The organism is Paenibacillus sp. Root444D2 (assembly GCF_001426375.1).
In the GTDB taxonomy this organism is placed as follows: Bacteria; Bacillota; Bacilli; order Paenibacillales; family NBRC-103111; genus Paenibacillus_E.
Map to the genome: position 1 here is coordinate 1 of NZ_LMEO01000022.1, position 57671 is coordinate 57671.

Sequence of the window (57671 nt, forward strand, 5' to 3'; positions counted from 1 at the left end):
CGTCAAACTTGCTATGCTTTACCCTCATACGAACAACCTCCGGCTAATTTCATTGTATTTTCTTAGCCTAAAAGTGTCCAACTTAATTAGGGGGCTTTATAGAATTGTTGTACGAAATGCAACATATTGGGTTGCAGTGGTGCAAAAGTAGATATATTGTTGTACATTGTGCAACTTGGACCAATCATGATGATGCGCACGTTTCGACCTATCGTGAAACTGTGGCCGGCCAACAAAATGACGTGGAACTGCACCTTAACAACCTCAATAACCTCAACAACTCCGCCCAATGGCCACCAGTGGCAAAAAGCGCACATATGCGCTGGCTCCTCAATTAAAAAAAGCGTTTCAAACCCCGAAGTTCAGGGTTCGAAACGCTTCTCGCATTACTGTCTCATCTTATTTTAAGAATGAACCTCGGTAGATGCCACGGATGCCAACTGTGAGTGATCTGCAGTCGCCTGCTCATGCAGCTGCAGCTGCTGCGTAGCAAACTCGCGGTACATCTCATGGGACTCCAGCAACTGCTGATGTGTACCACTGCCCGTCACGATGCCTTTGTCCAGGAAGATAATTTGGTCGGCATCTACAACCGTCGATAAGCGATGCGCAATCACTAGCGTTGTGCGTCCTTGCATCAAATTTTGCAGGGCTTGCTGCACAACGACCTCCGATTTACTGTCCAGACTCGATGTCGCTTCGTCCAGCATCAGAATCTTCGGATCCCGCAGCAAGGCTCGCGCAATGGCGATCCGCTGCCGTTGTCCACCCGACAGCTTGATGCCGCGTTCGCCGACCTCGGTCTCATACTTCTGCGGGAGGTCCTCGATAAAGTCGTCGGCATACGCCATCTGTGAAGCCCGCTTCAGTTCCTCCATCGTCACTTCATGCTGTAGTCCATAACAGATATTGTCCCGAATCGTGCCTGCAATCAGCGGGCTCTCCTGAGAAACATAGCCAATCTGACTCCTCCAAGAAATAAGCGAGAATTGATCAATTCGGTCGGCACCCAACGTGACTGAACCCTTTTGCGGCATATAAAATCTTTCCAAAAGAGAGAACATCGTTGTCTTCCCGCTGCCGCTCGGCCCTACAATCGCCGTTACCTTGCCCGCTTCCATGGTGAAGCTGACATTTTTCAGAACAGAGTCCCCTTCTTTGTAACTGAAAGATACCTGATCGAAATGAATCGACTGCGAGGCATTCGTGACGGGTACTCCGGCATGCGGATTCTCTTCTTCATAATCGAGTACCTTGAGGATTGTATCGGTCGCCCCCATCGCCTTCTGTACCTGATTGAAAAATTGCGTAATTTGTGTGATCGGCGCAACAATTTGGAACAAATACAGCATGAATGCAACGAGCTGACCAGCCGAAATAGCTCCAGAGGCAACCTGCATGCCGCCATACCCGAAAAGCACGACAAACAGCATTAGCATGACAAAGGTAACAAGCGGCGCCATTAATGCTTGAATCCGGCCCTCTTTAAGCCCGAATTTGAAAAGCCTTTCTATCCCTGCAGCGCCTTCTTTATACTCAACAGGCTCGGCATTGGCTGCCTTCACTAAGCGCATTTCCGATAGCACTCGATTCAGCACGGAGGTGAAACCAGCTGTCTCGGCTTGCATGCCCTTGGATATTTTAAACATTTGCCGACCCAGCGGAAAAAGAATGACGAAGGCTATCGGGAATACGCTGAACATGATAAGCGTCATTTTCCAATCCATAAACAGAAGCACCACAATAGACCCAATAATCGAGATGATCCCCGTGACGAAACCCGACATATGCTCGGCAATGAGTCCCTTAATGACCGCTGTATCGTTCGTCATCCGAGAGATGGTATCTCCCGTCTGGTGGTTATCATAGTATCTAACCGGCAGCACGAGCAGCTTCCTCCACAAACGATCCCGAATGCCGGCCACAACGCGCTGTCCCGCAAAGTTCAGTAAGTACACCGAAATCCCGGAAGCTACAGCTGATGCAACAAAAGCGATCGCCATCCCGCTAATCTGCGCCCAATTCAGGGAACTAACAGAGAAGCTGTCGACGACATTCTTCGTAAACAGCGGGATCACCAACCCCACCAACGTTGAAATAATACTTAACCCTAGTGCTATGCTTAATACGAGCTTAGGCGGGTTAGCCTGTGCGAGCAAACGAGCGAACCCGCGCCAGTTGCTCTTAACCTTAGGCTCTTCTTTCCTTGTAGCTGCCATCTATCTCTACTCCTTTACCGATTGGATGTTCATCCGTCTCTCTCTTGTATGATCACTTTCTTAGGTATCATACACTTCTATTTTAAACGGAATATAAACAAGATCCCATCGGCCCTCAGGCGGAGAAGCAGCCTCCTATTTCTTTGCCCTCTCGCGATAGTACGCGACTGTCTCGGTAAGCGCTGTACGCAGCGGCGTAGGTCCCGCTTCTCCGCCAAAGCGCTGTACAAACTTACTGCTATCCACGACAAAAGGCTGCTCAAATTGATAGAGCATCTCGATAACCTCCTTGGCTGCCGGTAGGAATAGACCGCCCAGACGAAGCATCCCACGGCCCATCGTGCCAATACGCGGAGCGTGTCCTGCAACCTCGTAGGCTAGTTCTGCGAATCGCCGAGCGCTTACGGTCTCTGCATTTGGCACGTGCCACACCTGACCGAAGGCATCTTCATGCTCACTCAGGGTCACGAGGGCTCGACCAAAGTCGTCTATATACGTAAATGTATGCGGCACATCTGGATTCCCAAGCAGCGAAATCGGCTTCCCAGCCGCCACTGGTGTGAAAAAACGCGAACCAACGGAGGAATTTCCTACCTGAGGTCCAAAGAAATCAGCCCCTCTGCCGATCGTCACTTTCAAGATCCCTTTTTGGTGTAAATTCAACAGATCACGAGCAACTTCAGCCCTTACTTTGCCTTTACGCGTGGAAGCCATATAAGCCAGATCTTCATGGATCAACCCCGTAACTTCACCGTACATATAGAGGTTATCCCCCATAATTAGATTCACCTTATGATGGGCAGCGGCTTTTGTAATATGGCTCATCATTTGCTGAAACAAACCATCCCACTTATGATAGGGTGGCGACGCGCATTGAAATACGTTCTTCGCCCCTTTTAACGCAGTTAGAGCACCGCTTTCACTCATCAGATCTGCTTGCATCACTTCAACACCATCAGGTACACTTGCCCTGCCCGAGGAGTTAACCATTCTTACTTTCTTCCCTCTCCTCAAAAGTTCTTTCATGACGGCCCTGCCCAGCGGACCCACTCCCAATATGACTTCCATGCTGCATCCTCCCAAGTGGTTTTCGCCAGAATGACCGGCTAGCTTCTTCTTATGAAATAACAATAAACCCTATAGCAACTATAGGGTCAATACGTTTCTCACAGGAATTTGAAGATCAACAATAAAGTCATCTGTGTTCATCATATGGGTAAAATCAATCAAATACCGCTCCAGCACAGGACCGTTTTCTTCATAGCCGTTCAGGCTCATCCAGTCCTTTAAGCGTTGGAACAGCGATTTGCACGAATCTTCATTAGGAAAACCCGCGTATACCGCGGATATGTAATCCCCGCCCGGCAGCCATCGGGTAAAATCAGGTTCGGGCTTTGTTGTCAGCAGCGGCACACAGATCTCAATATCGGAATCGCTCCTGTCAAACGTCAATAGATCTTCATGATAGATGGTCATAATGTGCCCATCCATCGTCAAACCGTTCTCTTTGATCCGGTCCATCAGCGCCATGAAGCGCATAACTGAAGCCTCCATCCCGCATGCGTCACGTTTACGTTCGAAAGCGACGAAGCGATCCGGATATGTCTTCAGCTCTACCACGACTTGCGAATGCTCGAATTCGTTGCGCAGCTGCCGCCCGGCGTCCAAATGCCGCAGCCTTTGATCAATCGTACCGACGACCGTTTCCAGCGTGCGGATCGTTTCTTCCGCTTCCGCCTTCTTCCCACGCATCAGCTCCGGCATGCTGTCCATGCTTTTGCTTTTGAGAATTTGACCGATCTGCTCTAGCGTGAACTGCATGCTCTGCAGGTCCTGAACGATTTTAATCGCAAGAATATCTTGACTGGCGTAGTACCGATAGCCATTCTGCCCATCCACACGGTGCGGCTTTACAAGCCCAATTTTGTCATAGAAATGGAGGGTCTGGATCGAGGTCTGGCATATTTTCGCCGTTTGCCCAACGGTGTATCCCTGCATTCTTGGCATATTTTTCATAAGATGATTATGATTCCGTTGCTATCTGCCAGATCACACCGAAAGGATCTTCCAGACGACCAAACATCGTCCCCCAGAACATGCGTTCGAAAGGCATTTTCACAATGCCGCCCTCGGAAAGTCCATCGAATATACGGCGTGCTTCTTCTTCGCTCTTAAATTCCAGCGTCAAATCCAGACCTTGGCCTCTATCGACCGTATTTGTACCTGAATCAGCCATGAAGAAGCGAAGGCCAAGGGCCTGCAGCTCTAGATGCATGACGCGATTTTTGATAGATTCATCCGCATCCGGCATATCCGCGAAAGTACGCAGACTAACCAATTCCCCGCCTAGTGCCTTCACGTAAAAGTCAGCTTGTTTTCTTGCATCACTGCTGTAAATATATGGAGTTAACGTTGCCATGTTGCTTCCCTCCTAATTAGTAATCGTTGGATACAGACCGATCATACCACCACTTGCCTAGGGAAGTGAATACGATCCCCACACTAAGCGGTCTCTTCCTTGCTCCTTCGCTTCATACAAAAGCGCATCTGCCGTAGCGACTAACTCTGTCGCACTTTGCTCCTTGTCACGAACGGCCGCTCCGAAGCTCATGGTAATATGGAACTTATCCTCGTCAGTACCAAACTCAATCGCGCGCAGCTTTTCTCTGAATTGATTCAGCAGATCACTAGCGAAATGCCGATCCTGTGTGTACAAAATGATAACAAACTCCTCGCCTCCATAACGGAAGGCACTGCCATGCTCAGTAGGAATACTCGAGTCAAACAATGTTCCGATCGACCGCAGAACCGCATCCCCTGCCTGGTGACCGTACTGATCATTAATGCGTTTGAAATAATCAATATCTCCCATCACAAGGGTAAATTGCTGCCTCCGCGCAATCGTTTCCTTCATTTCCTCTTGAAAGCTGCGGTGATTACAGAGCCCCGTTAGGTAGTCTTTTTTAGCTAAATTCTCGAAAATGCCCTTCTCCACAAAATGCTTTCGCTCCCGCGCCACGATGATGCCGCCAATTACACCGACCATAATCAAAAAAGCAAAGTTGAAAAAATGCCGCGGCAGATCTTCTATCATAAAACCGCCATCGACCGTGATTACAACACCGATATAACCAAGAATCACCATAAGGGTTGCCACCATGGCCCCAGCGAGACTCCAGTATAATGACGCATGCAAAATAACCAGATAAGCAATTGGATAAACGGGACTCTGGGTACCTCCGGTTAGCGAAATAATCGCTACAAAGGCTACGTAATCTAACAGCACTCCCGTCCTCGTTGTGTAGCGATAGAAGGCAGAGTCAATGGGACTGCGATGTATGGCAAATTCCGTTATTCCCATATAAATAACAGCAAAAACAAATAGACTCATAAAAATAATCAGATCTAATGTCGTTTGATGATAATACTTCATAAATAGAATAGTTGACGTCGGTACAAAAAACCACCGTACACAACAATAGGCAATTTCCAAAATGTGGTCAGATCTTCTAGTCACAGGCACGGTGCAATCACTTCCTCGATATAGCATTGTACACTTTTGAAATTCTATGGAAATAACAGGAAGTCCTGCCTCATTCAATTTATATACAACTTTTCTTGCTGAACGTCGTCTATTACTTTACATGAATAACCATTTATTGGAAAGGTTGTGTTTCATGTTTAAACGACTTCAATCCTTTATTCAGCGACACACGGAAAAAATCGTCGCCATAGTCATCCTTCTCTTCCTGGTAACTTTATTTATCTGGCATTATCCCATTAGGAAAATACCCAACGAACCCGTAGTTACAGCCCCTGCTTCCCAGGAACCATTGGTTACACCCACTATCCCGCCTGTGAAAACAGCTGATTTTGAGATTCTTGCGTGCCCTGCAGACTTTGACATCTACCCTTCTACGACCCAGAATTCAGGATTTACAGCTGTAAAAATGCCAATTACCAAGTCACTCACGAGCGTCCGCCATGTATCAACAGGTCATCTGCTTGACCAAGCAGGTTATGGCATGGAATTTGGCACCTCATACGCGCTTGCGGAGGATGGCAGTGTGTACCGCTGGGGGAACCTGAGCTTCGAGGCAGGCATACACCCTTCTGGGTTTCCGCAAAAGGTGGCAGGAGCTCCGACATCGATTAAACAACTGGATGGACGCTTCGCACTAACGCATCAAGGTGAGGTGTGGGATCTCGGAATGGGCGAAACGCCAAAGCCTGTTCAAGAGTTGAAAGGTGCAATCGGCATCGCGCAAGCGTTTGATTCATCCGTGCTCGGCTGGTATCCAAACGGCGTGGTTCGTCTGTACGAAACTTGGGGAAGCGACGGAAAACCTTCCACAAAGAAGTGGGAGCTGCAAGGCGAACTAACTGAGATATACGCCAGCCCCTATATAGCCTTAGGTCTACGTAAAGATGGAACCCTTGTCCATTTACAAGATAACTCGTTCCAAAACCCAACTAGTTCGCTCCAAAATATAGTGCTTCCCAATGGTGAAAAGCCTACAAAGATCGAGACGACAATGTCTTACTCGACGAAAGCGTATATCCAATCTGATCGACAAAAATGGTACATGATCAATCAGGATAATCAACTCGTTGACGCGACGGTACCTGACAGTACGATTCAGCCTACAGCGACGCAGCATTACACCGTTGCACTTCAGAAAGATGGAAGTGTGCTCGCATGGGGTGATCTGCAAAGCTTGCTGGGTCCCGATTATCAATCCGTCACGCCGGAGAAAGCGATTCGCCTAGACGGTCTGTCTAATGTGGCTAAACTTGCAGTCGGTTCCGATCATGTCCTGGCTCTAACCACCGACCGTCAGCTGTTATCCTTGGGTTCCAACATGTATGGCCAATTAGGACGTTCATCTGTTTATACCGCAGTCCCAATTGCGATAGGACAGTGGCCTGGACTTGATGAGCTTTATCCTTCCTACGAATCCTACATCGCTATTAAAGATGGGGATGCCTGGTTATGGAAGACGGATGATACGCCAAAGCCTCTACTGCTAGGGCAAAAAATTAGCAAAGCTCTGAACAGCCATACGCTGCTAACATCAAACGGTCACCTGCTTTTTCTTGATCCAGACGGCAGTAATACATGCAGGATGCTGCAAACTCCTGAACCCATTGTTGATGTTAGCCACACTTGGAATGGTTTCCTCATGGTTTTGCGGGGTGGGCGAACCCTTTATGCCCAAGGCATAGAAGGGAACTCAGGACCGCTGAAGGTTTCTGATTTCATCTTGAATCCACGACCGAAGGGCGTCGTAACCCGCGTCTTCGGATCGCCTTCCGCATTTGCTTTGACGGATCAAGGCGAACTCTATTTCGCGCCTAAGATGGTCAAAGGAGCCTTCAGCCCTGATATGGTCCCAGCTCAGGCGGGAACGTCTTTCAGGCAGTTTTCTCCTATAGACTATGTGTTTAACGATGGCTCCCGGTTCGTCGCCTTAGCCTTAGATGAACAAAACAAGGTGCATGAGCTTACCCTCAAACAGACAGAAGGAAGTTCAGAGACTAATATATTTACGGTTGAGATAAAGAAAACGGATCAAAAGGCGCAGCAATTAACAGGTGGGGCCTACATTGATTCGCAAGGCATTATTCATGATACGAACCTAATTGCCGATAACCATGTTTCTTTACCTGGTTCATCGAAACTTGCTACTTCTTCATCATATTATCATTTCCCGATTGAAGGAAGAGCTTACTTTTTTCATCATTTTGTTACGCAGGATGGAACTATCTACTGGCTGGGAGATCGGCCTTTCACGCGCCAGGAATCCAGAGCAGGCGCTGTCGTTATACCCTAACAGAGGCCAGATTTTGTTTTTTACTGTTTCTTCTATACAATGAAAGGGTAAGTACATACTACCTACAGAGTCACTGAGGAGGTAATTCGATGAATAATTTTACATTTTACAATCCAACCACACTGCATTTCGGTCAGGGACAACTGGAGAAATTAACAGCTGAGGTACCTAAATATGGCAAGAATGTGCTGCTCGTCTATGGCGGCGGGAGCATTAAGCAGAATGGCATTTATACGAACGTTGTTCATATTCTGAAAGGCTTGGATGTAAATATTTTCGAACTGAGCGGTGTTGAGCCTAACCCGAGACTAACAACTGTTCATCGGGGTGTAGACATGTGCCGCAAGCAGAGCATTGACCTCATTCTCGCTGTCGGCGGAGGCAGCGTCATCGACTGCGCCAAAGCAATTGCTGTAGGAGCGAAGTACGCGGGTGACTTCTGGGATATCGTTACAAGGAAGGCTTCTCCAACGGGTGCGCTGCCCTTAGGAACTGTCCTCACGATCGCAGCAACAGGCTCAGAAATGAACTCCGGTTCTGTTATTACGAATTGGGAGACGAAAGAGAAACTCGGTTGGGGCAGTCCGTTCTCATTCCCAAAATTCTCGATTCTAGACCCAGCTCACACGACTTCCTTGCCAGAAAATCAGACCGTATATGGCATGGTTGATATCATGTCTCACGTGTTTGAACAGTACTTCCATCATACGTCTAATACACCATTGCAGGATGGCTTCTGTGAAACAATCCTTCGCACAGTGATCGATACGGCTCCGCGCTTGCTGCGAGATCTTGATGATCTGGAAGGACGCGCAACGATCCTATATAGCGGTACAATGGCGCTTAACGGTGTCCTGAGCATGGGTGTCCGCGGCGATTGGGCTACACATAATCTGGAGCACGCAGTGTCAGCCGTTCACGATATTCCGCACGGAGGCGGTCTAGCAATCCTCTTCCCGAACTGGATGACCTACACACTCGATGCCAACGTGGCGCGGTTCAAACAGTTCGCACAGAACGTCTTTGACATTGATGCGATAGACAAATCGGACCGCCAAGTTGCGGAGGAAGGCATCGCCGCTCTTCGTGAATTCTTAGCCTCCATTGGTGCGCCAAGCCGACTGTCCGATTACGACATCGACGACTCGACAATTGAGCTAATGGCCGATAAAGCCATGGTTTACGGGGATTTTGGCAACTTTAAGAAGCTGACACGCGAAGATGTTGTGAATATTTATCGGATGTCATTATGAGAATTAGGAGTGAGCTGACATTATTGTCAGTTCGCTCTTTTTTTCTGGGGAAAATGCTACAAATCATTTACAGACAGGATTTCATATGAAATACTTATAGGGAAATTATCCCTTTTATGGAGGTTGAGTTGATATGAGTGAGGTTCGTATGTCAAGTCCGATTAAGAATCGAATTAGCAATGTCTTTATTCCCGTTCGGAATATTGAGCATGCACGGGATTGGTACTGCAGGTTACTTGGTATAGCTCCTGACGGGGATATCTTGTTCGGGCACCTCTACGCACTTCCCATGGATGGAACATCCCTTGTGCTTGATCAAATGCCCATGTGGGGCGGTAATGAACCAGGAGGCCCTCCAACTTATCAAACACCTGCTTTTATGTTTCAAACCGAGAATATTCAAGCTTCTTATGAATTTATGAAAAATAACGAGGTTGAGCTTGTTACAGAGATCCAAAATGAACAATGGTTCGCTTTTCGAGATCCGGACGGTAACCTGCTTATGGTTTGTAAATAACATGGAATAACTACTGAATACTTAAAGCGACGAGGATCATACTATATCCATGAAAAAACTTACTTTTACAGCCGATCAATTGGTCAGTTCCACCACAGCTTCCAAAAAATTTGGCGAGCTGCGTAGGAAGGCGAAGGATCTACCCCAATTCATAACTGAGAATGGTGTCGTCGATACAGTATTAGTTGGGTACCCTTACTTCGAGCAAATGTTTGAACGCCTGACTCAGCTAGAACAACAAGAGGAAGAGCGAATTCTGAATGAACGAATAGATCGAATCACACAAGACCCTGCCTCTATTTTGATTTGGAAAGAAATCCGCAAAGAACCACACGAAGGAGCGATTGGCTATTCGTTTTGATGCAGGAGCAGCTCAGGAGTATAGGCAGTTGGATATTTCCGTATTAGATGAAGTCAATCAAGCAATCGATGAATTGAGTTACCGGGCGAATGAGGTTGGCGAAGAACTAAGCCATTATTCAAATCCTAAATTCGCAGGTTGCAAAGAGATTACCTTACAAGAGGCTGGCATCCGAATTGTTTTTAGGATAGCAAACGATATTGTAGAAATTCTGCGTGTGGTCCCTGTATCTCATATAATGGCAGCTGAAGCCCCTAATTATAAGGCATTAGACCATTTTCCAGGCAACCATCGGAATGAATTCATTTTAGCTATACAAAAATGGAAACAAGAATATGAGCTGCAATAAAGGCACGAATCTGGTTAAAACCATTCAAGAAACTCAAGGCGATTGCCGAATGGATCATTCAAATAGAATCGCTTTACTCCCTCGTCGACTCTTGCATCATCTGGAATGGTTTGTATGTTATGACTCGACAAATATGTCTGCAACTCGTCTAATCGACTTACCTGAAATGCTGGATGAGCTTTTATAGCAGGAACAAAATCCTTTTGAACCCCGATGTGAACCTGATGAATACCGCATTGAAACCAAACACCGCCGCGTTTCCTTAAGTTTTCAGGTTTCGGGATTTCTGTCCAGCCTAGTAATGTTGCAAAAAAATTTCTCGCCTCATCTTCACAGCCTTCAGGAGCCGCTAATTGGATATGGTCAATCCCATGAAATGAAAATTTCATACATAATCCCTCCAATGGAAGTTTCATTTAGTGAAACATGGTTTCATTTTAATCTTATCAATAACTTCCTATAAATTCCACTGTTTATTTGTAATTAATGAGTTGGGGAGCTATTGGTACACGGCAGTAACATCCGATTAAGCATTGATATCCTGGATGCGATAGACCATGGATGTCTTGGAAAAAGGCTGGACGCCTGATTGGTTACAAGCAGACAAACGAAGAAGCCTGGGTTAAATATATAAGATAGGCCTCATACCTGTAATGCATTCACCAAGTATACAATCAAGCGACTTATCGCTTGATTGTATTCACGTTTTTATTTCTATTTTGCCGATCGTTCACTTAAATGTATAATGATTATTCGAGGTGATGACGATGGCAAGATCAAAAGAATTTGAAGTTAATGAAGTATTAGATAAAGCAATACAACTATTCTGGGCACAAGGGTACGAGAAAACTTCAATGCATGAATTGGTTAACTTTATGGGCATCCACCGTAGAAGTATTTATGATACGTTTGGGGATAAGCATGCCTTGTTTATGAAAGCTCTCGAACGATATGAAGCTAAGCAAACCAATAAAATGAAATTTTTGGTTGAAAAGCGAAAGTCGATCAAAGAATTAATTCGGGAGTTGTTTGAGTCGACATTAAGAAATGAAGGAGAACCTCTAGGGTGTTTTCTCGTGAATTCAGGCGTGGAACTGGGCGTTTTAGATCCTGAAGTTGCATCCCTGGTTGATGGGAGTTATTCACGAACTGAGGAATTGTTGACTAACCTTGTTCTGGAGGGTCAGCAAACGGGTGAGATCAAGGCTGACTTTGAACCTAAAGTTATTTCTCATTATTTAATGAATGCGTGGTTGGGGCTACGTACGCTGGTTAAGACAACAACGGATCAACAAAAATTAAAGAATATTATTGATATGACACTGTCCGCTTTAGATTAAAAAAATTCTTTACTGTTCGTTCTAGAATTGATATACTAATAGCAAGTTAGATCTAACTTGTTTTTTTTGCCCAAATAAGAATGATCGTTCTAAAATTATCATTCACACTAATCTGTATTTTATGAAGGAGAGAATATTATGAAGTATACAGTTATTACAGGAGCAAGTTCAGGGATTGGATACGAGACGGCATTGGCGTTTGCTGCACGAGGCAAAAACTTAATATTGGTAGCTAGAAGATTGGATAAATTAGAAGAACTTAAATCAACAATTCAGGAAATTGATCCTAGTGTAAATGTTATTATTCGTACAAGTGATCTGTCTGTTACAGATCAGGCCTACACACTGTATAGCAATCTAAAGGAATACCAAATTGAGACTTGGATTAACAATGCGGGTCTCGGTGAAGCTTCTTTTGTAGCAGAACAGAATTTAGATAAAGTTGAAACTATGTTACGTGTTAATATCGAATCCTTAACGATCCTTTCTACACTATATGTACGAGATTATGCTGATGTAGAAGGAACTCAGTTAATTAACGTCTCATCCGCACTCGGATATGCCATTGCTGTTGGGAGCGTTGCTTATTCTGCATCTAAATATTACGTTAGTGCCTTCACAGAAGGGCTTTCAAAAGAACTAGAAATGAAAGGTGCAAAACTAAAGGCAAAGATCTTAGCACCAGCTATAACGGAAACGGAATTCGTGAAGAAATCATTAGATACTGAAGAGTTTGATTACAAAGCAAACATGCCTAAGTTCCATACTGCCAAACAAATGGCGGGCTTCATGGTGGATCTTTATGATAACAACGAAGTGGTAGGGATCGTAGACCAGAACTATGATTTCAATCTGAGAGGCCAAATCTATCCAATAATTTCACTTTAAATTCAATTCATATATCCGTGGAATACATTGAAAAAGGAGAGTATCCGATTGAAAAAGTTGTGGAGTAAAACGAACATTGGAACAATGGAATTACCTCATCGTTTAGCAATGGCACCAATGACACGTAGTAGATCGCAAGAAGATGGTACACCAGGAGAGTTAACATCTCTTTATTATGCTCAACGAGCGTCAATGGGACTCATTATTACTGAGGGTGCACAGCCTTCTGATGATGGGCAAGGTTACTTATGGTCACCTGGAATCTATACGGATAAACATATTGAAGGATGGAAAAAGGTTACGGATGCAGTGCATGAAGCAGGTGGATATATGTATATCCAATTAATGCATGCCGGTCGCATGTCGCACCCTGATAATACACCACATCATCGCCAACCTGTTGCGCCATCTGCAATCGCGCCCGGTGTAGAAATGTTTACTGTTAAAGGTATGCAGGACATCCCCGTTCCTCGTGAGTTAAGTGAAGAGGATATTCAAACGACCATTAGGGATTTCCGGAAAGCAGCAGCAGCGGCTATTAAAGCAGGTGCGGATGGCGTTGAAATTCATGGAGCCAATGGTTACCTAATTAATCAATTTATCGGAGAAAATTCGAATGCACGGACAGATGGATACGGGGGATCTATAGAAAATCGTGCTCGCTTCGCGATCGAAGTAACGAAAGCCATCGTCGAAGAAATTGGAGCAGAAAGAACAGGCTTCCGTATTTCCCCAGGGACACCTCTTGGTGGGATCCAAGATGGTGAACAAGGTCCTGAGCTTTATCGCTACCTTGTAAAGGAATTAGCTCAATTGGATTTAGCTTACCTTCATGTCATGCATCTTGGAAATGAAAAGCTGCTCCAAGACATTCGCTCAATCTGGACGAATCCATTGTTAGTCAATCGGGCTGGAAGAGCTCTGGAGGATCTCAGTGTGGATATAGATAGTGGCCTTGCTGATCTGGTACCTGTTGGTGTATGGTCATTAGCCAATCCGGATTTAGTGGAACGACTTCAAAAATGTGCGCAACTAAATGAAGCAGATCCGACAACATTCTTTGGTTTGGGAAGTAAAGGTTACACGGATTATCCTACGATGGAAGAATTAGAATCGCAAGAGGGGCTACAATAGCATAAAGGGTGAAAAATGGCGTACAACTGAAAATTGTGCGCCATGTTTTTAGTCTAAAGATGTTCGATGTTTTCGAAAAAAACGTATTTGATAAATGGTATAGCGAGCGGGTCAACCTAAAAATTCTGCTTGATGCCATAAATCGCACCGTATTATGGAAGAGGATGAAACATGAGAGCAGCACAAATACAGAAATATTCAAAAAAAATCCAAGTAGAATTGAATGATGTTAACATACCACAGATCAATAGTCATGAGGTACTTGTCAAAGTAAAAGCTGCAGGCGTAAATCCACTGGACATTCTTAATCTGAATGGCAGTGTTCGGATAATTGCCGACTATAAGTTACCATTAACTTTAGGTAATGAACTATCTGGCGTTATTGAAGCCGTTGGTGATGATGTTTTTAATTTTAAGATTGGTGACCCTGTTTATACGAGGTTGCCGCTTAATAAAATCGGTGCTTTTGCTGAATATGCGGCCGTGAATGAAGACGCTTTATCCATCATGCCTGAGAATCTATCTTTTATTGAAGCTGCTGCGGTACCCCTTACTGCCTTGACTGCTTATCAAGCATTGCACGATGTACTCCGTGCCCAGCCGAATAAAAAGCTATTCATTCCTGGAGGAACCGGAGGATTTGGCGCTATGGCAATCCCCATTGCCAAATCAATGGGATTATATGTTATTACAAGTGGCAGTGAAAGAGGCAGATCACGCACACTGTCGATCGGGGCTGATCAATTCATAAATTATAAGGCAGAGAATTATGCTAACATACTGTCCGATATCGATTATGTGATCGACACCTTGGGTACCAAAGAGATCAAAGCTGAACTGGGCATTTTAAAACCACAAGGGAAATTGGTATCATTGAAAGCCGGACCTAATTATCGCTTTGCGGTTGACAATCATTTTCCGATGTGGAAAAAAGTATTGTTTGGTCTAGTGGGTGCCCGCTTAGATTCTTTAGCGCGTAAGAATCAAAATGAATATCGTTTTTTATTTGTGCAAGCCAATGGAAGTCAATTACAAGAAATCACTAAACTTGTTGAAAAAGAAAATATCAAGCCCTCTATAGATTCAACTTATACGTTTGGTGACATTAACAACGCGTTGATTAAAGTATCGACGGGTCACTCCCAGGGCAAAGTGATTGTGACCTTCTAAATAATAAGCAACTTAGTGATGTTGCTCGCGTGTTCTGAGAATAAACAAATTATACTGTAGAACGAAGTAAGGGGGTACGAGATCATTTAGGGGTTGGCTTAAGGGTGATAGCCAAAACTTCGATTACAAAAGAAAAACTTCTCCGTATAGCTAATCTATCCATGCAGCTTATAGTAAAATAACAGTTTTTTTCATAATTTTAGAATGTTCATTCTACTATTTGTTGCCGTGCATTCTAGCGAGCTAAAAAACGGTATTACTATGGCTTAAATTCTAAAATAGAAATGAGGTGGGCTCAAAATGAGAAAGACAGTTCTGATCACAGGAGTATCAGGTGGGATCGGTAAAGAGTTAGCAGATCGTTTTGCCAAGGGTGGACATAATATTGTGCTGGTAGCTCGCAGCGAGGGTAAAATATTGGAGCTTGCGCAGGAGTATCAGAATAAATACGGCATTCAGGCGACGGTCATTGCCAAGGATGTTGCGGCACCTGGGGTACCGGAGGAGATTTTCAACGAGCTTAAGGAGCAGGAGATCATCGTTGACTATCTTGTCAACAATGCTGGCTTCGGTTTGTTTGGGACTTTTATGGAGACGGATATGGAGCAAGAAATAAATATGATTGACGTTAATATCAAGGCTCTGACGGTTATGACAAAGCTTTTCCTGCCGGATATGATCAAACGTGGGCAAGGCGGCGTGTTGAATGTGGCTTCGTTGGTGGGCTTCTTCCCTGGACCTATGATGTCGGTTTATTACGCGACGAAGGCGTACGTGCTATCGTTCACTGAGGCTTTAGAGAACGAAGTAAGCGGCACAGGAGTTACTGTGACTGCACTGTGCCCAGGGCTGACATCAACCGGTTTTGTTGATCGTTCGGGTATGGGTGCCTCGAAGATGCTGAATGGTGCGATCATGGAAGCCGGTCAGGTGGCTGAAGAAGGATATCGAGGCTTCTTGCGTGGCAAGACGTTAATTATGCCTGGTGCTCGAAACCGACTCATCGCGTTTATGCCGCGGTTGTTGCCTCGTAAGATGATGACCCGCATGATTAGATCCTCACAGGACAGAACGGGGCATTAAACCGAATGAGAAACGATAAACACTGAACGATACGGGGGGCTTTGATCAGATTGCCGTTCCTTACGCTAAGTCACAAAGACTGTTCGTTACCGTCCTGGATAGATTCATCCTATTTAAAGGATGAAATTTCAGCAGTTGCACTAAATTAAAAAACAGTGAAGGTCGGGTTTGTCTGCATGTCAATTATCAAAGCTGTTGGAGATAATTGTGGTACTGAGAAATTAATATATAACCATATTAACTGAATGGATGAAATCAGAAGTTCGATAAAAAAACCTCTTTAGAACAAATTTCCCAATCTTCTATAAAGTGGTTTTTTTCAATGGCATTCATTATTTCTCCACAATTGCAGAGATTTACTTCCTGTTGCAACGCTAAGCATGACAAATACTACTAACGCTGTGCCTGCAGCACTGTGTAGTCGCGCCACTCTTCTGGCAGTAGACGTTGATATAGCGGCTGCAGGTAGCGGTCGTCGATCAACAGCAGAACGCCGCGATCCGTTTCGGAGCGGATCAAGCGCCCGCCAGCCTGCTGCACTTTATTCATGCCTGGGAACACATAAGCATACTCGTAACCGTTTTTGCCGGTACTATCCATGTACGCTTTGATAAGATTGCGTTCCGGCCCGAGCTGCGGCAAACCGACGCCAACGACCGCCACGCCTGTTAGCCGGTCTCCTACCAGATCTATGCCCTCCGAGAAGATACCGCCCATCACAGCAAAGCCTACAAGCGTCTTCTCCGTTCCCGCTTGAAACTTCGCAAGAAACTGCTCCCGCTCCTCCTCCGACATCTGCGTCTGCTGTACGAGAACTTGGAGCTGACTTCTCGGCTCCTCTTCTGGTAGCATGTCCTCATCCTGCTCACCTACGAGGTCAGTGAAAGCCTCATATACGCTGCTCATATAAGCATACGAAGGAAAAAACACCAAATAATTACCCGAACGCTTCGCCATCAGCTCATACAGCGAGCGGGCAATCGGCTCACGACTGCGCTCGCGATCCTGGTAGCGCGTTGACAGAGGCTGAACGAATACATCCAGCTGCTCTTTGGAAAAAGGGGACGGCACTGTCACAGAATAGTCGTCCTCCCCTGCCCCTAGCGTGTCCATGAAGTAGGACAGCGGCGAGAGGGTCGCCGAGAAAAACACATGTGACCGATACCCCTTGCCCATCTGCCGAAGCAAGTGGGAAGGATCAAGGCAGAACAGCTTTACGCTGACCTCGTTCCGTTCACATACCATGAACGTCACATACCGTTCATCGTACAGCTTCGCTATGCGCACAAAATTTTGTGCGCCGAAATAAGCCTCTAGCAGCAGCGGGGTTGTGGGCGGTGTGGCGCCTGCCCCGGCCAGCTCTTTTTCCGCTGCTGCAATAAACACGTTCAGCAGCCCGATCAACGGCTCCGGCAGCTCCGGTTCCACCTGCATCTGGCGATCCCCGATCTGTTTGCGCATCGCAATAAAGTACTGATTAATCGCCTTGGCCGCATCATGCAGCTCGGCTCGAACGCCCTTGAACTCCCGTTGCAGCGCAAGGAAATCCGATTTATTTAAAACGCTGGAATACATCTCACGCGCACGATCCACTAAATTATGAGCCTCATCTACAAGCAGCGAGGTTTGCCGCTTCTGTTCCTCGAACAGCCTTTTCAAATTCACACGAGGGTCGAAAATATAATTATAATCGCAAATGACAGCATCCGCTGCATAGGCGACATCGAGTGAAAACTCAAAAGGACACACCCGATGCTTTCGCGCATATGTCTCAATGACAGAGCGCGTCATAATGGTCTCATTTTTCAGAAGATCAAGTACTGCTTCATTAATCCGGTCATAGTAGCCGTCTGCGAACTCACAATGCTCCTTCGAGCACCGCACTTCCTCCTTAAAGCACACTTTCTCCTTCGCCGTGATCGTGACGACTTGCAGCCTAAGTCCCCCAGCCTGCAGAAGCGAATAAGCTTCTTCCGCAGCGGTACGGGTAGTTGTTCTCGCCGTCAAATAAAAGATCCGCTGCAGCAGTCCCTCACCGATCGCTTTGACCGATGGAAATAGGGTCGACATCGTCTTACCGATGCCTGTTGGTGCCTTGGCGAACAGCTTGCGCCCTTCGTTTATCGTTTTGTACACCGCACCGGCCAGCTTACGCTGCCCTTCACGATAATTCGGGAACGGGAAAGACAGCTCCTTGATGCTCTGATTCCTGCGCTGTTCATGTTCGTTTCTCGCCTGTGCATAAGGATAATACCGCTCCACCACATCAAACATGAACTGCTCAAGCTCGTCCGATGACACATCCACAACAAATCGCCGAGTCTCTTCCGTATCAACCTGCATATACGTGAGTTGAATTCGTATACGGCTTAGCCCTCGATCTTTGGACACCATATAGGCATAGCATTTCGCTTGTGCCCAATGAACCGGATAGGAATCTTCCTCGATCTGCCCAATGTCGGATGAGGTTGATTTGATTTCGTCCACGGTAACCGTCACACCATCGGCATCCATCAGAAGCCCGTCACAGCGCCCATCAATGACAAATAATAGATCCTCATAAGGGATCTCTGCCGAAACATAAACCTCATGCTTGTCTGACTCGCCATATTGCTTCTGTAGTTTTTGATGCGCTTTGGTCCCTTCCGTCAGTGCACGGCTCGTCCGAAACCCTGACTCAATGCTGCCGCTTCGATACACATATTCCACCAGGGAGCGCACGGAAATGTTGACGTTAGGGGTCATCTCTTTTTTCTCCGTCCTAGAACATTTGTTCTTCATTGTAGCATGCACCAGTACTAAATAGCTACTTTTCTCACTATAAATGGAAGTAAGTTACATACATGTCGACTTCATTTTAAGCCATTTAGACTTATGAAAGGGCCACCCACATGTACTATTTCAGTAAGTTCTTTCTCAGACTTCTGCGGATGAATAACAAGTTTATTTTCGTCGTAGCCGTTGCGTTTATCGTCCTATCTTCCGTGAGCGCTTACCTATTGGAAAAAGAAACCTTTGGCAGTCTCTTCAATGGCTTATGGTGGGTCATGACGACCGTTACGACAACCGGCTATGGGGATTATTTTCCGAAAACCGTGGCAGGCAAATTCCTCGGTATGTTTCTCTACATCTTCGGAATAGGTCTTATCTCCGTCACCATCGGTAAAGTTATCGACTCATTATTCGTATACAGACAGCGAAAGGAAGAGGGCAAATTGAGATATCAAGGCGAACAGCATTTTGTGATCGTAGACTGGAGCAAAAACGCCGAGTTGGCGATACAAGAAATTCTAAACACGGACTCAGAAACGGAGATCGTCCTCATTGATACGCTGGAGAAAACACCTATCGTTCATGACCGCGTTCATTATATCCAAGGAAGTCCGACCCTCATTGAAACGTTGGAAAAAGCTAATATGAAAAAAGCGCGTTCCGTGTTCATCTTTGCCAATGAAACAACGGAAGATCAAGCGATGCTTCGCGATCCCTCCTTTGTCGACGGCAAAACACTGCTCGTTGCCACGACCATTGAGCGGAATTACCGCAACGTGCACTCCATTGTGGAAATCAAAAACAGCGAAAACATGCAAAACTTTCTGCACGTCAACGTGAACGAGTTCATTCTTGGATCCGAGACGATCTCACAACTTGCCGTTCGCTCTGCCTTTTCACCGGGCTCTTCCCGTATTGTTTCACAGCTTCTAACCAGACAATCGGGCGATAATCTTCATGTTCTTAGCAAAAGAAAATCGTGGAGCACCTACCGTGACGCATTCGAGCAGCTGCTCCAAGAGGGTGCGACATTAATCTCCGACGGCGATCAATTGAATATCAACCGCAAGCTGGATCAGCTCATCCCTGAAGATGCGCGGCTGTTCGTCATCTGCGATATTGATACATATGAACGTATCTCTAAATGCAAATAGCACAAAAAAGGACACCACTCTCTATAAATGATGAGAGTCGGTGTCCTTTCAAATTTATCCCTTCGGCTGAACCCAGCGAAACGGTATCGTATTAAAAAACAAGTTCGGATTGACCTGCACATTGTGCGCCCAAAAGGTAAAGTGCAAATGCGGCCCGGTAGAGAAACCGGTCGTGCCGACGAGCCCAATGATATCGCCCTGCTTGACCCGATCACCCGCTTTCACACGCAGCTCCGAGAGGTGGGCGTACTGCGAGAAAAGCCCCATCCCATGGTCGATATAGATGGCATTGCCGGTCAAATATAGGGTTTCCGCCAGCGCGACTACCCCGTCGTTCGTAGCTTTGATCGGGGTGCCTTCCTTCGCGGCCAGATCAATGGCCAGATGAGAGCTGTCGTATTTCCCGTTCACATAACGGGTATGTCCATACGGTGTCGTCAAAATCCCCTCGACGGGCTGCACGAACGGCCCGCTGAACAGAAACTCCGGCTCGGACTTACTTCGCGCCAGATCGATCTTCTTCTGGTCGGCTGCTATGCGCCCCGTGTCCTGCTTCATGCTTTCCATCTCAGCGGTTACCTTCAGATATTGCGTTTCGAACTTCTTCGGTTGAATGGTTAGAGTCTGATCACCAATCAGATATTTCCCCGGCTTTGCACTCATTGTAATCGGCAAATACGTAAAGTATCCCGTTCCATAAGGCAGGAGGGTATACGTTTTATTCAACCAAGTGATACTCCCTGGTTCGTTATGACGCACCAGCACCACATCCCCTGGAGCTGCGCTATCCGGAACGAGCTTCCATTTCGAACCGATGACCGCTTTAGCATCCTCCTTGGTTCCGTAGAGCGCCGATTCCATCTTCAGCTGCTGCAGATGATTTTTCTCTTTCAAAATGGCCTCTTTAACCTCTGCCGTCATACCGTCCACCCAGGTCTGTCCACCATCTGTTGTGATGAGCAGCGGGTTTTTACTATCCTTTGTACTGGCCAGAAGCACCCATCCGATGCGAGGCGTCAGGAATTGCGATTGCTTCACTTGTAAAGAAGCATTGCCCACTGTAACAGTAAGCGGTTTTGGGCTGTCCTGACCGGCGGATCCTGAACTTGCCTCTAGGCTAAGAAGCTCCATGATCGGCCCGCCTGTTGGCATGGTGCCTCCTACTTCCTCGGCGGTGATGTCTGTTCCGAGTGCTTCTTGCCACTGCGCCCCACCATCCTCTGTTCTCGCGATTCCATCTGCATATTTCACCCAGCCGCGATCAAAGTCGAGCATGCGGAATTCCACAGCCTCTCGCGGTGGTGGCGTTGGTAGCGGTGTTGCTACTGCAACAGCAGGCGTATTGTCTTTCCAAGAGAATGGTGCGCCGAATGGCGTTTTACCAATCAAAATCACCACACATGCGGCAAGCAAGCAGGCTCCAGCCAATAGCGGCCATTGACGACGTTTTCTTGATTTCACTGACATTTTTCCTCCCCCGCTTACAAGTGAGTAATTTCATTTATGCTAGCTATACGTCTACGTTAAAATAAACGCTTTACGCTATCCTTGTTTGAGAGCATCGGAATCGATCATTGTATGCTCGCTTTAGGTAGCCGGATGAATGGTGTTGTAAAAAGTGCAATAATTGCTGCTTAGATCCCGTCTCTATCCCTTCGTTGTTGTATACTGTACAACAATTGAGCCCAATATAGGCGATTTCTCAATAAATGGGCTCAAAATGTTGTACAAACTGCAACTTCAAGTTGCAAAATAGTCTTTAGGCATGCGAATTGTTGTAGAAATTACAACATTGGTAACCACGCTATAGCCCCTCTACCCTCACAAAGCTGAATGACTCGAAAATCGAATTTTGGAGTTTTTGAATACCCGTTGTAAGGAGGCATACTGAATCAATCGATAAAAACTTAGTTATTTACCGAATGATTATGCATATCCACTATCTCACTTAGCCTTGCAGCCAAAATCTTATTACTGCTTACATGGGAACACAAAAAACCCGAAGACATCCATGCCTCCGGGTTTCGTTATATTAAATTTGTACGCCCTTTTTGAGCGCCTTCTGATCCGTATTCGTGTTATTAACTAAAGGAAGTAACTTGACACTTCGAACCATAGTGGACTGACATAAATGACAAGTCGGCACGTGATCGAATGCAAAATTATCTCGCATCCAGCCTTTACAGCCTTCTTTTTCACAAGACCATACCGTCACATTTTCTAGAGGCATCTCTTCAAGCGACTTTTTTCTGGAATACATGGATAAACCTCCTTAGAGTTTTACGTTAGTAAAACTAGCTTGGTAAGCATTGACGTAGCGTTTTGCTATTGGCAAAACATTCTTCGCCCTCATAAGCTAAATTGAAAAAGACTGCCATTACACAAGTAAAGGCAGTCTTTTTAATTATATTACAGTTTTACAACGTTTTCTGCTTGTGGTCCGCGGTTGCCTTGAACAACGCTGAACTCAACGTGTTGGCCTTCGTCCAAAGTTTTGAAACCGTCGCCTTGGATTGCGGAGAAGTGAACGAATACATCGTTGCCGCCTTCAACTTCGATGAAACCGAAACCTTTTTCTGCGTTAAACCATTTTACTGTACCAGTAGCCATGAGAAATACCTCCAAAAATTATTAACATGTTTTTTATTCTTCAAAGAGAAAAAATTCACACATTGTATAAGGTTCACTAACAAAAATGAAAACCCTTTACAATATGTGAATTCAGGTTCTTTTTGTCGATTGGATTTATCATACCATACACCGCTTGAAAACGCAAACTATTTCCAGTTGATTACAAACAAAGTAACCGCTTACCTCAAAAAATGGGCGAATGTCAGCGGATGTATTTTTAACCCCCTACTTAAGTCTAGGTATTCACTTAGCCTCTGGACCGTGTGCCATCTTAAATAGAGGAACTATACTGAAATTATCGATTCTTAGGAGGGTTTTCATTGTGTACAGCATAAGTATTCAAACCATACTGTTCGTCTCTTTGTTATTCGTCATCTTCACCTGGATAGGGAGTGTCAAAGCATCCCGATTACTATATAGCCAGAGTTTGGAACGGATGCACCGTAAAGCAAGCAAGCTGCTGTTCTGGTCATGGTTTCCAGTTATTCCAGCTGCCGCTATCATTGGAGCTATTGTTTGGATGCAGCAATCCATGGATCCCGTCTTCTGGCAAGACCGCGTGTTTATTCAAGCGCCGCTTGTGGTTCTGCCTATTTTGACCATCTGGGTTGTATCGGTTCCCAAACTGATCAAACTGCGGTCCTTAACGAAGCAAGGCTCAGCCGAGCCTGGTGCCGCAATAGAGCCAACTATTTACCATAGAGCTGCTAGCCCCGGTCTCATTATTCCTTTTCAAATGACGGCACTAGGCGCGTTAACCGCTTTTTATTTCTCACTCGTCCCTCCGGTTCCATTTCGGTGGTTGGACATTACCATACCTTTGGCTGCCTTTGTACTATTAACAGCTGGACTTTGGTGGAGACATCAGATTCGTTTCAATCAGGTAAGTAAAATGGAAGCTTACGTCATTCCTACCTTTTGGAAACGCGCCTTAACGATGGTAGGTGTTATGGCTGTTGTGGCTGGAACTGTCTATTATTTGGTTATGTTGGCGATGAACAACAGTCAATTACCAGCAGAAATCGATATGGCGAGCGGGACACACGATTATGGCGGTCAGGTAGTAACGGCGAATATGAGTCCGCATAATCACGGGATAGAGGGAATGAACAGCCCCTCTGCCAATATGGTTTCCGTCGCTGACCTAAAAGGTCCTACCGAAGGGACGCCCGATCGTCATTTTACACTTACCGCTCAGAAAAAGACGGTCACACTTAGCTCTGGCAAAACCGTGGATGCTTGGACGTACAATGGGCAAATTCCAGGACCGGAACTGCGTATGAAAGAGGGGGAGCTGGTTGAGGTCACTTTGAACAACGAAGATATCGAGCATGGTGTTACCGCGCATTGGCATGGTTTGGATGTGCCAAATGCCGAGGATGGCGTTGCTGGAGCCACTCAAAATGCCGTTATGCCTGGTGAAACTTACACATACCGCTTCCGCGCAGAGCAAGTGGGCACTTTCTGGTATCACTCTCACCAAGATTCACAAGAAGCAGTTAGCATGGGGCTTTTTGGAGCGTTGATCATTGAGCCGAAGGTGGAAACCATGCAGCAAGTGAAGGACATCACAGTCATGACTCATCGCTGGAAAGGCAATACTTTCGCCATTGGCGCATCAGATCAATTAGAACGCATGATAATCGCGCCAGGGACGCCTGTCCGCATGAGACTTATTAATACGGACGATTGGGTGCAGCAAAAATTCACACTTATCGGCACTCATTTTGAGGTGGCGGCGATTGATGGAACGGAACTGAATAAGCCCGGTGTGTTGACCAATACGAATGTGGTTGTACCTACAGGTGGTCGTTATGACATCACGTTCATCATGCCAGAGCGTCCTGTGTACCTGAATGTTGGCGGTGACCGCAGCGGCGGCATCTTGATGTCACCGGATGGGAAGGGAGAAATTCCAGAGCTTCCTCAAACGGTCGCTTTCGATCCTCTTCAATATGGGGACCTGACCTCGACACCCTTTGATGCTAATAGCCGTTTTGACAGAGATTTCACCTTGATCTTGGATAATAAACTCGGGTTCTATAATCGCAAACTGGATTTCCTTTATACGTTGAATGGCGAAGTATTCCCGAATACACCAATGCTAATGGTGAAAAAAGGCGATCTCGTCAAAACGACCATCGTGAACCGCGGTAATGTCGAACATCCCATGCACTTACACGGTCATCATGTGCTGGTATTATCACGCAATGGTAAGCCTTCTACGGGCAGTCCTTGGTGGTCCGATACGCTGGCTGTACTGCCGGGGGAAACTTATGAAGTGGCCTTCGTCGCAAATAATCCTGGATTATGGATGGATCATTGCCATAACCTCGTACATGCCGCAGCAGGAATGACGATGCATCTTATGTATGAAGGCGTTACGACGCCATTCTCAGTAGGAAGCGGTACGATTAATCATCCAGAATGATTGACTCCGTTTTCATAAAAGAGGGAGGGGATGTCAGAATAGGTAACACAGACTGTTGACAAAATGACCTGTATCGGTTTAGGCTAGAGGAAAGCAAGCAGGAACTGAATACTACCCATTTCGTATAACCTTAATAATTGGATTAAGGGTCTCTACTTAGAAACCGTAAATTTCTAGCTACGAAAAATGTGCGCATGACAGGCATATTTTTCGTGGCTAGTTTTTTTGTGTCCATTGCTTCATACACTACTAGGAGTAGGAGGCTTATACGATGACAACCATTCTAATTAAAGATGCGCAAATTGTGACTATGAACCGCAATGGAGATGTGATTACTGGGGACATTTTCATCGAAAATGACCGGATTACAGCAATTGGCCCGGATTTGAATCCCCCACAGGTGGATAAGGTGATTGACGCCAAACACCGTACGATCATTCCAGGCTTCATTCAAACCCATATTCATTTATGCCAAACCATTTTCCGCGGCAAGGGGGACGATTTGGAATTAATGGATTGGTTGAAAAAGCGGATATGGCCGCTTGAAGCCTCGCATGACGAGGAATCGATCTATTATTCCGCCATGCTTGGCATCGGTGAGCTGATTCAAAGCGGCACGACGACGATCGTCGATATGGAGACGGTACACCACACCGACTTTGCTTTTCAAGCTATTGCGGAGAGCGGCATGCGCGCTTTATCCGGCAAGGTGATGATGGACAAAGGGGACGAGGTTCCTTTTGCTTTGCAGGAAAAGACCTCTGAATCGCTTCAGCAAAGTGTCGATTTGTTAGAGAAATGGAACGGCCACGACGATGGCCGCATCCAGTACGCGTTCTCTCCACGATTCGTCATATCGTGTACAGAAGAGCTGCTGCGTGAGGTCCGCAGCCTATCGGAGCAGTACCAAGTGAAAGTGCACACGCACGCATCTGAGAATCTCGGCGAGATCGAGATTGTGCAGGCAGAGACTGGCATGCGCAACGTCGTCTACCTCGATCATCTCGGTTTGGCGAATGAGCGCCTTATTCTGGCGCACTGCATTTGGCTCGATGAGGAAGAGAAGCGTATCATCCATGATCGAGGCGTCCATGTGAGCCATTGTCCCGGCTCTAACCTGAAGCTTGCTTCAGGCATTGCCGAGACGCCCGACATGCTGAAGCTCGATATCTCCGTCAGCCTAGGAGCCGATGGCGCGCCGTGCAACAATAATCTCGATATGTTTAACGAGATGCGTTTGGCTGCGCTTATCCAGAAGCCGATACACGGGCCGACGGCCATGAATGCGCAGACGGTATTCCGCATGGCGACCATCGGGGGCGCACGCGCGGTCGGCATGGAGAAGGAGATCGGCAGCCTCGAGGTCGGCAAGAAGGCCGACCTCGCTATTCTCGATCTCAACAACTTCCACACGTATCCGTCCTTCGACGTGGATCCGATCTCTCGCATCGTTTACTCCGCGACGCGAGCCGACGTAGAAACGACGATCATTAACGGTCGTATCGTCATGGAAAACCGCATCATGCGGACGATCGACAAGGACATCGTCCTGCCCGAAGCGAACCGCTCCATCCAGCGGTTGCTCAAGCGCGCCAACCTACGCTAAGCGGCGGCTAACGCATATAGGCCTGCAATCCAACTAGCGCAGCATTAGTTGGATTGCAGGCTGTTTTGCATCTCCCAATAGCTGCAAATTGGATAATACCAACTTCTGCGGGGAGATTGATTGGAGTACTTAGCTCCGTGTACTTTGTTTAGATCACTTGGAGTAGCTAATTCTGTGTGATTGATCTCGGGATTCTGGTGGCTGGTGGCTAGACGATTATTCATCGATGATGTAAAAAGTGCATTTAAGAGTCAATTTCATAATAAAAGTCCGATTTTTCCAAGTATGGATTCGGGAGAAATGCAGTTGAATAAGAGCCTTTAGAGACTGCTATTTCTTCATTTCCTTGTAAAAATAAGAGTCCCTAGAGGCTCTTATCCGTCAAGTAAAGTGTGAATTCGGAGAAAAGCAACCGGATAAGAGCCTTTAGAGACTGCTATCTCTTCATTTTCACCGTATTATGTAAAAATAGAAGTCCCTAAAGACTCTTAACGTTCAAGTAAAGTATGGATTCGGGAGAAATATCGTCGGAATCCCCAATGTTTTGATGCACTTTTTGCTCTAGCTGTGTGTAGAGCCCACCTCAAATGGCCCTGAATACAAGGACGAACCGAGTCTATGTCAGAAATATGGGCACCATTACAGTTGTTCAAGACGGCATATAAAAGAAAGCCTCCAAACCCACGAACAATCCGTGGACATGGAGGCTTTACTATATAATCACTCGAATGAAGCACGAAGGTCGCTATTTTTCCGTTGAACAGACTTCATCAAATCCGCATTAACTTCTTTCTCATCCGCCATGTTAATCAACGCATGAACATCCTTCGGCAAGCATTTCCCGCCGTACCCGCGACTATCCTCATACACGAAGGTATGGCTGCGTCCAATTCTCGGGTCCTCGAGCCAAACTTCCCGCAGCTCATTGTAATCAATCCCGTGGGCTCCGGCGATATCATAAAACTCATTGCAAAAAGACACTTTAAGCGCAAGGAAGCAATTCTCCATATACTTCGCCATTTCGGCTGTGCGGGCATCCGTCCGACGGATTCTTACTTCTGCGTTATAGACCTGCTGATAGGCACGAATCACAAGGCTAATATCCTCAGATTCACCTCCAAATGTAAGCCACGTACGGTGACGCAAATCCGAAAAGGGGTGATCAACGGTTTCTCCATAGTATTCCGGCTGGAACACGATTCTTTTCCCCGTTCGTTCCTTCATAGCGTCAGTGAACCCTACGGGAACTGTCGAGCGAATCACAATGACTTTGGCTGTCAGCCACATAATCACTTCTTCCACGATGGACGTATCACATTTACCGCTCGGGAGCGAGGGTGTCGGAACACAGACGAAGACCACATCACTCTTGTTTACCTCCGCTTGGCTGCCCACCTGCATAGGTGCATCATAAACCGCAGCGTTTGGAAACAAAGCATGTATCGCCTTCCCAACATGACCGTATCCAACAATTCCTATCTTAATCGTCATCAGTCCTCGCTCCTTATGCTTTGCCATTCGAAATTTCTACTGCAGCTATCACGCAGCCACTTTCTCTTCCTCTACCTGCTCCTGTTCATGACGCTTCTTCTGAACGGCAAGCAAGATGAATACCAAGAAGTAGTATCCCCAGTAACCGACGAATTCCTCCAGTGAAGGGTTCTGCGTATAGCCTAGGAAAGCTTTGAAGAAAATGCCGACTTGGCCGTTAATAAGCGGCTCTTTCCCAAAATCACGGAGATATTGCACACCATCAATTGGATGCTCCGGCATGAATCCCGTTATATTATATATTTCACCGATTTGGTGTCCCGCTGTTCGATACAAACTTCCAATAATGCCCAAATCCTGCATAATTCCGATGGCTTGCACGAACAAACCCGCAGATATCATCATCAGAAACACACTGGTGATGCGAAAGAACGTGCCCAGCCGAATTTTCTTCGTCCCTTTGAAAAAAAGAAGGCCAATGACGACAGCCAGAATGAGTCCACCTAGTGCTCCCCAGCTTTCGAGTGCTTTCTGTATGTTTCCACCTGTAATTGCCGCAAAAAAGAAAACCGTCTCCACGCCTTCTCGCACAACGACTAAGAACGAGTGGACGACCATATTAATGGCGCCGCCAATGGTTAGAATATGTGCAACCTTGCTCTGAACCTTCCCTTGCAATTCGCTATTTTGTTTGCCCATAAACATGATCATATGTGTCAGCAGCCCGGAAGAGACGAGCATGATACCGATTTTCAAGTAATTTTGGCTGCCCATACTGGCAAATCCGGTCAATAAAACCTGGAAAGCCAGGGCCAATCCGTAACTCACGATCAAAGCCAAAAACACACCAACCCATACCCATTTATGCCAGTGCACGGCATCAATACGTGTTAAATACGTAATGATTACACCAACTATGAGAATGGCCTCAAGCGCCTCACGAAACGTAATGAGAAATGCCTGTAAATCCATAATCTGCCCCCTATTCTCTTCCTTGTTTCAGCATGCTGAAAGACACTTGCGCCTACTAGGCACAAGTGTCTTCGCTATGAATAGAACTGATTAACGAAGAATGATAATTTCACCATTTTGGTAGAATACTCGTTTGCTGAACAACTCAGCTACAGCACGCAATGGAATAAATGAGCTTCCGTTTTCAATAATAACCGGTTGATCCAGTTTGACTTTCTCATTCACTTTACCATTCTCTACGACTTGATCGGATCCTAATGTAATTTCTGTTTTCTTACCATCTTTGGTAATGAGAACTGTTTTCGTTGCATCTACCCATTCAACTTGGGCTTGTATTGCCTGGGCAATAACACGAACCGGCACCAACGTACGTCCGCTTTCTGCGTTAATGAAAGGAGCATTTTCAGCTGTGAAAACAGCGCCATCTACTTGATAATCTTTACTGCTAATTTTCAAGCTAGAACCGTCTTTACCAACAAGGAACTTAAGCACTTGGAAACCGTACTCTTTCGCACCAGCAAGATCGGATTTATCTATAGCATTGGAGAATTTCGTTGCCACTTCAACCGCTGCCGCATATTTCTCTTTGCCTAAGAAGACTTCTTGGCTCGCTAGGAACATGTTAGCTTCAGCCGCATATCCGCGTGCACCTTGCAGGTCACCAGCTTCAAGCTTCGTGAATACTTGGTTCACATATTCGGATACTTTACCGATCATCGTGCGGTGTAACGCATTTTGGATTTCGTCTTTTTTGATTTTGCTTGCATCGCCGGATGCGAAGGCATCTCTCACGAAGTTCGCATCTGCGACACTGCCGCCTCTGAGGTAGGTGTATACAGGCATATAGAGGAAGTAACCTTCAGTAATCGCTGCCGCTTGATCAGCAGGGGCTTTAGTAGCAATGCTTTCTGCGTATGTAAAAGTAGCGAGTGTGTAGTTTTTGATCAACGTTTTGTCTAAGAATTGACGGTGAACATTGAATTCATTCAAGTTATTCTCTTTAATATCTTTTTGCATAAGTTCAATCGTTGTTTTCAAAAGTGAAACCATGTTTAAGCTATATTTTGCGTCGCGTTTCACAACGTTTGGTTCTAGAACAGCTTCATAAATTTGTACGACTTTATCAAAAGCCGCTTTCGCTCCGGCAACATCGCCTTTAGTCAAAGCAGGACGCACTTGGTTGTTGACCAAATCACGTACAGCCAAGAAGTAGTACCATTGTAGGCCTTTATCAATCGCTTGTTTCGCTTGGTCGACTTTCAAATCGCCTTTGATAGCACTGTCCAAGACAAGTGTGATGTTCGCATCGATCTTAGGATCGTCTGCTTTAATGGTTGTATCAATGCGTTTAACTTCAGTTTGGAATTTATCTACATATAATTTCTGAACATCAGCAAGTACCGTTTTGTCTGTAAAAAGTGCTTTAATATCCGTGAAAGACTTGATGGAGGCAGCGATCGTTTGATCTTCCGTGATTTGATATTTACTTTCTGCAAAAGCAACAGATGTAACCGTAACAACGCTAGATAAAGCTAGTGAAACACTTAAAGCTACTGCTAGAAATTTACGCATAATAAGTTTCTCCTCTATTCGTCTCAGGTTTTGTTTAAGAAATATAATTAAATCCATTTTCTTTTGCGAGCGAACCATACGCCTCCGCCCAAAAGTACGATAACCCCTCCGATAACAGCTGCGCTGACAAACGGATTCGTTTTATCGGAACGCTCCATAGGTGCATGTGCGGACGCTGCTTTCGCCGAATCGGCTTGTTTAGCATCTGAACCCGTCGCTTCCGACGCTTTAGCCGGCGCTTCTACAGTCGCTGTAGGCTGAGCCGCTTCCGTTGTTGGTGTTGGACTAGCACTAGCCGTTGCAGAAGGCTCAGGTGACTTCGTCTCCACTGCAGCAGCGGCATCCGGTGCCTTTGATTCTGTTGGTTTAGCATATTTAACCGGCGATACCGGTTGTTCTGTCTTGACCCCTGTCTCGTTCTTAACAGGCGCAGTTGTTGTCAGAGGCTTGGGAACGGGAGTGGATTCACTTGGAGCGGCAGGCTTGACGTAAGCCTTATAAGGGAATAAAGGCTTCACCTTACCATAGATAAAATTGACCTTTTCCTTGAAGACATCTGGCTGTACATCCTTCTTCCCTACACCGAACAATCCAGGATTCCCAAGCGCTTCAAGTGCGGCTTCGAAAGCTTTATTAATTTCACTCGAACCCGCCCCCACATAAGGCTCCAGTGTATCAAAGGTCGCCTTAGCTTTGGCTAGCAAGAGTTTAGACTCTGCATAATCATCAAGCCCTTTGGTAGCATAGGTAAACCGTCGATCCAAGTTCATGACGAGGACAGCTTTGAAATTAGCAATGACTGCTTTACTATCTTTGGCCTGGAAATTAGCGTCCAGTGTGGCAGCTATTCCATCGCCGAAGTGCGATACGAGTTCTGCTCTTATCTCCTTGTAAGCACTTTCCGCAGCGCCCCAATTGTTCGCTCCATCGCTTACACTGGTTTGAACCAGCTTAAAGGTTTCAGCGACTGCTTCAGTATTGGCGTCACCATACGAATAGGCCAGCGCGGAGGACGGCAAGATGATCAATGCCGCTAGAACAAAAGTCAAACCGGCTAGTAGCCATCGTTTCATGTCTTCACCCCTGATATGATTGTTTGGAACCTCGTTGTCATTGATAATGATAATCATTATCCATATTTGTGTCAACCATTATTTTACTTTACCTAGAAGATGAACCCACTCTTAACGCACCCACTCATATAAAATAACGCGCCCATACGCCGGGTCAAATAGGTCGTCGGATTTAAACTCAGCAAGCTGCTTTAAATGCTCCTTCACCGATTTGCCTTGCTGCGCAAAGCCTTGAACGACATGATCGGTTAGCAGCACACGCCGCTCGGGATTCGCCCCAGCCAACGCTTGAAAGTACCCGTATGTATAGATACGCTGATGATCGTAGTCGGCCTGCAAGTACTGCAGTACCCTCGTTTCTTCCCATGTAAACAGTAGGAGAGGCTCTTGCAAGCTGCTTACATAGTCATGAAGCTGATAAACTGCCGGTTCTTCCACGGCCTGCCGCTTCTGAAGCTGAGCCCCATACACAACTTGAATGGATATGAGGCTAATGAGGAGGGCGTACAGGATCGTTGGCGCTATTCTCAATAGACGCGTCCTATGCGTGGATGTCCTTAATCCATCTGCTGTTCGAATGATAAAAGCAAACATTAGAAGCAATATCGGGGCAACGACAGGAACGATATGACGCGGTTTCTCAATATTTTGACCAAAAAGAGCCCAAAGGGTGTACAAAACGGCACAGCCAACGAGCCAGAAGATGTAACGCCGATTCTCGTTGCCCTGCACACTTGGAGGAACGAATCTCCGACCGATAAACGTTGCAGCGACAATAACGACGACACATAAGCCAATGAGAATAGAACCGCCTAGCAGGGCTGATCCCAGCAAATTGTGTCCAATGAGCTGGTAGATTCGTTCTCCCAGCGGCATCGGGGTAGAGATAACGCCGCCGCCCCATTCGGAGAAGTGTCCTTCAACGAAAGCCAGTGAGAGCTTCCAGAAACCAGCGAGAGTTCCTTCGGAAAGCACCAAACCAGCTATCCAAAGCAGCTGAAACAGCAGCGCAGCCAAGGCCGAGCACCCCAGTCTCAACCATCTCCGCCAACCGCTCGCACCGTACTGCCAAATTCCGTACCAGAGGGGCACCAACGCAAGACCGTACGGAAAGAAGGATAGGCGTGTCCCCAGAAGGAAGCCGAACATCAGCAGCGCCAGTCCATGACGTAGCATGGTAACGGGACGATCCATCGCAAAGCGGATACTCCAAAGAAACCACCACAATAAGGCCATACCCGCACACTCCGACATGGGACGTGAGGACATGAGCCAGATGTAGGGACTGCTTAATACGAGCGCAGGCAGTAAAAGACTCTTTATGCCGCTGCCCGTCAGACGATTTGCCAGTAAAAACATCGGAAGCGCGGAGCTTAAGGCTGCTAGGGTGTTGAAGACAGATAAAGCTTTAACGGGATTATTCATCCACTGGTTAATAAACCAACCGCCTAGAATAAAATACGGATAACCCGGAAAATGAGGCTGCATAGCGAGTAGATCATACCTATGTAGAGCCAACGTGAAATCGACCTCGTCCCACGTTCGCGCAAAGGGGCTGGCGTAGACAATACTTAGGCACGTCACTCCAGCAATAACAGCAGCTGCGAACAGCGCCAACCATATTGCTTTTAGTTTCATATGCCCGCATCATCTCGATTCGCTTGTGGATTCACATTACGTTTAGAGACAGGGCGTCTCATTTCTTTATAGATTGCCGGAAGTACGGAGGTTACATATTGTCTGAATTTGATGAAGGATTGGCCTTTAGTCCGAACTTGGTATGAGATGGGAATCTCCTCCAAGCGGTAACCCTGACGAACCAAGTTTAACGTGAGCACCTGGGCGTAATTGTAATCGTGGACAATAACGGCATTCTCCATCGCATCGCGAGAAAACCCGCGCATCCCAGATTGGCCGTCATAAATCCATCTGCGCAGCAGGATCGCCTGCAGCAGTGTAAACGTATAGTTGCCTAAACGGCGATGCAGCTTCATGCCTTGAATTTGCCCTTTGAAGCGTGAGCCGAAGGTGTAGTCCGCCCGCCCGGCGATGATGGGCGCAAGGACATCGGGAATTTGCTCCGGCGGATACTCATTATCCGCATCGATCATGATGCCAATGTCGGCGCCGAGCAGGCAGCATTGCTTCAGCCCTTCACGAACGGCAGCGCCGAGTCCTTTATTGTGTGGGAACGACACGATGTGGTCGGCTCCCGCTGCCTTGCTGACGGTGACCGTGCGGTCCTTGGACCCGTCGTCAATGACGAGCACCTCCACCTCATACTGAGGGTGGAAAGCTCTCGGAACGCGGGCAATAACCCCGCTAATATTCTCTTCTTCGTTATGCGCAGGCATAAAAACGATGATTTTTTTCTTAGTCATGATGCTTAATAGCCTCCGTTAGGACGGGTCCGCGACTATGGCTTGGGAATGGCGCACCCAGCAGATAGGCCAAAGTTGGGGCCATAGATACGAGGGAATGCTTTTCATCAATGCGATGGCCGCTTTGGATGGCAGGACCGTGCAGGAAGAAAGGCACATAGCGCTCACCCTCATCCAAATGGCCATGTCCACCAATTCCATCAGCCTGTCCGTGATCGGCACATATAATGAGTGTTGTATTCTCCATCATGCCGCGCTCTTCAAGCCAGCCAACGAATTCTTCGATTAATTTATCGGCTTCTGCGATTTTTTGCGTGTAATCGTCATATAAAACGCCTCGGCTGTGACCCGTTTGGTCAACTCCAATCAATTGGGCAACGAGTAAATCCGGATTTTGTTCGGCCATGATCTTCTTCGCCCGTTCGATAATATTACGATCTGCGACATCGTTATGCATCACAGCGGTCACACTTTCAACATCGTCTCCCATGGAGTCGATTAAGTGCGCTATGCCGAGCAGACGTCCCTTTTTCCCAACCTTACGCAGCGAATCAAAAATACTTTCAACCCGAATCCCCAGCCTCCAAACCATATTGGAGCGAATACCGTGCTCGCGCGGGTAAGTACCCGTGAACATCGAAGAGAAACATACCACGGTTCGCGCAGGATAAACGGTTTCCATTTGGGCATACTCTGTGCCTTCTGCTCGCAGTTTCTTCATAAATGGCGCGTCGGCTTCTTCAAAGCGCTCTTTGCGCATCCCGTCCACGACAATAACAATGACCTTCTTATTCAGTGCTTGTCCGCCCGCTTGTACATCGCTTGAATCGCGTGTGTACGTTGGGATTTCGGCTGGTTTCCAGTCAAACAAATAACGATGGAGAATGAAGCTGTATATCAGCAAACCGCCCGCAAATAGAAGCCCCGTACCCACATCAGCGGAAACACCACCCTCGAACTGACGGTAATAATGATTCCATACGAAAAGCAGCAGCAAAAATTTAGGCATCTGCTCCTGCGCATTGCCGCTCGTCGAGTCGCTATTTTTCAGAACTAGCTTCCAGAACCGTGTGAAATTCCACCAAGTCGTCCCAATTCGTAGATGATAGTAAAAAGTGCCCCAGAAATAAACCGTAAAGAAGTAGAACAACCCTAGCGCTAGCAAATACAGCGAGAACTCAGACCGCTCCCAAATCAGCAGCGCAGCAATGAATGGCATCCATAAATAATTTCGCAAAAAAAGCGGAAAATCAAAGCAATAATACAGCACAAAAAGAGGGAGGGTCACGAGCAGCCCCAAACCAGCGGAACTCCAAAAACTAGGATCGGACCATACGCCGATATGATAGAGCAGAAAGACGCCCACAACGAAAATCGGGGTAAACGGTTTTCCCTCATTTAGCAAGTTCCAGCAGCGAGCTGCGACGATTTCAAACGATGAAGCTTTTTTCATATTAATCATCCTTCCGTGCGTTACCATTCAATGATGGTTTTTTGTGACCCTTAAGCCGTCCAATCCAGGTTTTCATCTCGTGCCAACCTAAAGGCATTCGTACAAGTGAATACGCCCCTAACGTGTAGGCAAAAAGAAATTTAAAAGTATGCGACACAAGTGCCGCCCTATAAGCATCCTTACCATCAACACCGAGCAAGACAAGGGACCCGCTCATTGTACTTTCATAGGTACCTATCCCACCTGGGGTTATGTGGAAAATTTGTCCAGCAATCGTCATGCTATTCGCCCAAACGAGCGAGATTGTCCCAAGCTGCAAGCCGATCATGCGAGCAACAGCAAAGATAACACCAGCTTCTAGGATCCAGCTTAAAGCAATCAAGCCTACAATAACGAGCCCTTTGCCAGAAAGCATTTTAAGATGAAAATAAGCCGAATGCTTCGCTATGAATGGAATTTTGCGAATCATGGGCAGGTAATGCGCTGTTGCGAGAATCACGGTTCCCCCAGCCAACACCGTCACCCAGATCCATGAAGAGGGCAGACCTAACCGAATGATGCCAATTCCCCCAATTCCGGCAAGCACGAGCACATCAAGCAATCGCATGACCGCAACGGAATGGAACGCTTCCTCCCACGATTTCCCGCCATGCTTCATATATAAGCCAGCACGAACGCCATCTCCCGCTTTCACCGGAAGTACATGATTGACGAGCAAGCTATAGCTAATAGCATGAAAATAAATGCTGAATCGCACCTCAGACCCTGTATAAATTCGCCAAGCTGCGGCCTTTAGGAGGAAAGAGAGGAGGTAGATGGCGAACATGAAGACCAACCATTGGGGTTGATGGAAAAGAAGCTCTACGTCCCGGAGCCATTCCTTCGAATCGAACCATTGCCATGTCAGAAAAATAGAACAAACGATCAAAAGGATCGCCAGGAAACGAACAATTTGTTTCTTTGTTGGCATATTTGTTGTGACCTTCTTTTAGTTAAGGGTACCTCAAACTAGTTTTATGTGAGAATGAGAATCATGGTCAGTATAGGCGGTTTGGGGGGTTACGTCAACATAATTCCAGAAGGGGATGCATAGAATTGCCAACAGCAAGACGAACTACCGGACAGAATGGCTATAGCGATTCTTTATCCACATTATCCTTAAATGTTTTGTTATCATGTTCATTATGAGACATGATGGATTTATTCGAAAGAGAGTGAAGATAAATAATAAATGAAACAATCTTTGTCAGCAGGCTTCGAGCCGCTGGTTGTGTTTTCGCCGAAGATGAGGTCCGGTTACTCATCTCAGCAGCTCGAACGTCGGACGATCTCATCACCATGGTGGATCGTCGAGTCGCCGGTTTGCCTCTCGAACATGTCATCGGATGGGCGGAGTTTTGCGGTCTAAAGATAGCCGTGGATCCAGGAGTCTTCGTACCTCGCCACCGCACAGAATTTCTCGTTCGCCAAGCCGCAGCACTCGCACAGTCAGGAGCCGTAGTGGTCGACCTATGCTGCGGCTCGGGCGCAGTGGGCACAGCACTGGCTGCCGTCTTAGAACAGATCGAGTTGCACGCCACCGACATCGACCCAGCCGCAGTACGGTGTGCCCGCCGCAACGTCACTTCCGCCAGTGGGTACGTATATGAAGGCGACCTCTACGAGCCTTTGCCCGCCAAACTACGAGGCCGCGTCGACATCTTGGTCGCCAACGCACCTTACGTCCCCACCGAGGCGATCAGGCTGCTGCCTCCAGAGGCCCGGATTCACGAATCGCTGGTGGCGCTCGACGGGGGCGCAGATGGGCATGACGTCCAGCGCCGGGTGGCGGCTGCGGCGCCAATCTGGCTGGCACCGGGTGGCCATCTTCTGATTGAGACTAGCCAGCGGCAGGCGCCGCAGACAATCAAAATTTTCGCTAGCAATGGGCTGATTCCGCAGGTAGCTAGATTAGACGAACTGGACGCCACAGTCGTAATAGGAACCAGGCCCGGCCTGTCCGCAAACGAGAAGTGAACCCTGCTTGGCAAAGCAGCCATTAGTAAATAAAACCCAGTCTAACACTTAATTTTGGTGTTTTGACTGGGTTTTTGTTTAACAACTTTATTTTCGCAGAACAATTTGTTCGATTGTGAATGAATTGTGTTCATTACTCTCATTTTTCGGGTAGGCAATACCTTTTATACTAAACATAAAGGTGTTATTGAAATGAAAGGCGGTTAATCCCGATGAAGCCTGAAACTAGCGCTGCTCCCCAAAAGCTTTCTTCACGCAAACTGACAACAGCATTCACCCTGAAAGGACGCTGGGAATCCCCCATAGCTGGGTATCTATTTATTTCCCCGTGGTTACTTGGATTTCTGCTGTTAACCTTATGGCCGATGGTTCAATCGATGTACTACTCTTTCACAAAATATACGTTGTTAGATGCGCCAGAGTGGATTGGCTTAAGAAACTATGAGCGCATTTTTGCAGACGATGAGATGTTTCGTCAATCTTTGAAAATAACGATTCTTTTTGTCGTATTATCCGTGCCCATCAAACTCTTCAGCGCCTTAATGGTTGCAATGGTGCTCAATAAGAAAATAAAAGGGATTTCTGTGTATCGAACGTTCATCTATTTGCCTTCATTAATAGGGAGCAGCATTGCTGTAGCTATTCTTTGGCAAAATATTTTCGGCATTAACGGTTTTATCAATCGATTTTTAAGTTATTTCGGTATCGAGGGAATCAGTTGGATTAGCAATCCCAATACAGCTTTAGGCACCTTAATTATACTGGTTGCTTGGCAGTTTGGTTCTTCGATGGTTATTTTCCTAGCCGGATTAAAACAAATACCCGCCGAGTTATACGAAGCCTCTTCCGTGGATGGGGCATCTAAAGTTAGACAGTTTTTCAGTATTACCTTACCTATGCTGTCGCCTGTACTGTTGTTTAATCTCGTACTGCAGACAATCGGTTCCTTTCAAATGTTTACGCAAGCCTTCATCATTACGAAAGGCGGACCCATTAACTCCACGTATATGTATGCTTTATACCTATATGATCGTGCTTTTTCTAGATATGAGATGGGTTATGCTTCCGCTCTGGCATGGATACTCCTTGTAGTGATTGCAATCGTAACGGCTTTAATTTTCGCCTCATCCCGTTACTGGGTATTCTACGAAACAGAAGGAGGAGGGAGAAGAAAATGAGAAACCAGCTGATTGGAACACGCACTTTTCGAACGCATTTCTTATTGGCACTGTTTAGTCTCATCATGATATATCCCATGTTGTGGTGGGTGGGAGCTGCTTTTAAATCGAACGCGGAGATGAGCTCGCCCAGCTTCTTTCCTACGGAGTGGTTATGGAGTAACTTCAGCCAAGGGTGGGTCGCCATTCCAAAGTTCACCTTTACTCATTTTTATCTGAATACTTTTGAACTGATTGCTGGAGTTCTTGTAACGTCTATCATTTCCTGCAGCTTGGTAGCTTTTGGTTTCGCTCGATTAGATTTTCCGCTGAAAAATTTCTGGTTTTCCATTCTAATGGTCACCCTGATGCTGCCAAGTCAAGTGACACTGGTTCCCCAGTACATCATGTTTAATACTTGGGGTTGGGTCAATACGTATCTGCCTTTCTATGTTCCACATGCCCTAGCAGGCGGGATCGGAGGACCCTTCTTTATCTTCCTGTTGGTGCAGTTTATTCGCGGAATTCCGCGGGAGCTGGATGAATCGGCCAAAATGGATGGCTGCAGCTGGTTCGGCATTTACTTACGCATTGTTCTGCCCTTAACGAAGCCCGCACTCGTAACGGTCGCCATTTATTGTTTCCTTTGGAATTGGGACGATTTCTTCGGACACTTGCTGTATATCAATTCTGTGAGCAAATACACCGTCGGTCTTGCTTTGAAGCTGTTCGTCGACAGCCAATCAGCTCTTCCGTGGGGACAATTACTTGCCATGTCGCTCGTTTCTATTATTCCGTCACTGATTCTCTTTTTTATGGCACAGCGCCATTTTGTCGATGGCATTGCTTCGGGTGCAGTGAAAGGATAGAATAATATAATACTTAAAAAGGTTGCGCTTCCGCAGCCTTTTTTCCACTTTTATGGAAGTAAATGAGGAGGGGCTGCTGTGTTTAACTTATTCAAGCGCGTTCGAATCGGCCGCCTGTTCTTTGGAAGCTTCGCCGCGTTTATTGCCGTGCTGCTGCTCATTTCCTCCTGGATCAGCTACAGCCTAACTTCACGCGAGTTAGCTGACAATACCGCTAATTATCAGCAGGATCTGTTAAATGAGTTGAATAAGCGCTTGGTCACTCAGTTGAACTCTATTGAGCAGATGTCTAACGCAGCCTCCAGAAATATCGATATTATTGGGTATGATCCTCTGGAGAGTGACTTATTTGAGCTAAAAAAACGCAAGGCAGATTTGGAGGCCCTACTAGCCAGCATTACCTACAGCACGACAATGGTACAATCCATTTATTTATATATCGAACGCCCGTTCGTGACAGATGCTCAGGGGCCAATTCGCGTTTATGATTTAAAGACGGTGAAGGACGAGGAATGGTTTTCGGACATCCAAAATAATGATTTTGCTTGGATAAAAGAACGTACTATTCCAACCAATAAAGGCTCGCTACCCGTCACTAGCTTTGCAAGAAAGCTTTACAATAACTCAGGAATCTATTATGGCTTGCTCTTGCTTAATGTGAAATCATCCGAAATCCAGAATTTGATTCGAGGTGAAACAGAGGGAAGAAGCAGATTGTTAGTTGACGCTGGCGGCAGAACAATTGCTGCCATAGGCGATCCCAACTTACAAGAGAGTGAGCTGGAGAAGATTAGGTTGATTCAGGAGAAGTCCGGAAGTGTTCATTTAAAAGCCAAAGAGCAAAGTGAAGCCTTACTCGTTTGGAGTAAATCCCCCTCGAACTGGACACTCGTTGAGGTGACACCGTGGAAGAGCATTGTCCATGGCAGTATTCGATTAGCACTAATTCTCTTAACTGTTGGCTTATCCGCCATTTTTATTGCATCTTTTTTCACTTTCTTTATATCCAGACAATTTACCAATCCAATTAGACTTTTGGTTGCTTTTATGAGCAAGCTTCCCGATCGGGGTCTTGTTTCGGACTTGCCTACGGATTACACCAATGAATTCGGAAATTTATTTAACGGCTATCGCAAACAAATGGAACGAATAGAGGAACTTTTAACCTCATTGAAAGATCAGCACAAGCGCCAACGAGAAGCCGAAATTAAGGCGCTGCAGGCTATGATCAATCCCCATTTTCTATACAACACATTGGATCAATTAAACTGGCTAGCCATTGATTCCGGTCAAACGAAAATCAGCAAGATCCTTTCCTTAATGGGTAAAATGTTTCGCATCGGCCTCTCCAATGGTGAAACCTTGATCCCCATTGCGGACGAGATGACGCATGTCGAATGTTATTTGCAAATTCAGCAAATTCGATGGGGCGATCGCTTGACATTCACCATCTCTGTCGACGAATCAGCCAAAGAACTGTATGTACCGAGACTTACCCTGCAGCCTTTTATTGAAAATGCGATCATCCATGGTTTTCACGGGCGAAAGAAAGGCGAAATCCGAGTGAATGTACAGCTGCTAGGCCAAGATATCCAATTTCAAATTTGGGATGATGGTGTTGGGCTGCGACCCGATTGGGATCAACCCAAGGCAAGGAAAACAGGCGGTTACGGATTGCGAAATGTGAAAGAACGAATTCAGGCTTATTTCGGGCCTCCTTATGGGGTCCATATTGCCAGTACGGAAGGCAGGGGCACCGAAGTCACTATTCTATTGCCGCAAATCCAAAATAAAGAAGAAGTCGAGGAGAAGTATCATGTGGAAAATACTCATTATTGATGACGACTTTCAAGTGTTGGAAGGTATGAAGAAGGCGATTCCTTGGGAGTCTATTGACGCCGAATTAGTGGGTGAGGCCAGTGATGGCGCCGAAGGTCTAGAAATGGTCCGACAAACTCAGCCGGATATCGTGATTACGGATATTTACATGCCTGTGATGAACGGCCTGGAAATGATTGAGAAGCTCCGAGAGACTAACTTTCCCGGTGAACTGATCATTCTAAGCGGTTACGCCGATTTCCAGTATGCACGGCAGGCTCTGCGGCTGCAGGTGAGTGACTATTTGTCCAAGCCCGTAACCATTGAAGAACTGGGGGCTGTGCTAGCCAAAGTCATTAAAGAACTAGAAACGAAAGAACTGAAAAAAATAGAGCAAGAAGAAGTCAAAAGAAGGCTAATGATGTATGAGCCGTTTGTGCAGCAAGAATGGCTGAAGTCGGTCATTACCGGCACCTTTAATGAAACAATTGCCGCGGAAAGCATTCTGCTATCTGAACAAGCCTATTGGCTGCAAAGGAACCACCTCGTGATGGGTATAGAGCTGATGAGCACTGTTCGCACAGCTAACCTATCGCTAATCGATTGGAATTTGTTTCGTTTTGCCTTAGCCAATATTATTAGAGAAATCTTGGCCGAAGATTGGCCTGAGTCCGACTTCATTGAGCTTCACAGCCATCATGCCGCGATTATGTTTCATATTGAGCGTTCGAGTGTAAAAGATGACGTTATGCATAGGATTCAATTGATTGGCGAGCGTATCACGGATTGTGTCCTTACTTATCTGCGTCTAACGATCCGTCTAGGGTTAGGCCAGATGAAGGAATCATGGCAGGAAATATCGGATTCCACCGAAGAAGCCTTTCTAGATTTATTACAGATGACCATCATCCCGCCGCTTGCACGAGAGCATCCATCGATTGTTCCATCAGAGAAAGAACTTGCTATTCGTCCAGTTAAGTTTTATCAAGAGCTTGCGGAAGCGATTGTTTATTCCAAAGAAGAAACGGCTGCACAGATTGTGGAAGCTTATATCCACCGTCTGCAAACCATGTCAACCATGACCCCCGCTTACTTGCAGTACTTATGTACAGAGCTTTGGACTATATTTGCTTATTCCTTATATAGTGTAGGTATTGTGCTAGATGAACTGTTTCCAGAAATGAAGCTGCAGTCGGAAATCATTCAAATTCAAACACCCGAACAATTGCAGCAATGGCTGCAGGGTAAAATTCATATCATTGCAACCAGCCGCCATTGGAACGAGAATTCCAAACATAAAGAAGCGGTTGATTTCATGATTCAATATGCACATGATCACTATGCCGAAGAGATTAGCTTGGAAGATATGTCGAAGCAGCTTTACTTGTCTCGCAATTATTTGAATCAAATATTCAAGAAAGCGACAGGTGAAACTTTCACCAACTACGTCATTCAAGTGCGGATGAAAAAGGCACAAGCTCTTCTGGCCGAAGGCAAGTATTTGATTTACGAGATATCCGAAAAAGTTGGCTACAAAAACGTCCCTTATTTTAGCTCTATTTTCAAAAAATATAATGGCATTAGCCCAAGTGAAGTAAGTAAAAGCGGATTATAGCCGGGAATGTACCTATTTGTCATCATATTGTGATCAATAGTGAAAGAAGTGTGTTCATTACTCTCCTTTTTCTTCTTTTCAGTTGTCCTATAATTAACTTGTAAAGATAATGAGGTAGTGAAAGGGGATTTTCAATGAAAGTGCAGATGAGAAAATGGAGCATGCTCTCGATGACTGCCATGATAGCGCTGTCCCTAAGTGCATGTGGTTCCGGAAATAAACCAAGTACTACGGGAAGCAGCCCTGCTGCAACAGCAGCACCCGTGGTTACAGCCTCCCAGCCCGTTAAGCTTCGCATTGTATGGTGGGGTTCACAGGCAAGGCATGACGCTACATTAAAGGCACTAGATGCGTATACAAAGAAACACCCGAACGTGACCTTCGAGCCAGAATTCTCCGGATTTGATGGCTACGCGGATAAACTAGCTACCCAAGCTGCAGCCAAAAATGCTCCGGACATTATCCAAATGGATCCGGCATGGCTGGCCGAGTATGCAGGCAGAAACCAGCTGGCTGACTTATCCAAAGGCATTCGTACCGAAGATATCGATAAATCGCTCGTGGATTCAGGGAAATTTAAAGATAAGCTTTATGCCATCGCGCTAGGCAATAATGCAACTGGCATGATCTACAACAAGAATGCCGTTGATAAACTAGGGATTACGCCTCCCAAAAACGGTTGGACATGGGATGAATACTTCCAATTTGGTAAAGATGCGAAAGCCAAGCTTGAGAAAGACAAATATGTGTTAATGGATGCGACATCCGATTATACCACGTATTCCGCCTATCAAATTAGTCAGGGTAAAGGCTACCCAATCACCGAGGATGGCAAATTCAACTTCGATAAAGATACGTGGCTGACCTTTGTTAAGAAATATGCGGAGCTGCGAACAGCCGGAGTTATTCCTCCCGCAGAAATCGCCAGCACAGATAAAGAATCTGATGCGAAGCTGGATTTGATGAACAATGACAGTGTCTTGATGAAACGTACTTTCGCCGCGCTGTTCCCAGGCTACGAGGGTGTAAAACCAGGTGCTTACTCACTTGTTGCTCAGCCTAAAGGACCAAAGTCCAGCGGTTGGCTTAAGCCTTCTATGTTTTGGTCGGTAAGTGCTGATTCGAAGTATGCGGAAGAATCCAAGAAATTCATCGACTGGTTCGTGAATGATAGCGAAGCCGCAGACATTCTAACAACAACAAGAGGCGTGCCGGTTTCCAAGAAAATGCTTGAGTACCTAACACCGAAGTTAACTCCCGCAGATAAACTGCAAATTGAACTCATTAAGAATGTTGCTCCTGACGCTCAACCTTTCAATGCCGGAGCCAAAGGCTGGAGTAACTATACAGCTAAAGATTATAAGAGCATCGGCGAAAAAGTAATGTTCGGCAAAATAACGCCAGAAGCTGCTTATGAGGAGCTTGTGAAAAAAGCAAAAGATTATCAATAATAACGTGAATGGAGAGCCTCTTTAGAGGCTCTTTATTTTTGGTATTGCTGCCTTTAGAGCTGAACGTAAAAAAGAACGACCCTCAACGTAATGTTGAGAGGCCGTTCTTCGAGAATGCTATTTGTGCAAGCTAAGCTTACAGTTTTACAACGTTCTCAGCTTGTGGTCCGCGGTTGCCTTGAACTACGTTGAACTCAACGCGTTGGCCTTCGTCCAAAGATTTGAAACCTTCGCCAGTGATTGCGGAGAAATGTACGAATACATCGTTGCCGCCTTCAACTTCGATAAAGCCAAATCCTTTTTCTGCGTTAAACCATTTTACTGTTCCTACTGCCATGGGTAATACCTCCAAAGTTTTATTAACATGTCTTTTTTCTTGTTTCGAACAAAAAAATTACACATTGGAAAAGGTTTCATTAACTTAATGATAACCCTTTGCAATACGCAATTCAGGGTGAATCTTTAAGACTTAACATTACTTTACCACACAATATCGTGTAATGCAATTGTCCCTAAGAGGGATTTCTTGCTAAAGATAAGAACTCTTCCCTGTCCTCTATTTTCAAGGCAATTGCTAGTGCTAATGCGACATCTTTCGACGGCTCGATTCGACCATTTTCGATAGAATTAAGGATGGAATAGCTGATTCCAGCCTTCTCCCCGAGCTTTCGGAGAGTTAGATTTTGCTGCTGTCTGAGCTCTTTTAATTTCGTGTGAAACGCCACTGTTGCGCCCTCCTCAGCCATTTTGGTTGCCTTGCTGTCTGCGAATTTCAGCTTTAATTTTGTCGAATGGGTCCTGCCAATGGGGGGGCTTAAGGGTCTTGCCGGTCTCATTTTTATGAACTTGTCCATCGGGCCATACCTTGGACATATTTGCATGCTGAACAATGTCAAAAATCGGTCCAGGCTCCACGCCCATTTCAACTAATGTACCAAGGACAAAATATAACTCATCGATCATCGCATCCACTTCGTCTTCCAGTGTCGCTGCTTCTTTAAACTCCTGGAGTTCTTCTTCCATCCATGCTAGACGAGCTGATTTACGGCTTTCGGTAAGACGCTGTGGGGATGTGCCTACTGGATGCTCAAACGTTTCATGAAACTTTTTAACATCTTCAAATGCTTTTTTTAAGGTCATTTCGTTTCTTCTGCTCCCTTGCAAACGGTTTTCTTTTATATACCATTTAAAAGTGTCCTCGGTCAACAAAAAGCCCTAACTTCAATACTTCTATTCATGTGCAAGAGCTTCACCATGGACAGGAGGATCGAGTAAGGGCTTGAGTAGGTAGGATTGCGGTTTAGGCACTGGAACGCTCAGCTAAGCGCTTTCACGCTCTAAGCAGCTTGTCCAATTTTACAAATGACGGCCTGAAATGAATCTATCTTTCCAGTAGCCCGTATTCATATCACGAATTACTACACCGGAGCTGGTCGTGTTGCTAATAAACTTACCATTTCCTATATAGATGCCAACATGATTAATGCGTCCCGGTCTGCTAACACTAAACAGGACGAGATCACCTTTTTGTAATTTCGATTTACTCCTAACAGGAGTTCCTACTTTCGCTTGCGCGCTAGAACCCCAAGGGATTGTAATGCCATTCTTCTTAAATACCATTTGCGTAAAAGCAGAGCAGTCTAAGATTAAACGATTCGTATCTCTTACACCAAATCTGTAACGAACTTTACCAATATAAGATTGTGCAGTACGTATAATGCTGTTAGCTTTGCTCGTACTCGTTGCGCTTGCGCTGTATGTTGCTGTTGACGCGGCGTCTGTTGCTGCATGAGCGGACTGCGGGCTAAGGAACATCGTTCCTGAAGTTAACAAGGAAAGGCTTAAGCTTATCCCCACTAACGATTTGCTAAGGCGGTTGTTTTTCACTACTAGCATGATTGGACTTCCTCCTTCATGGATCGTGTTGTGACGGGCTTGTTTGACCCTGATTCCACCTTACCACACTACGATCATCCAGCATTTACCTGAAAAGGGAGAAAGACGCGCCACGACTAGCAAAAACCGCCATTCTTAGAATTCCATGAGAATTTGATGAAAATTATTCCCTTGACACATATTTATCCGGTTTATCACCCGTGTTCTCCTGGCGATATTCCGAAGGGGTTACGCCGTACTTTTTGCGGAAAACTTGCGAAAAGTGGCGAATATCATGGTACCCGATACGTTCAGCCACATCAGCGAGCTTGAGCTTGGGATTCATCAGCAGCTGCTTCGCCTGCTCCAAACGCAGGTGAATAACATACTCCTTGAAGCCTTGACCCGTCTTTTGCTTAAAAAGCTGGCTAAAGTAGACAGAATTCAGGTAGACGATCGAGGCTACCTTCTCTAGCGATAGATCGGCATGGTAGTGCGTGCGGATATATTGCAGGGCCACCTCTATGGAGCGATCGCTGCCGCTGGCATGGTGCTCGTAGACCTGCGTCGTAGACGCTTGCCTCATGCGCTGTACTTCTGCCGGCACCGCCTGGAAGCAGTCGATCAGCTCGGAGCTCATCATCTGAAAGGGCACCTTCAAATATTTCACGAGATGGCTGCGCAGCTCATCCACCAGCAGGGTCAGGCTGCTGCCTTCCGGCAGTGTGACCAATCCTAGCAGGCTTTTGCTGTCGTGCACCGTCACGAAGCCCTTACCATAGCGCTCGATAAGCTCGAGCAGGACGTTCTCGATAATGAAATTTTCGAGGAAGACGGGCTTGTCGGTCTCCATTTTAACCATGATGAGATGAAAATAAGGGTGCTGCTCCATGAAGGGTCCCATATCGATGCGACCCGTGTCCAAACCCTGCGCAAAGCGCTGGAAGACGGCTTCCTGCAAGTATTTGCGGTTGGCCTTCAGCAACTCAGCCTCTTCGATCAGCTCCGTGTCACGCGTAACTTCTTCGCTAAGCTTGCCGATCATTTCAATCAAAACCTCTTTGCCGATCGGCTTAAGCAAATAGTCCTTCGCCCCTAGCCGCACTGCCTCCTGGGCGTAGGCAAACTCCGAATAGGCCGAAATGACAACCCATTTCACATGGGGATGCCGGCTTCGAGACATATTCATAAGCTCTAGACCGGTCATGCCCGGCATCAGAATGTCTGTCAGAACGATGTGAATCGGATGGCTCCGCAGCAGCGTGATGGCTTGCTCCGCATTCGCAGCCAGATGAACCCGATGCTCGGGGAAACGGTTCTGCAGCGTACGCTGTATGCCCTCTCGTATGACTGTTTCATCATCTACGATGAGAATGTCCATGGTTTACATTCCTTTCCGAGGAAGCGGCATCGCGATGATGACCGTTGTTCCTTCTCCTTGTTCACTATGAATACGGAGCCCGTAGGCATCTCCAAACATTAACTTTATGCGGCGGTGAACATTGGTGAGTCCAATACCCCGCCTAGTTTTCACAGAAGGTCTTGCCGCTTGGACGTAGCTTTGCGCTATAGTTTGCTCCATTTTCATTGAAGCCACCACGCCACTTCCCTCCGTTGTATCTGCGCGCAGCATTTCCTGCATTTCCTCTAAGGTGCTCTCCGGGATGCCGACCCCGTTATCCTTAATAATGATATGAAGCTCTTGCTCATGAACCTCCGTAAATACACGGAGATTGCCCGGCTCTCGGGAAGGCTCCAGCCCATATTTAACGGCGTTCTCGATGATTGGCTGCAGGGTCATTTTCGGTAGACTGACATCAAGAACTTCTGGGTCTATTTGTATGTCTGTACTAACCCTACCCTCTAAACGGCTTTCGATAATCGTGATGTAATGCCGCATTTGGTCTAGCTCCTGCCGCAGTGTCGTCTTAGACGCTTCCTGCCAGTCGCTGCTGTATCGAAACATATGAGACAGGGCTAGGATCACCTTGCCCAATCGATCGTTCTCACGCTCATCCAGCATCCAGTAAATCATATCCAAGGTGTTATAAAGGAAATGAGGGTTGACCTGCGATTGAAGCGCCTGCAGCTCCGCATTCTTCTCACTCATGGAAGAGAGTGTAATGCGCTCGATAAGCTCATCCATCCGATTCACCATTCGGTTAAACGATGAAACCAACGAATTAATTTCCTCAAATGACTTCACCGTCACCGATCCTTTAAAATTCCCCATCTCCACTTGCTTCATCTCGCGGATGAGGAGCTTGAGCGGTGATGCGATGTTGCGGGATATGAGACTTGCCAAAGCAGTTGACAAAATAACGAGTACAACAATAACCACGTACAAATATTCTCTCGTCTTCACGACCTCGGCGTTGATATCACCTTTTGGAGTTAAACCAAGCACAGTCCAATCTGACATCTTCGCTTTCGCGGCAACGAGGAGATGATCCGTTCGATCATCAACGAGGATCTCATTCGTTTGAGGACGCGGAAGCCCTCTGAAAGAAGGCGGAATGACCTTCTCTGCCGCAGTAGAAGCGATCATCCGATCTTCCCGGTCAACAATGTACACCTGACTGTTTGGACTGATGGTGACGTTCGAAAGAGCAGCAAGAATCGGCTGCGGATTCGTTTCAATGAGCATAACGCCTATCACCCGGTGGTCTGTTAAATCGTACAGCTTGCGCCCGAATATGAATAACGGATCCTTCTGAAACTGATTGATGACAGAGCCTTGGAAAAGGCCAAGCCATACCATTTCTCCCGAGGAGTCCTGCAGCTTCCGGTACCACTCCGAGGATGGATAATTCGTGTCCATAACACTATGGAATCCTCGTTCGTAATTATAGTTTTTGCCGGCGTTCGTAATCACATGAATTCCGACAATATCATCGCGCGAGTAATAGATAGCCCCTAAGATATTGGTAATCGTGCGCTCATTAATAATGCTAATCGCTTCATCCTTATTGGTGTCGCGATCTTGGATTAATCTGAGCAGCTCAAAATTGCTATTCAGAGACTTCGTAATACTGTCATAGCCTTGCAGCAGCAAATCAAATAAACCTACCGTTTGAGAAATATTTTTCTCCGCCAAATCACTAATTTTACTATGGATGATATCCGTCGTCTTCTTATAATAGAGGACGCTTCCCAAAAGAACGAGGACTAACATACAGGAGATAAAGAGAAGAAATAGCCGGTTATGAATGGAGTGTAAGCCTCGTGTCACTGGTTGTCGGTCTCCTTTCGTTATACGCTACTTCCTATTTTATCATAGGCACCCCAAGAAACAGCAAAAAGAGAGGGGTGAAATTAACCCTTCACCGCTCCCGCTACCATACCTTTTGTAATTTTATCTGCTAACAAGAAATAGATGAGAATGACCGGCAGCGCGCCCAGTACAAGGAAGGCACCGATTGCTCCGTAATTGACCGAATATTGACTGACGAAGCTGTTCACCCCGAAAGGCAGCGTCTTCAGCCGCTCCGACGAAATGAAAGTCGCCGCGAGAATGTATTCGTTCCAAATACTAATGAAAGTTAAAATACAGACTGTCATCATTGGAGGAATGGAAATTGGTAAGATGATACTGCGGAAGATCCGGAAAACCCCCGCGCCATCCATAACAGCGGATTCCTCAATCTCACTCGGAATGGATTTCATAAATCCACTGAGGATAAAGACCGCAATCGGCGTCTGGAACGCTATATAAGGAAGAATGATTGAAATATGCGTGTTCAGTGCGTGTAGATTTTTGAAAATAATCATGAGCGGCAACAGCGTGGCCTGCAGCGGTACCATCATTCCGATGAGGAAGATGACCATCACGACCTGACCGTATTTCCAACGGAATCGGGCGATGGCAAACGAGGTAAGAGAACTGAGCAGCAGGACGCTCACCATCGTAACCGAAGTGACGAATAGGCTGTTTTTCAAATATTGAAAATAGTGTCCGGCCTTGATCGCATCCGTGAAATTCTTCCATTGAAGCGTATGAGGAAGAGCGAAAAATTGGCCCGACAGGATTTCTTCATTGCTTTTTAATGAGTAAATAGCCAGCCAGAGCAGCGGATATACTTGCGTAACCACGAGTAGGGAAAGAAAGGCGATCACGATAATTTTGACGATAGAGAGGCGTTTGCGTCTCCGAATGGTTACAGGCTTAGCCGAAGCTATTTCCCGTGCGGTCTGCATGGTAACACTCCCCTCCTTCATGAAAATCTTCTCTCTAGTCGGTTGAATACCGCATTAATAACGACCGTTGCGATCAAACACATACCGACCAAGAAAGCCGCAATCGCGCTTCCGTACCCATATTTCATGGAGAGGAACGACATGTTGTACATATGTGTGGAAATGACGTCTGTCGCGTGCGCCGGTCCCCCTGCGGTCATGACCATGACCATGTCGAACGCTTGCAGCGAGCCGATAAAGGCGAGGACGATCGATATTTTAAAAATCGGAATATTCATAGGGAAAGTAATATGCCAGTCGGCTTTAAGCCCCTCAGCTCCGTCAATCCGGGCTGCCTCATAAATATCAGCAGGGATGTTCTGAATACCGGTAAACTGGATCAGCGTATGGTAACCCAAGTACTGCCATAGGGCTACAAAATAGAGAGAATACATCGCAATCTTAGGATCTGTCAGCCACGACCTCGTCCAACCATGCAAATTCAACATATCGAGCACTTGATTGAGCATGCCCCCCATCGCGGCGGGGTTATAAATGGTTTTCCACAATTGACCGATGATAACGACGGATAGAATAACGGGTAAAAAGTAACTCGAAACGAGAAAATTCGGTTTTTTGATAAATCGGTTCAAGAGTATAGCTACACCTAAAGCGATCGGAATTTCTGCCATAGAAAATACAGCAAACATCAATGTACGGCGAACAGACGGCCAGAACACAGGGTCTGCGAATAGCAGCGTTTGAAAATTTTTGAGACCTACGAATGTCGAATCGCCAATTCCGTTCCAATCCAGCAATCCACTGTAAAGAGACACGAGAATCGGGACGAAAACGAGACTAACATAGATCAGCAAACACGGTAATACAAACATGGCAATTGTCCACTTGGAGACTCTTAACACATTCACTTGGCTCGCCTCCTTCCTGGTATAAACCAATCGGAATTTACCTTCAGCCCATTGCGGCGCTCAAGATAAATTCCGACTCGGCTGCTAATTCATCTTATTTTTTATTCGTTTCGTAAGCGGTTTGGTGTTCTTTGCCCACTTCAGCAGGATCTTTCTTCTGTACGAAAAGGTTTTGGATGCTTGTTAAGTGTCCTTGCGCTGTTCCTGGGTTCATCGTATTGTCGAACGCAAGATCGCCGCCTTTTACTTGTTTGAACAAGCCAAGCACTTCCATCGCCATATCCGAGTAACCAGCGGCTTTGAAGTCGCCATCTACTTTTTGTGCGATACCTACAGCACCTTTTACAGCGAAAGCTTCTTTAGGGAAGTTCAACATGAAGTAGTTCAAGAAATCCTTGGTTTCTTTCAAATGTTTGCTGTTTGCAGAAATAGCGAACGCGCTTCCTGGCGCAAGCATGAACTCGTCTGGATTCCCTTTACCTTTAACCGTTGGGAATTTGAATACGCCAACTTTACCATTAACGGAAGAGGTTTCGATTCCGCCTGTTGCCCAGCTGCCCATGAAGTACATAGCGGCTTTGCCGGTTTTGAACAAGTTTTCACCTGCGTTGTAGTCAAAAGATGTTGCGCCCTCTTGGAAAGCGCCAGCTTGAACCAGGTCTTGGAAGCTGCTTACTGCCTCTGTGAATGCCGGATCAGCAAACGTCTTTTTGCCATCAACGACAGATTGCAGGAAGCCAGGACCGCCATTTGTGCGAAGCAGTACGTTCATGAACAAGAAGGAACCAGTCCAGGAATCTTTTTCACCGATCGCCATTGGCTGAATGCCTTTGCCTTTCAGTGTTTTTACCGTTGCAACCATTTCTTCGAACGTCTTCGGCACTTCAACGCCAGCTTGCTTGAATAGATCTTTATTGTAGTAAACAACAGCAATGTTGTTACCGTCAGGCAGTGCGTAGATGTTGTTGTTGAACGTGTACCAGTTCAGAATACCTTCTTGGAACGTCCCTTTTAATCCGTTTTGATCCACCATGTCGTTCAGTGGCGCGAACAGGCCAGCATCGACGAAAGGCTTCATTTGCGCTGCCGGATTCACGATCGTGATGTCGGGAACCTCTTTGGAAGCGGCTTGTGTTTTGAGCTTCAGCTTTTGTTGATCTGTGTTCAGGGAGTCAAGCTCGACTTTGATGTTCGGATTTTTCGTTTGGTAATCGTTAACGATTTTCTTCAACATGCCGTTTTTTGGATCGGTTGGATCCGGATATATATTTTGGAACGTGATCGTGATGTTCTCCTGCTTTTTAGCTTGTGCTGTCGCAGTCGGTGCCTCGCTTGTTTTCGTATCTGTTGTACTGCCGGTTGTGCTTCCACCTGCACCGCATGCTGTTAAGCTGATAGTAAGCAAGCTAGCTGCAACGACGCTTAGTGCTTTATATTTAGTTACCAATGTGAATCCCCCTCGTTTGTTGGTTGTTCTTGATGTCCTTATTATCGCTCGAATATGGCAACCCTTACAATGTGGGAACTATAGGTATGATGTTTGATTTTTATAGGTTTATGTTGGAAGTGGGGGGAATGATGGGTGGGAGGACTGGTGGAGACTGGTGGAGTGACTAGTGGGATTGCTGGTGCGTGGTGGCAGATTGGTGGCTGGGGGAGTACTAATGGGATTGCTGGTGCGGTGGTGGCAAGTAGGAGTGACTAAAATGAGAATGCTTGTGGAGTGGCGGTAGGTTCGAGTGGCTGTTTAGATGCTGGAGTGGAGAAGGTAGATTGGAGTGACTAATGGTATTGCCGGTGTGGTGGCGGCAGATTGGTGGTTGGGGGGGATCGCTGGGGGCGGCGACAAGTTGGTGTAGCTGGGGGGATCGCTGAGGGGCGACAGGAGAGAAAGACTAATGAAATTGCTGGTAGAGTACTGGAATGGAGGCGTCAGGTTGGAGTGACGGAGTGGAATCTGCAGGCGGGAGTGACCCAAGTTGTATTTTATACAACAATAATCTGGATAAACCGCGTTTCTGCGGCGAATGTTGCAGAAAATACAACAATTTTACTTAAAAGAGCCCATTTCGGGTGAAATACGGTAAAGTTGTTGTACAAAGTACAACACTTCTAGTAAAAAGAGATAATACCCAGGAAAATGTTGTACGCTGTACAACTTTCAGACATCAGCTTTTACTATTAGCTCCTTTATTTCGATAAAATGATCTAATTCTTCTAATACCAAAGCATTCAGTTGCTATTTCGAACCCTCGATTAATTCATTCGCCATCCTAAGCCAGCATGAGTTAGATGAATTTCGAACTCAGAAACTCTCATCTACCATCCATCACCACTCGCCCTTCTCACTTCTCACTTCTCACTTCTCACTTCTCACTTCTCATTTTACCCTCACCTCTCACTTCTTATCTCCCTTCACTTATTTCTTATACCTTATTTCTTATTTCTTATTTCTTATTTCTTATTTCTTACCTCTTATCTCCTGTCTCCTATCTCTTATCTCTTATCTCTTATCTCCTATCTCCTATCCCCATCTCGATTACTTTCAGCTATCTCATCAATTTCAAATCCTCTAGTTACAACTCAAATCTTTCCCCTCTTTCGAACCCCTACCTATATCCGACTAACCTCTCCCTTGTCCGCTTACTCCACAAAAAACAAAAGATATCCTCCCTTCCAGCTGAATAGACACTTATTCACACTCCTAGAACCTATAGCTACCCACACAATAACAATCGGTTTTCTATTTAAAAAAATAGCTGCCTAGTACAGCAAAAAAGATCAACCTCTCTCGCTAGTTCAGCGAATAAGAGGTCGATCTTTAAAGATAAATGATGAGTGCAGCTTGTAAAAACTAGTAAGCCTTCGGAACCTCGACTCTATGCGTGACACCATCTTCGGTGAAATAAATATGTGTGTCGAAGCCCTGATCGTCCATGAAATAGGACACGTATTTCGGCTCGCCGTGCTTGATCGGCACAAGGAGTGTTGCAATGCGGTGGCTGCGCGCAGGCTTGGTTGTTGCCTTGAGATGCCAATGCAGCGGCAGTCCCTCGATTTCGGCTGGATCCACATCCGTAAAGCCTTCATGCTGCGTCAGCTCCAGCTCACCGGATGAGCAATAGACGAAACGCCCGTCCATATCCGCCTTGCGGCCTTGGACTTTGAAAGTCTGTCCGTTCAGCTTCATTTCATAAAGTGTCTGGAATAGCCAGTCAATAGAGCCAACCTGAGACAAATCGATGTGGTCGACAACAACAACATACGTGCCGAAGAAGTAAAGCTCGCGCACATAACGCTCCAAATAAGGAACGTACTCCTTGTAAGCTGCTGTTGCGTTACTACGGGAATAACCATAGCCTTTGCGCTGCTCGGCAACTTCAACGAACCCATTAGCAGCCATGTTCAGCACTTTATTCTTCTCTGCGTATTGGCCCATACCGTCAATCAAAATATTGTTCGTCGAACGCGTCTGTCTGCGCCAGTTCATGTGCATTGTGCTGCTGAATGCCACGTAATAACCGCTTTCAATGGCAAGCGGTTCCCCATAAGCATGCAGCAGGAAGCCATTCTGGTCGCCGTGACTATGGCTGACGGAGCCGTATTTGCTGCTCTTCGTCAGCAGCATGATATGGCGCTCCGGATCGGCCATTTGCGAGTGAAACGCTACCCAGCCGATGTCGCGGAACCATTTGACCGGCTCGATATTCGCGTCGGTTGGAGCGATAGCTTCCACTTGCGGATAATCATGACGGTAGACCATTTCGTCGAAACGGAAATCCCACCAACCATAGTTGTAGAATTTCATTTCCGAATCGGTGTCCGTTTCACGTACCCGCTCAAAATACCACTGGTACAGACCGTTACCAGTTACACCGGCAAACTGACGGATGTTAAAGCCAGTTTTCAGGCTGACCGGGTCGCCAAGGGTCGATTGGTCACCGAAGCTTGCGCGAAGGGTATCCGGGCTGAATGTATATAGCGGGAAATCGCCAGTTTTCGTGAAAAACGGTCTTTTATAAAAGTTAATGCCTGTATATTTCTTCAGCAAATTCATCGCTTCCGTAACAAAAGCCATCCCAGTCGTCCAATACATCGGACCTTCCGCCCAACCTCCGTCCGGCCCGCCCCAAGGCGAATATAAGCACGCATAGTATTCAAGGGTATAATCGAGCCATTCGCGAACTTCCGGCTCCTCATTCAAGAGCACGATGCAGCACGGCACCAGTACACTCGATAGCGAACGCACCGCATGACTGTCGAACGGCACATGATGGATCTTGGAATGCTCAATAACATGTTGGGCGATTTGACGCGTACGGGCGAGCAGAACCTGCCGCACCTGCTTCCGCTCATCCTCAGTTAACCGAGCATAAAGCCAGTCATAGCCCCATGCGATAGCTCCAGCCATACGGAAGGAGGCCTCGTCGTTATAGTCGCGGCTTGTTGTACCGTTCACGTCCCAGCTGCAGAGATGGAGCAGCCACGTTTTCGCGCGATCCAGCAGCGTTTCGTCATTCAAAATCGTACCGGCCACCACGAGATGGCGAACCGCATAGAGAGCTTCTTGGGTATCCATGTACATTTGGCGCCATAGCTTAGCTACGCGCTTATTTCCCGGATACGGCAGCGGCTCTGCAATCAGCTCAAGCTCGATCCAAGGTTTAACTGATTTCTCGTAGAAAACATCAAATCCGCAATAGGTCTGATCTGCAGCTAGCGCACTGCGGAAGGCGTCGAGCTCAGCAGACTGAAGCCATAGTCTAGGATGCTGGGAAGAAGCTTCAGCGTATCGGCGTTCTCTGCTAGGCAGCGGAGTTTCCGGTAAATCGGCTGGCACCTCGAAGCGTCGAATGAGGCTCCAGACGGTTTGTGTGCCATCTTCCTGGAGAAGGGCGTACCGCCAGAAATATGTACCTGGGGTTAGCGCATCATCCGGTGTATATAAGTTATATGGAACCGGCTTTATCGTTTGTGTGTCAGCCTGAGAGAAGGCCTCAGAATGCGAGATTTGCAGTACATAGCGATCATGCTCCAATTGTGCAGGAATCCACGTGAAACGAGGTGGGTTTTCCAGCAGTACGGTCTGCTCATTCGGTTCGTATTGTACAGTTAAAACGCCGCTCTGCGGTTCGTATAATGGCGACAATGAAGTCATATCCATTCTCCTCCCGGGTGGGTTCTCTATTGGAAATTATCTTATATAAAAAGCAAGCCTTTATCTGCTGTTAATTGAATGCGTTTGGAGCTATTCGTTTGTCCCGGAACTGAAATGGCAATTTCCTGTGCGGAAAAGCGTGTGAGTTCAGCATTGCTGCCTGCACGATACACATGAATAAAGTCAGCTTTACGATCATTGCAACGGTGAAGCATCGCTGTAAGCGGCTGACTCGGATCAACGGAGTCGCCCGGTGTCCGTACAGCGAGTATCTCATCGCCAGGTTGAACAAGCGCCGTGTGGAATAAGGTCGCGGTGGAGCCGTTAAGATCAGAGCCAAAGGCATAGGATACGTGCAATTGGGCCGAACCGCTTGCGTCGACGGAATCGCTAGGCACGAACTGGCCGATGATCGGCAGATCTTGCACGGAGTCAGCGACGGTACCTGAAGCAGCATCCTTCTGTTCAATGAGAAGCTTGTAAACTTCATCCCGGCTATGCAACTGCTCCGAATGCGTTTGAACAGCTGGATGCATCCACCACTCGATGCTCTTCGGCTCTTCGCCTGCAAGCTCGACTTGGAACCAATCGAGCAGCCACTCACCGGTGAGCAGCAAATGGCGATTCAACGTACACCCTTCGTAGGCTTCTGTTGACTGAAGCCAAACGTACACGATCGAATCGTTAGCCTCATAGCGGACGCAGCGTCCTTCATGCGGCGCTTGGGATCGGCCATCCAGCGACACGGTGTTGTGGCTGGCGGTTTCGGCAAACCACGATTTCCGCATGGGCGAGCCGTAAGGCACCATCCCGAAATCGGGCGTCAGGGTTTGCTCCGTGTGCGTCAACGTCAGATGCAGCTTGTCGTAATGGCCGTGGGACCCGCCATGCTCGCCGAAATCGGCGAGGAACGACAGCGGGTT

50 protein-coding genes and 1 riboswitch (1 of these 51 running past the window's edge) are annotated in these 57671 nt (G+C 46.5%); of the genes, 21 read left to right on the top strand and 29 right to left on the bottom strand.

Annotated elements, in window-relative coordinates:
* Window positions 1–404 precede the first annotated feature (404 nt).
* The 5 genes from ASD40_RS13920 to ASD40_RS13940 form a co-directional block, all read right to left on the bottom strand.
* A complete protein-coding gene (locus ASD40_RS13920) occupies window positions 405–2219 on the bottom strand; it encodes an ABC transporter ATP-binding protein (RefSeq protein ID WP_057303855.1) in 1815 nt (604 codons plus the stop codon).
* Between the two features lie 135 nt (window positions 2220–2354).
* The gene (locus ASD40_RS13925) at window positions 2355–3287 is read right to left on the bottom strand and encodes an NAD-dependent epimerase/dehydratase family protein (RefSeq protein WP_063870779.1); all 933 of its coding nucleotides are present in this window, start codon (window positions 3285–3287) and stop codon (window positions 2355–2357) included.
* A 78-nt stretch (window positions 3288–3365) separates the two neighbouring features.
* On the bottom strand, window positions 3366–4235 hold the full coding sequence (locus tag ASD40_RS13930; protein ID WP_057303856.1) for a MerR family transcriptional regulator: 870 nt from the start codon (window positions 4233–4235) through the stop codon (window positions 3366–3368).
* Window positions 4236–4242: 7 nt separating this feature from the next.
* Entirely contained in the window at window positions 4243–4638 is a 396-nt protein-coding gene (locus ASD40_RS13935; RefSeq protein WP_057303857.1) for a VOC family protein, read from the bottom strand.
* Between the two features lie 57 nt (window positions 4639–4695).
* Window positions 4696–5742, bottom strand: a complete 1047-nt coding sequence (locus ASD40_RS13940) for a GGDEF domain-containing protein (protein WP_162257233.1) — start codon at window positions 5740–5742, stop codon at window positions 4696–4698.
* A gap of 154 nt (window positions 5743–5896) precedes the next feature.
* Here ASD40_RS13940 and ASD40_RS13945 point away from each other — a divergent pair, with 154 nt between their 5' ends.
* The 5 genes from ASD40_RS13945 (at window position 5897) to ASD40_RS13965 (ending at window position 10533) form a co-directional block, all read left to right on the top strand.
* Window positions 5897–8053 carry a hypothetical protein gene (locus ASD40_RS13945; RefSeq protein WP_057303859.1) on the top strand — a complete coding sequence of 719 codons (2157 nt, stop codon included), beginning with the start codon at window positions 5897–5899 and terminating at the stop codon, window positions 8051–8053.
* Window positions 8054–8142: 89 nt separating this feature from the next.
* Entirely contained in the window at window positions 8143–9306 is a 1164-nt protein-coding gene (locus tag ASD40_RS13950; RefSeq protein ID WP_057303860.1) for an iron-containing alcohol dehydrogenase, read from the top strand.
* 133 nt (window positions 9307–9439) lie between these two features.
* A complete protein-coding gene (locus ASD40_RS13955) occupies window positions 9440–9823 on the top strand; it encodes a VOC family protein (protein ID WP_057303861.1) in 384 nt (127 codons plus the stop codon).
* Window positions 9824–9872: 49 nt separating this feature from the next.
* Window positions 9873–10184 (top strand): hypothetical protein, encoded by a 312-nt coding sequence (locus tag ASD40_RS13960; RefSeq protein WP_057303862.1) that lies wholly within the window; start codon window positions 9873–9875, stop codon window positions 10182–10184.
* Window positions 10168–10533: a hypothetical protein gene (locus ASD40_RS13965; protein ID WP_156390007.1), complete on the top strand. Its 366-nt coding sequence runs from the start codon at window positions 10168–10170 to the stop codon at window positions 10531–10533. Before ASD40_RS13960 ends, ASD40_RS13965 begins: the two co-directional genes overlap by 17 nt.
* A gap of 14 nt (window positions 10534–10547) precedes the next feature.
* Here the strand turns inward: ASD40_RS13965 and ASD40_RS13970 are convergent, their stop codons facing one another.
* Complete coding sequence (locus ASD40_RS13970) at window positions 10548–10922, bottom strand: glyoxalase (RefSeq protein WP_057303864.1); 375 nt, start codon at window positions 10920–10922, stop codon at window positions 10548–10550.
* 378 nt (window positions 10923–11300) lie between these two features.
* Here ASD40_RS13970 and ASD40_RS13975 point away from each other — a divergent pair, with 378 nt between their 5' ends.
* The 5 genes from ASD40_RS13975 (at window position 11301) to ASD40_RS13995 (ending at window position 16148) form a co-directional block, all read left to right on the top strand.
* On the top strand, window positions 11301–11873 hold the full coding sequence (locus ASD40_RS13975; protein WP_057303865.1) for a TetR/AcrR family transcriptional regulator: 573 nt from the start codon (window positions 11301–11303) through the stop codon (window positions 11871–11873).
* 138 nt (window positions 11874–12011) lie between these two features.
* The gene (locus ASD40_RS13980) at window positions 12012–12761 is read left to right on the top strand and encodes an SDR family NAD(P)-dependent oxidoreductase (protein WP_057303866.1); all 750 of its coding nucleotides are present in this window, start codon (window positions 12012–12014) and stop codon (window positions 12759–12761) included.
* Between the two features lie 48 nt (window positions 12762–12809).
* Window positions 12810–13895, top strand: coding sequence for an alkene reductase (locus tag ASD40_RS13985; RefSeq protein WP_057303867.1), 1086 nt, complete (start codon window positions 12810–12812; stop codon window positions 13893–13895).
* 171 nt (window positions 13896–14066) lie between these two features.
* On the top strand, window positions 14067–15065 hold the full coding sequence (locus ASD40_RS13990) for an NADP-dependent oxidoreductase (RefSeq protein WP_057303868.1): 999 nt from the start codon (window positions 14067–14069) through the stop codon (window positions 15063–15065).
* Window positions 15066–15365: 300 nt separating this feature from the next.
* Complete coding sequence (locus tag ASD40_RS13995; protein WP_057303869.1) at window positions 15366–16148, top strand: SDR family NAD(P)-dependent oxidoreductase; 783 nt, start codon at window positions 15366–15368, stop codon at window positions 16146–16148.
* Between the two features lie 393 nt (window positions 16149–16541).
* Here ASD40_RS13995 and ASD40_RS14000 read toward each other — a convergent pair whose 3' ends face one another.
* Window positions 16542–18893 carry an ATP-dependent DNA helicase gene (locus ASD40_RS14000; protein WP_057303870.1) on the bottom strand — a complete coding sequence of 784 codons (2352 nt, stop codon included), beginning with the start codon at window positions 18891–18893 and terminating at the stop codon, window positions 16542–16544.
* Window positions 18894–19039: 146 nt separating this feature from the next.
* On the opposite strand from ASD40_RS14000, the gene ASD40_RS14005 reads away from it, so the two are divergent.
* On the top strand, window positions 19040–20074 hold the full coding sequence (locus tag ASD40_RS14005) for a potassium channel protein (RefSeq protein ID WP_057303871.1): 1035 nt from the start codon (window positions 19040–19042) through the stop codon (window positions 20072–20074).
* Between the two features lie 54 nt (window positions 20075–20128).
* On the opposite strand, the gene ASD40_RS14010 is transcribed toward ASD40_RS14005, so the two are convergent.
* The 3 genes from ASD40_RS14010 to ASD40_RS14020 all read right to left on the bottom strand — a co-directional run bounded on the left by ASD40_RS14010 (window position 20129) and on the right by ASD40_RS14020 (window position 22684).
* Window positions 20129–21541, bottom strand: coding sequence for a M23 family metallopeptidase (locus ASD40_RS14010; protein WP_057303872.1), 1413 nt, complete (start codon window positions 21539–21541; stop codon window positions 20129–20131).
* 565 nt (window positions 21542–22106) lie between these two features.
* Window positions 22107–22334: a cold-shock protein gene (locus ASD40_RS14015; protein WP_029199449.1), complete on the bottom strand. Its 228-nt coding sequence runs from the start codon at window positions 22332–22334 to the stop codon at window positions 22107–22109.
* Between the two features lie 149 nt (window positions 22335–22483).
* A complete protein-coding gene (locus tag ASD40_RS14020) occupies window positions 22484–22684 on the bottom strand; it encodes a cold-shock protein (RefSeq protein ID WP_029199448.1) in 201 nt (66 codons plus the stop codon).
* 343 nt (window positions 22685–23027) lie between these two features.
* Here ASD40_RS14020 and ASD40_RS14025 point away from each other — a divergent pair, with 343 nt between their 5' ends.
* Together ASD40_RS14025 and ASD40_RS14030 are read left to right on the top strand one after the other, a co-directional pair.
* The gene (locus tag ASD40_RS14025; RefSeq protein WP_057303873.1) at window positions 23028–25136 is read left to right on the top strand and encodes a multicopper oxidase family protein; all 2109 of its coding nucleotides are present in this window, start codon (window positions 23028–23030) and stop codon (window positions 25134–25136) included.
* A gap of 100 nt (window positions 25137–25236) precedes the next feature.
* A riboswitch (purine riboswitch) is annotated at window positions 25237–25336 on the top strand.
* 71 nt (window positions 25337–25407) lie between these two features.
* Window positions 25408–26742: a 5'-deoxyadenosine deaminase gene (locus ASD40_RS14030; RefSeq protein WP_057303874.1), complete on the top strand. Its 1335-nt coding sequence runs from the start codon at window positions 25408–25410 to the stop codon at window positions 26740–26742.
* 720 nt (window positions 26743–27462) lie between these two features.
* On the opposite strand, the gene ASD40_RS14035 is transcribed toward ASD40_RS14030, so the two are convergent.
* The 8 genes from ASD40_RS14035 to ASD40_RS14070 form a co-directional block, all read right to left on the bottom strand.
* On the bottom strand, window positions 27463–28233 hold the full coding sequence (locus tag ASD40_RS14035) for a hypothetical protein (RefSeq protein ID WP_057303875.1): 771 nt from the start codon (window positions 28231–28233) through the stop codon (window positions 27463–27465).
* Between the two features lie 48 nt (window positions 28234–28281).
* Window positions 28282–29205, bottom strand: coding sequence for an FTR1 family iron permease (locus ASD40_RS14040; RefSeq protein WP_057303876.1), 924 nt, complete (start codon window positions 29203–29205; stop codon window positions 28282–28284).
* Between the two features lie 90 nt (window positions 29206–29295).
* Window positions 29296–30777 carry a copper amine oxidase N-terminal domain-containing protein gene (locus ASD40_RS14045; protein WP_057303877.1) on the bottom strand — a complete coding sequence of 494 codons (1482 nt, stop codon included), beginning with the start codon at window positions 30775–30777 and terminating at the stop codon, window positions 29296–29298.
* A gap of 47 nt (window positions 30778–30824) precedes the next feature.
* Window positions 30825–31850, bottom strand: a complete 1026-nt coding sequence (locus ASD40_RS14050) for a hypothetical protein (RefSeq protein ID WP_057303878.1) — start codon at window positions 31848–31850, stop codon at window positions 30825–30827.
* A 111-nt stretch (window positions 31851–31961) separates the two neighbouring features.
* A complete protein-coding gene (locus tag ASD40_RS14055) occupies window positions 31962–33488 on the bottom strand; it encodes a hypothetical protein (protein WP_057303879.1) in 1527 nt (508 codons plus the stop codon).
* Window positions 33485–34231 (bottom strand): glycosyltransferase family 2 protein, encoded by a 747-nt coding sequence (locus ASD40_RS14060; protein ID WP_057303880.1) that lies wholly within the window; start codon window positions 34229–34231, stop codon window positions 33485–33487. The genes ASD40_RS14055 and ASD40_RS14060 overlap by 4 nt, the downstream gene beginning before the upstream one ends.
* Window positions 34224–35684, bottom strand: coding sequence for an alkaline phosphatase family protein (locus ASD40_RS14065; protein ID WP_057303881.1), 1461 nt, complete (start codon window positions 35682–35684; stop codon window positions 34224–34226). Before ASD40_RS14065 ends, ASD40_RS14060 begins: the two co-directional genes overlap by 8 nt.
* Window position 35685: 1 nt before the next feature.
* Window positions 35686–36654 (bottom strand): lysylphosphatidylglycerol synthase transmembrane domain-containing protein, encoded by a 969-nt coding sequence (locus ASD40_RS14070; RefSeq protein ID WP_057303882.1) that lies wholly within the window; start codon window positions 36652–36654, stop codon window positions 35686–35688.
* Window positions 36655–36908: 254 nt separating this feature from the next.
* Here ASD40_RS14070 and ASD40_RS14075 point away from each other — a divergent pair, with 254 nt between their 5' ends.
* The 6 genes from ASD40_RS14075 (at window position 36909) to ASD40_RS14100 (ending at window position 44610) form a co-directional block, all read left to right on the top strand.
* Window positions 36909–37700 carry a putative protein N(5)-glutamine methyltransferase gene (locus ASD40_RS14075; RefSeq protein ID WP_057303883.1) on the top strand — a complete coding sequence of 264 codons (792 nt, stop codon included), beginning with the start codon at window positions 36909–36911 and terminating at the stop codon, window positions 37698–37700.
* Between the two features lie 212 nt (window positions 37701–37912).
* Window positions 37913–38878 (top strand): carbohydrate ABC transporter permease, encoded by a 966-nt coding sequence (locus ASD40_RS14080; protein WP_057303884.1) that lies wholly within the window; start codon window positions 37913–37915, stop codon window positions 38876–38878.
* Entirely contained in the window at window positions 38875–39726 is an 852-nt protein-coding gene (locus tag ASD40_RS14085) for a carbohydrate ABC transporter permease (protein WP_057303885.1), read from the top strand. Before ASD40_RS14080 ends, ASD40_RS14085 begins: the two co-directional genes overlap by 4 nt.
* Window positions 39727–39804: 78 nt before the next feature.
* Window positions 39805–41565 carry a cache domain-containing sensor histidine kinase gene (locus ASD40_RS14090; protein WP_057303886.1) on the top strand — a complete coding sequence of 587 codons (1761 nt, stop codon included), beginning with the start codon at window positions 39805–39807 and terminating at the stop codon, window positions 41563–41565.
* A complete protein-coding gene (locus ASD40_RS14095) occupies window positions 41543–43159 on the top strand; it encodes a response regulator transcription factor (protein WP_057303887.1) in 1617 nt (538 codons plus the stop codon). The genes ASD40_RS14090 and ASD40_RS14095 overlap by 23 nt, the downstream gene beginning before the upstream one ends.
* Before the next feature lie 134 nt (window positions 43160–43293).
* Window positions 43294–44610 carry an ABC transporter substrate-binding protein gene (locus ASD40_RS14100; protein ID WP_057303888.1) on the top strand — a complete coding sequence of 439 codons (1317 nt, stop codon included), beginning with the start codon at window positions 43294–43296 and terminating at the stop codon, window positions 44608–44610.
* Between the two features lie 136 nt (window positions 44611–44746).
* On the opposite strand, the gene ASD40_RS14105 is transcribed toward ASD40_RS14100, so the two are convergent.
* The 9 genes from ASD40_RS14105 to ASD40_RS14145 form a co-directional block, all read right to left on the bottom strand.
* Window positions 44747–44947, bottom strand: a complete 201-nt coding sequence (locus ASD40_RS14105) for a cold-shock protein (protein WP_028555213.1) — start codon at window positions 44945–44947, stop codon at window positions 44747–44749.
* Window positions 44948–45122: 175 nt separating this feature from the next.
* Window positions 45123–45335 (bottom strand): helix-turn-helix domain-containing protein, encoded by a 213-nt coding sequence (locus tag ASD40_RS37835; RefSeq protein ID WP_057303889.1) that lies wholly within the window; start codon window positions 45333–45335, stop codon window positions 45123–45125.
* 13 nt (window positions 45336–45348) lie between these two features.
* Window positions 45349–45750: an HAD family hydrolase gene (locus tag ASD40_RS14115; protein ID WP_057303890.1), complete on the bottom strand. Its 402-nt coding sequence runs from the start codon at window positions 45748–45750 to the stop codon at window positions 45349–45351.
* A 216-nt stretch (window positions 45751–45966) separates the two neighbouring features.
* Complete coding sequence (locus ASD40_RS14120; RefSeq protein WP_057303891.1) at window positions 45967–46506, bottom strand: C40 family peptidase; 540 nt, start codon at window positions 46504–46506, stop codon at window positions 45967–45969.
* A 163-nt stretch (window positions 46507–46669) separates the two neighbouring features.
* Window positions 46670–47866 carry a response regulator gene (locus ASD40_RS14125; RefSeq protein WP_057303892.1) on the bottom strand — a complete coding sequence of 399 codons (1197 nt, stop codon included), beginning with the start codon at window positions 47864–47866 and terminating at the stop codon, window positions 46670–46672.
* Between the two features lie 3 nt (window positions 47867–47869).
* Complete coding sequence (locus ASD40_RS14130; protein ID WP_057303893.1) at window positions 47870–49717, bottom strand: sensor histidine kinase; 1848 nt, start codon at window positions 49715–49717, stop codon at window positions 47870–47872.
* A gap of 83 nt (window positions 49718–49800) precedes the next feature.
* A complete protein-coding gene (locus ASD40_RS14135) occupies window positions 49801–50682 on the bottom strand; it encodes a carbohydrate ABC transporter permease (protein WP_082562225.1) in 882 nt (293 codons plus the stop codon).
* A 17-nt stretch (window positions 50683–50699) separates the two neighbouring features.
* Window positions 50700–51590, bottom strand: coding sequence for a carbohydrate ABC transporter permease (locus ASD40_RS14140; RefSeq protein ID WP_057303894.1), 891 nt, complete (start codon window positions 51588–51590; stop codon window positions 50700–50702).
* A gap of 94 nt (window positions 51591–51684) precedes the next feature.
* The gene (locus ASD40_RS14145) at window positions 51685–53037 is read right to left on the bottom strand and encodes an extracellular solute-binding protein (RefSeq protein ID WP_057303895.1); all 1353 of its coding nucleotides are present in this window, start codon (window positions 53035–53037) and stop codon (window positions 51685–51687) included.
* Between the two features lie 135 nt (window positions 53038–53172).
* Between ASD40_RS14145 and ASD40_RS39065 the strand changes: the two genes are divergently transcribed.
* Together ASD40_RS39065 and ASD40_RS14150 are read left to right on the top strand one after the other, a co-directional pair.
* Window positions 53173–53295, top strand: a complete 123-nt coding sequence (locus tag ASD40_RS39065; RefSeq protein WP_268795894.1) for a hypothetical protein — start codon at window positions 53173–53175, stop codon at window positions 53293–53295.
* Window positions 53296–53403: 108 nt separating this feature from the next.
* Entirely contained in the window at window positions 53404–53667 is a 264-nt protein-coding gene (locus ASD40_RS14150) for a hypothetical protein (RefSeq protein WP_057303896.1), read from the top strand.
* Between the two features lie 777 nt (window positions 53668–54444).
* Here ASD40_RS14150 and ASD40_RS14155 read toward each other — a convergent pair.
* Window positions 54445–56748, bottom strand: coding sequence for a DUF4962 domain-containing protein (locus ASD40_RS14155; RefSeq protein WP_057303897.1), 2304 nt, complete (start codon window positions 56746–56748; stop codon window positions 54445–54447).
* Between the two features lie 41 nt (window positions 56749–56789).
* Window positions 56790–57671, bottom strand: partial view of a heparinase II/III domain-containing protein gene (locus ASD40_RS14160; protein ID WP_057303898.1) — the final stretch only. Its footprint extends 1212 nt past the window's final position; the window shows 882 of its 2094 coding nt (coding positions 1213–2094); the start codon falls outside the window, past its right edge; it ends in the stop codon at window positions 56790–56792.

Coding starts and splice junctions, on each gene's coding strand:
- ASD40_RS13920 (WP_057303855.1), bottom strand. CDS start 2,219: ATGGCAGCTACAAGGAAAGAAGAGCCTAAGGTTAAGAGCAACTGGCGC.
- ASD40_RS13925 (WP_063870779.1), bottom strand. CDS start 3,287: ATGGAAGTCATATTGGGAGTGGGTCCGCTGGGCAGGGCCGTCATGAAA.
- ASD40_RS13930 (WP_057303856.1), bottom strand. CDS start 4,235: ATGAAAAATATGCCAAGAATGCAGGGATACACCGTTGGGCAAACGGCG.
- ASD40_RS13935 (WP_057303857.1), bottom strand. CDS start 4,638: ATGGCAACGTTAACTCCATATATTTACAGCAGTGATGCAAGAAAACAA.
- ASD40_RS13945 (WP_057303859.1), top strand. CDS start 5,897: ATGTTTAAACGACTTCAATCCTTTATTCAGCGACACACGGAAAAAATC.
- ASD40_RS13950 (WP_057303860.1), top strand. CDS start 8,143: ATGAATAATTTTACATTTTACAATCCAACCACACTGCATTTCGGTCAG.
- ASD40_RS13955 (WP_057303861.1), top strand. CDS start 9,440: ATGAGTGAGGTTCGTATGTCAAGTCCGATTAAGAATCGAATTAGCAAT.
- ASD40_RS13960 (WP_057303862.1), top strand. CDS start 9,873: ATGAAAAAACTTACTTTTACAGCCGATCAATTGGTCAGTTCCACCACA.
- ASD40_RS13970 (WP_057303864.1), bottom strand. CDS start 10,922: ATGAAATTTTCATTTCATGGGATTGACCATATCCAATTAGCGGCTCCT.
- ASD40_RS13975 (WP_057303865.1), top strand. CDS start 11,301: ATGGCAAGATCAAAAGAATTTGAAGTTAATGAAGTATTAGATAAAGCA.
- ASD40_RS13980 (WP_057303866.1), top strand. CDS start 12,012: ATGAAGTATACAGTTATTACAGGAGCAAGTTCAGGGATTGGATACGAG.
- ASD40_RS13990 (WP_057303868.1), top strand. CDS start 14,067: ATGAGAGCAGCACAAATACAGAAATATTCAAAAAAAATCCAAGTAGAA.
- ASD40_RS13995 (WP_057303869.1), top strand. CDS start 15,366: ATGAGAAAGACAGTTCTGATCACAGGAGTATCAGGTGGGATCGGTAAA.
- ASD40_RS14000 (WP_057303870.1), bottom strand. CDS start 18,893: ATGACCCCTAACGTCAACATTTCCGTGCGCTCCCTGGTGGAATATGTG.
- ASD40_RS14005 (WP_057303871.1), top strand. CDS start 19,040: ATGTACTATTTCAGTAAGTTCTTTCTCAGACTTCTGCGGATGAATAAC.
- ASD40_RS14010 (WP_057303872.1), bottom strand. CDS start 21,541: ATGTCAGTGAAATCAAGAAAACGTCGTCAATGGCCGCTATTGGCTGGA.
- ASD40_RS14015 (WP_029199449.1), bottom strand. CDS start 22,334: ATGTATTCCAGAAAAAAGTCGCTTGAAGAGATGCCTCTAGAAAATGTG.
- ASD40_RS14020 (WP_029199448.1), bottom strand. CDS start 22,684: ATGGCTACTGGTACAGTAAAATGGTTTAACGCAGAAAAAGGTTTCGGT.
- ASD40_RS14030 (WP_057303874.1), top strand. CDS start 25,408: ATGACAACCATTCTAATTAAAGATGCGCAAATTGTGACTATGAACCGC.
- ASD40_RS14035 (WP_057303875.1), bottom strand. CDS start 28,233: ATGACGATTAAGATAGGAATTGTTGGATACGGTCATGTTGGGAAGGCG.
- ASD40_RS14040 (WP_057303876.1), bottom strand. CDS start 29,205: ATGGATTTACAGGCATTTCTCATTACGTTTCGTGAGGCGCTTGAGGCC.
- ASD40_RS14045 (WP_057303877.1), bottom strand. CDS start 30,777: ATGCGTAAATTTCTAGCAGTAGCTTTAAGTGTTTCACTAGCTTTATCT.
- ASD40_RS14050 (WP_057303878.1), bottom strand. CDS start 31,850: ATGAAACGATGGCTACTAGCCGGTTTGACTTTTGTTCTAGCGGCATTG.
- ASD40_RS14055 (WP_057303879.1), bottom strand. CDS start 33,488: ATGAAACTAAAAGCAATATGGTTGGCGCTGTTCGCAGCTGCTGTTATT.
- ASD40_RS14060 (WP_057303880.1), bottom strand. CDS start 34,231: ATGACTAAGAAAAAAATCATCGTTTTTATGCCTGCGCATAACGAAGAA.
- ASD40_RS14065 (WP_057303881.1), bottom strand. CDS start 35,684: ATGAAAAAAGCTTCATCGTTTGAAATCGTCGCAGCTCGCTGCTGGAAC.
- ASD40_RS14070 (WP_057303882.1), bottom strand. CDS start 36,654: ATGCCAACAAAGAAACAAATTGTTCGTTTCCTGGCGATCCTTTTGATC.
- ASD40_RS14080 (WP_057303884.1), top strand. CDS start 37,913: ATGAAGCCTGAAACTAGCGCTGCTCCCCAAAAGCTTTCTTCACGCAAA.
- ASD40_RS14085 (WP_057303885.1), top strand. CDS start 38,875: ATGAGAAACCAGCTGATTGGAACACGCACTTTTCGAACGCATTTCTTA.
- ASD40_RS14095 (WP_057303887.1), top strand. CDS start 41,543: ATGTGGAAAATACTCATTATTGATGACGACTTTCAAGTGTTGGAAGGT.
- ASD40_RS14100 (WP_057303888.1), top strand. CDS start 43,294: ATGAAAGTGCAGATGAGAAAATGGAGCATGCTCTCGATGACTGCCATG.
- ASD40_RS14105 (WP_028555213.1), bottom strand. CDS start 44,947: ATGGCAGTAGGAACAGTAAAATGGTTTAACGCAGAAAAAGGATTTGGC.
- ASD40_RS14115 (WP_057303890.1), bottom strand. CDS start 45,750: ATGACCTTAAAAAAAGCATTTGAAGATGTTAAAAAGTTTCATGAAACG.
- ASD40_RS14120 (WP_057303891.1), bottom strand. CDS start 46,506: ATGCTAGTAGTGAAAAACAACCGCCTTAGCAAATCGTTAGTGGGGATA.
- ASD40_RS14125 (WP_057303892.1), bottom strand. CDS start 47,866: ATGGACATTCTCATCGTAGATGATGAAACAGTCATACGAGAGGGCATA.
- ASD40_RS14135 (WP_082562225.1), bottom strand. CDS start 50,682: ATGCAGACCGCACGGGAAATAGCTTCGGCTAAGCCTGTAACCATTCGG.
- ASD40_RS14155 (WP_057303897.1), bottom strand. CDS start 56,748: ATGACTTCATTGTCGCCATTATACGAACCGCAGAGCGGCGTTTTAACT.